Origin of the sequence: Plantactinospora sp. GCM10030261, from assembly GCF_042666615.1 — a bacterium.
In the GTDB taxonomy this organism is placed as follows: Bacteria; Actinomycetota; Actinomycetes; order Mycobacteriales; family Micromonosporaceae; genus KBS50.
The window spans coordinates 114,844-165,938 of sequence record NZ_JBHTDD010000016.1 but is presented as its reverse complement, the minus strand read 5'-3'; the positions used below and the strand labels follow the sequence as shown (position 1 = coordinate 165,938).

The window sequence follows — 51,095 nt, the reverse complement described above, 5'->3', positions numbered from 1 at the left end:
TGGCCACCCGCGGCTACACCCACTAACCAACCACCCACACCCACCACCACCCAGCAAGGGCCGACCCACCACGGGCCGGCCCTTGCCGGCATCTCCGGATCGGCCGGGTACCCCGGCTGCGCCGTACGCTGATCGTCAGGCGTTAGGATGGCGTCCGGCCGTGACTGGCGCTGGGGTGGGGCACCACCGGGGAGCGGCCACCTTGTGAGCCGCGCGCCTGGGCGATCCGCACCGCACCCCGGGAGGGCGCCGTCATGTCCACCACATCGCCCAGCGCCCGTCCGATGTCCGGCACCGACCTCGCCCGCGACATCCTCGACGGGACCGCCGCCCGGGCCGCCGAGATCGCCAGACGGACCGGTGTCCGGCCGTGCCTGGCGACCGTCCTGGTCGGCGAGGATCCGGCCTCCGTGACGTACGTGCGGATGAAGCGCAACCGATGCGCGGCTGCCGGCATCGACTCCCGGCACGTCCCGCTGCCGGCAGAGATCGACACGGCTGCCCTGGTCACGCGGATCGCCGAGCTGTCCGCGGACCCCGAGGTGCACGGTATTTTGCTCCAGCACCCGGTCCCCCGGCACGTCGACGAGCGCGCCGCGTTCGAGGCCATCGCACCGCACAAGGACGTCGACGGGGTCACCACGCACTCGTTCGGTGCGATGGCGTTCGACCGGCCGGGTTTCGTCTCGTGCACGCCGGGCGGCATCCTCCGACTGCTGGACGCCTACGAGGTGCCGCTGCGCGGCCGGCGGGCGGTGGTGCTCGGCCGCAGCCCGATCCTCGGACGGCCGGTCGGCATGCTGTTGCTCGCCCGGGACGCGACCGTGACGTACTGCCACTCGCGCACGGCGGACCTGCCGGCGCTCGTCGCCGATGCGGACATCGTGGTCGCGGCGGTGGGCCGGCCGGAGTTCGTCCGGGGCGACTGGCTCCGGCCCGGGGCGGTGGTGGTCGACGCCGGCTATCACCCGGGCGGGGTGGGCGACGTGCACGCGGCGACCGCCGCGACCGTCGCCGACCTGCTCACCCCCGTGCCCGGCGGGGTGGGGCCGATGACCATCGCCGTGCTGCTGGAGCAGACCGTCCGGGCCGCCGCCGAACAGCTCGGCGTCTGACCGGGTACAAGCGCTCGTGGTCTATTTGAAAATTTAGTTATATCGATCTAGTGAGGATGGTCGTTAGCATCTCCGCAACACGGGCCGGCGCAAACCTCCAGCCCTCACCCCCGGGCGGGCACCGGCTCGAAGAGGTGGAGTCGCGATGTCTCATCGAAGCAGGATCGGTCGGCGCGTCCTCTCCGCGCTCGCCGTCACCGCGGCCACAATCGTCGTCCTCGCCGGCACGACCCCGGCGTCCGCCGCACCCGCCACCGGCGAGATCCGCGCCGCCGGCTCGGCCACCGCGATCACGGGAAGCTACCTGGTCGTCCTCAAGGCGGACACCGGGGCCAGCGAGCTGTCCGGACGGGCGGCCAAGCTGGTGAAGCGGTACGGCGGGACCGTTGGCGACGTGTACGGCGCCGCGCTCACCGGGTTCAGCGCCACGATGAGCGAGACCCAGGCCCGCCGGCTCGCCGCCGACCCGGCGGTGGCGTACGTCGAACAGGACCAGGTCATCACCCTCCAGGCGACCCAGACCAACCCGCCGTGGGGCCTCGACCGGATCGACCAGCGCAACCTGCCACTCAGCGGCACGTACACCTACTCGGTGACGGCGTCGGGCGTCCGCGCCTACGTCATCGACACCGGCATCCGGGTCACCCACTCCGACTTCGGCGGCCGGGCGACCTGGGGCACCAACACCGCCGGTGGCAGCAACACCGACTGCAACGGCCACGGCACCCACGTCGCCGGGACGGTGGGCGGCGCCACCTACGGTGTCGCCAAGCAGGTCCGGTTGGTCGCCGTCAAGGTGCTCAACTGCTGGGGCAGCGGCAGCACCACCGGCGTGGTCAACGGCATCAACTGGGTGACCGCCAACGCCGTCAAGCCGGCCGTGGCCAACATGAGCCTCGGTGGCGGCGCCAGTTCCTCGATCGACAACGCCGTGGTGAACTCGATCAACTCGGGCATCACCTACGCGATCGCGGCCGGCAACTCCGGCGCCAACGCGTGCAACTACTCGCCGGCCCGGGTGGGTTCGGCGCTCACCGTCGGAGCCACAAACAGCAGCGACGCCAGGGCGTCATGGTCGAACTACGGCTCCTGCGTCGACATCTTCGCCCCCGGTGACGGCATCCTGTCGGCGTGGCGCACCAGCGACACCGCCACCAGGACCATCAGCGGCACGTCGATGGCGGCGCCGCACGTCGCCGGCGCGGCGGCACTTGTGCTCTCCAGCAACCCGTCCTACTCGCCCAGCCAGGTCGCCAGCGCGATCGTCGGCAGCGCCACGACCGGCGTGCTGAGCAACATCGGTAGCGGATCGCCGAACCGGCTGCTGTTCGTCTCCTGACGCTCGGCGTCACCCGGGAGCCGGGCTTCCGGCCCGGCTCCCGGCCCGGCGTCAACCTCCCGAGCCGCCGCCGTCGCCGCCCGGGCCGCCACCGTCGCCAGGGCCGCCACCGTCGCCAGGGGCGCCGATACCCACCGGCGGCTGCACCAGATCTACGCCGGCGCCGTCCTCGTCGGCGCCGGTCCGGCTTATCGCCTCCGGCGCGCAGAGCACCGTCACCCGGTAGCTGAGCCCGACGTTCGACCAGATGTCGCCGTGCAGCCAGAGGCACAGGCCCACCCCGGTCTCTCCCTCGGGATGTTCGTAGAACTCCACCACCGGCTCGGCCAGGCTGCCCACCAGACCCTGGGTCCCCTGCGCGGTCCCCGGGATCTGCACCAGGCCGGCGGTCAGTTGCACCTCGACGCCGTCCAGCGCGTCCACGTCGTACCAGTGGGTGTCCGGCAGGAAGAGCCGGCTGTCCACCTGCCGGCGCTGGTAGGTCGAACCCATGAGGCCGGTGTCCGGGTCCGGCTCGTCGCCGATCCAGGCGAAGCCGGCGTAGTCGGTGCGCACCCGGCGGGCATCGGTGGCGAAGTCGGCGACCACCGTGTCGAGTCGGGGCTGGGCGGCGAGATGCACGTCTGCGGCAGGCACGGCCGGCACTTTAACACCGGCGCCCTCCCCACCCGCCACCCACCGCGTGCCGACCTGAGCCCGCCCCCAGCGCGTCGATCTTGCACTTTGGGCTGGCCTTACGCGTCTTTGGTGCCGTCGTGTCGGTACCGAATGTGCAAGATCAACGCGCAAGGGGGATGGCGGCGGGTCAGGGGGTGGGGGCGAGGAACTCCAGGCGGTTGCCGTGCGGGTCCTCAGTGTGGAACCGCCGCATTCCGGGGAGTTCGTCGTTGCCCCAGTGCACCGGGTAGCCGGCCGCGACGAGCCGCTCGGCGAGCGCGTCGAGATCGGGCCAGAGCAGTCCCGGGTGCGCCTTGCGGGCCGGCCGGAAGCCGTCTTCGACGCCCAGGTGCAACTCGATCCCGCCCCAGCCGGCGGGCCCCTCGGGCCGGTCGGGCGATTCGAACCAGCATCCGCCGCGCGACGTCAGGGCGGCCGGCTTGGGCTTCTCGACCAGGCCGAGCACGTCGACGTAGTACGCCCGCGACGCCTCCTCGGAGCCGCGCGGGCAGGCGATCTGAACGTGGTGGATCATGAAGGGACCTCCTCGCCGGACAGCGTGGCACGGGGTTGCGGGAATAGCAAGACGGACGTACGGTTTTGTGGACGTGCCCGGTGAGGTCTGTGGACGTGCCTGGTGAGGGTTACCTCAGGCCGTCACCGAGGTAACAGATACGAGAGACTGCTCAGGGTCCCGGCAAACCACGCCGGGGGTCCCCGGCCGGCGGAACACAGCGTGAAGGAGTGCGACGTGGCGAGCCTCGACACCTTCGGTGCGAAGAGTCAGCTACGCGTCGGAGACGCGAGCTACGAGATTTTCAAGATCAGCAAGGTGGACGGGCACGACACCCTTCCGTACAGCCTGAAGATCCTGCTGGAGAACCTGCTCCGGACCGAGGACGGCGCGAACATCACCGCCGACCACATCCGGCAGCTGGGCGGCTGGGACCCGACCGCCGACCCCAGCGTGGAGATCCAGTTCACCCCGTCCCGGGTGCTGATGCAGGACTTCACCGGCGTGCCCTGCGTCGTCGACCTGGCCACCATGCGGGAGGCGGTACGAGAGCTGGGCGGCGACCCCACGAAGGTGAACCCGCTGGCGCCGGCCGAACTGGTCATCGACCATTCGGTCATCGCCGACCTGTTCGGCCGGGAGGACGCCTTCGCCCGCAACGTCGAGCTGGAATACCAGCGCAACAAGGAGCGCTACCAGTTCCTGCGCTGGGGGCAGAGCGCGTTCAACGAGTTCAAGGTCGTCCCGCCCGGCACCGGCATCGTGCACCAGGTAAACATCGAATACCTGGCCCGTACGATCATGGAGCGCAACGGCCAGGCATATCCGGACACCGTGGTCGGCACCGACTCGCACACCACGATGGTCAACGGCCTGGGCGTGCTCGGCTGGGGCGTCGGCGGCATCGAGGCCGAGGCCGCGATGCTCGGCCAGCCGGTCAGCATGCTCATCCCCCGGGTCGTCGGCTTCAAGCTCTCCGGTGAGATGCCGGCCGGCACCACCGCCACCGACCTCGTGCTGACCATCACCGAGATGCTGCGCAAGCACGGCGTGGTCGGCAAGTTCGTCGAGTTCTACGGGCCCGGCGTGAGCGCCGTGCCGCTGGCCAACCGGGCCACCATCGGCAACATGTCGCCCGAGTACGGCTCCACCGTGGCGATCTTCCCGATCGACGACGAGACCGTCCGCTACCTCCAGCTCACCGGTCGGACCGAGGAGCAGGTCGCGCTCGTCGAGGCGTACGCCAAGGAACAGGGACTCTGGCACGACGCGGACGCCGAACCGAACTATTCGGAACGGCTCGAACTCGACCTGTCCACCATCGAGCCGTCGCTCGCGGGTCCGAAGCGCCCGCAGGACCGGGTGCCGCTGGGCAACGCCAAGACGCTGTTCCGCTCCGCGCTCTCGGACTACGTCGCCGTCGATGCCACCGGCGGCGACCAGGACCGCAAGCCCGGTGTGCCGCAGCACGAGCGCCCGCTCGGCGCCGACGGCCACGCCGACGAGGCCAGCGCCGAGTCGTTCCCGGCCAGCGACCCGCCCGCCAACGGCGTTCACGACCCCGCCGACGCGCCGCGCGACCTGGTCTCCGCGGCGACCGGCTCGGGCGGCCGGGCCACCAACCCGATCGAGGTTACCGGCGAGGACGGAAACACCTTCGAACTCGACCACGGAGCGGTGGTGATCGCCGCGATCACCTCCTGCACCAACACGTCAAACCCACAGGTGATGATCGGCGCGGCGCTGCTCGCCCGCAACGCCGTCGAGCGGGGCCTGGCCCGCAAGCCGTGGGTGAAGACCACCCTGGCCCCCGGCTCAAAGGTGGTCATGGACTACTACGAGCGGGCCGGCCTCACGCCGTACCTGGAGAAGCTCGGCTTCCACCTGGTCGGGTACGGCTGCACCACCTGCATCGGCAACTCCGGCCCGCTGCCCGAGGCGATCTCGGCGGCCGTGAACGAGAACGACCTGTCCGTCGTCTCGGTGCTGTCCGGCAACCGCAACTTCGAGGGGCGGATCAACCCGGACGTCAAGATGAACTACCTGGCGTCCCCGCCGCTGGTGGTGGCGTACGCGCTGGCCGGCACGATGGACATCGACCTGGCCAACGAGCCGATCGGCGAGGACTCGTCGGGTCAGCCGGTGTTCCTGCGTGACATCTGGCCGAACAGCACCGAGATCCAGGAGGTCATCTCCTCGGCGATCGGCGCCACCGGCTTCGGCGAGGCGTACTCCGACGTGTTCGCCGGCGACGAGCGCTGGCAGTCGCTGCCCACCCCGACCGGTGACACCTTCGCCTGGGACGGCGAGTCGACGTACGTGCGGAAGCCACCGTACTTCGAGGGCATGGACCGGGAGCCGCGGCCGGTCACCGACATTTCCGGTGCCCGGGTGCTGGCCAAGCTGGGTGACTCGGTGACCACCGACCACATCTCGCCGGCCGGCTCGATCAAGCCGGACTCCCCCGCCGGGAAGTACCTCGCCGAGCACGGCGTGGCGCGGCACGAGTTCAACTCGTACGGCTCCCGACGCGGCAACCACGAGGTGATGATCCGGGGTACGTTCGCCAACATCCGGCTGCGCAACCAGCTCGTGCCGGGCGTGGAGGGTGGCGTCACCGTCAACCACCTGACCGGCGAGCAGACCTCGATCTACGACGCCTCGGTGGCGTACGCCGAGGCGGGGCTGCCGCTTGTGGTGCTCGCCGGCAAGGAGTACGGCTCGGGGTCGTCTCGGGACTGGGCGGCGAAGGGCACCATGCTGCTCGGCGTCCGGGCGGTCATCGCCGAGTCGTACGAGCGGATCCACCGGTCGAACCTCATCGGCATGGGCGTGTTGCCGTTGCAGTACCCGGCCGACACGACGGCCGAATCGCTCGGGCTCACCGGCACCGAGACGTTCACCGTCAGCGGGGTGACCGCGCTCAACGACGGTGACGTACCGCGCACGGTGAAGGTCAGCACCGACACCGGCGTGGAGTTCGACGCGGTGGTGCGGATCGACACCCCGGGTGAGGCGGACTACTACCGGCACGGTGGCATCCTGCAGTACGTCCTGCGCAAGATGCTCGGCTGACGGCAACGGCAAGGCCCCTGGTGGACGCGAGCGCTTCGCGTCGACCAGGGGCCTTTCTCGCGGATCAGCCGACCGAGCGGGCGTCCCGCACCTTCATGGCGTGCTCCAGCAGGGTGATCATCACTTCCTTGGCCGACGCCCGCTCCCGCGCGTCGCAGATCACCACCGGCACGTCCGAGTCGAGGTTCAGCGCCTGACGCACCTCGTCGAGGCCGTACTGCTGACTCCCCTCGAAGGAGTTCACCGCGACGATGAACGGCGTACCACGGCCCTCGAAGTAGTCGACCGACGGGAAACAGTCCGCCAGCCTGCGGGTGTCAGCGAGCACGACGGCGCCGAGTGCTCCGATCGCCAGTTCGTCCCAGACGAACCAGAACCGGTCCTGGCCCGGCGTACCGAACAGGTACAGGACCAGGTCGTCGCTGATGGTGATCCGGCCGAAGTCCATCGCCACCGTGGTGGTGGCCTTCTCCTCGACCCCGGACAGGTCGTCGATACCGATGCCGGTCTCGGTCAGCACCTCCTCGGTGCGCAGCGGCGGCGTCTCGCTCACCGTGCCGACCATTGTGGTCTTACCGACGCCGAACCCGCCCGCGATCAGCACCTTGATCGCGGTGGGCAGCCCGTTGCCGGGCCGGCGGTCAGAGCGCACGGAGTCCATTGATCACCGCCTCGAAGATGCTGTCGTCAGGAAGCGCGCCGGACGCGCGCGGTTCGCGTACCTGGATCAGGTCCCGCTCGACCAGGTCGCCGAGCAGCACCCGGATGGTGCCGAGGGGCAGGTTGAGGTGGGCGGCGATCTCGGCCACCGACAACGGCCGCTGACACAGGCCGACGATGCCGAGATGCTCCGGTCCCAACCCGACATCCGGCGGCGGGACCGCCTGCCTCGCGACCACCAGCGTGATCATGTCGAAGGAACCCGCCGCCGGTCGCGCCCGGCCACGGGTCACCGCGTACGGCCGGACGACCGGTCCGGCCTGCTCGTCAACCCACTGGTCCATGGGGTCGCCCGGCTCGGCCATGGCTCACCTCTCGCCGGGCAGATCCGACACCCGGCTCGGTGAGGTGAGGAACTTCCCGACCCGGGTCACCAGCATCGCCATCTCGTAGGCGACCAACCCGACGTCGGCGTCCTCCGACGCCAGCACCGCGAGGCACGCGTTCGGTCCGGCGGCGGTGACGAACAGGAACGATTGCTCCATCTCGATGATGGTCTGCTGCACCTGCCCGCCGCCGAAGCGCTTGCCGGCGCCCCGGGCCAGACTCTGGATGCCCGCCGCCATGGCCGACAGGTGCTCGCCGTCGTCTCGCCCGAGGCCGCGGGAGGACGCCAGCAACAGGCCGTCGGTGGAGAGGGCGATGGCATGGTCCGCCTGCTTCACCCGACCGACCAGGTCATCAAGCAACCAGGCCAGATCGACGTTCGAAGCCGTCTGCTGCACCACTCGTTGTCCTCTTTCTAGCGGATGTCGCGGTCGTCGCTGGAGGATTCGTCGGCGGCCGTCGCGGGGCGCGGGCCGGCCACCGGTCCGGCACCGGTCCCGGTGCCGGTCGATTCGGATGGGGTGGCGCCGTCGGCGCCCGGACCGTCGCTTGGGACACCGTCGGCGGTTCCGTCGCCGTTGACGGCCGGACCGTCGGTGTCCACAGCGCCGGTGTCGGCATCGGCCGCACGGACGGCTTCCTCGCCCTCGACTGCGAGCAGTTCGGCGGCCGCCGTCCGCCCGCGCCGGGTCCCCGTCTGGTACGAGCTCATCCGTTGCCGGACCTCCTCGGGCGGACGAGCGGCGAGCTCGGCGGGCGCCGGCTCGGCCGGAGCGGGGTTCCGCAGCGGCGCGGCCAGGTTGGCCTGACGGACCCGGACCGGCAGGCCGGCTGAGGTACGGTCGGCGCCACCGTCCGTTGTGGTGGACGCCCGCAGGTCCGGGGCGTCCGGGCCGTCGCCGTCCGACCCGCCGGCACCGCCGGACAGCTCCGACCCGCCGGCACTGCCGGACAGCTCCGACCCGCCGGCACTGCCGGACAGCGGGGAACGTCGACGGCGGGTTGGCAGGGGTGCCGCCTCCGGTACGTGCGGGGCGCCCGGCTGTCCGTCCGGCTCCGCCGGGTCAACATGGCCGATCGGCTCCGCCACATCGGACCGTACGGGGAGTCGGACGGCGCCCGGCTGAAGCGGCAGTTCCGCGGTCGGCGCGCTGATCGCCCGAGCCGTCGCCTCGGCGCTCCCCGGCCGCGGCTCGGCCGGCGCGGTCGCCGTTTCCGCCGGCGCCTCGGGAGCGACCTGGGTCCGTTCGGCGACGGCCAGCGCGCCATGGTTGGTGCCGGGCTGGCCGGTCCGGGCCGGTGCCACCGCGCCGGCGTCGCTCGTCGACCCGTCGACCTCCGGCTCGTCGGGTGCGGCGACGTCGGTCACCAGGACCTGCGGGATGAGCACGACCGCGGTCGTGCCACCGTACGGGGACTCCTTGAGCTGGACCCGGATGTTGTGCCGCTCGGTCAACCGGCTCACCACGAACAATCCCAGCCGGCTCGCGTTCGCCAGGTTGAAGTCGGATCGGTCGACGATCCGGGCGTTGGCCTCGACCAACTCCTGCTCCCCCATGCCCAGACCGCGGTCCTCGATCTCGATGACATACCCGTTGCCGACGACCTGGCCGCGCACCTCCACCGAGGTGTGCGGAGGCGAGAAGGACAACGCGTTCTCCACCAACTCGGCAAGCAGGTGGATCACGTCGCCGACGGCACGGCCGGCGAGGGCTACCGGTCCCAGCGGCAGCACCGTCACCCGCGTGTAGTCCTCCACCTCGGCCACCGCGCCCCGCACCACGTCGATCATGGGTACGTTGCGCCGCCAGGCCCGGCCCGGGGTCGAGCCGGAGAGCACGATGAGGTTCTCGGCGTTGCGCCGCATCCGGGTGGCCAGGTGGTCGACCCGGAACAGGTCCTCCAACTCCTCCGCGTCGTTCTCCCGCCGCTCCATCGCGTCGAGCAGGGAGAGTTGGCGGTGCACCAGGGCCTGCGTCCGTCGGGCCAGGCTGAGGAAGACGTCCCGGACGCTGCGCCGCAGCTCGGCCTGCTCTACGGCGGTCCGGATGGCGGTTTCCTGGACGGCGTTGAACGCCTGACCGACCTGGCCGATCTCGTCCGAACCGAACTCCAACTTGGGTGCCTCGGTGGCCACGTCCACCTGTTCCCCCCGGCCGAGCCGGGTCACCACCGTCGGCAGTCGTTCCTCGGCCAAATTGCGGGCCGCCTCCCGGAGCCGTTCCAGTTGTCGTACCAGGGCGCGGGCCGTGGTGATCGAGACGATGATGGAGGTGACGACCGCCAGCAGGCCCAGACCGGCGGCGAGCACCAACCGCAGCACGACCCCCACGCCGACCGGAGTGGCCCGCTTCACCAGCGAGTCGCCGCCGGCGAGGATCACCCGTTGCAGGTCGGCCATGGCCCCCTCGGCGGCATTGCGCCAGTCGATGGCGCTGACCGGAACGGCCGACCCGGGCCGCGCACGCTGGATGATCCGGTCCTCGATCTCGCGGAACTGACTGAACGAAGGCCCCGCGACCATCTGCTGGTAGCCGGCCCGGTCCCCGCGGGGAAGGGCCGCCGCCGCGTCCTCGGCCAGGAACCGTTGCGCTCCGACGAGACCCGTGAACCTGGCGTACTCGTCGTCGGTGATCGATCCCGCCGCGATCACGCCGGCGACGAGGGCGTCCTCCTGGGAGGCCAGTTCCCGCACCCGCTGCAACTGGATGAGGGCGACGGCGTTCTCCGCGATGTCCTCGTCGTCCAGGCCGCCCATCTCTTCGTACACCTCGAAGAGCGCGGCGATCACGTCGGTGAACGCCTGCGCGGCGGTGGCCCGGTCGACGGACCGGTTGTCCACCGCCGTCCGGGTCTCCGCCAGCCGGTCGAGCTTGCCGATGGCGTCGTCCACCCGCGAGGTCAACTCGGCGTCAGCCGCCAGATCCGCCCGCCAGCTGCGCGCCGACTCCTTGAACCCGTCGGCGAGCTGGATGGTGCGCTGCCGCTTCGCGTCCAGCGCGGCCTGCTGCTGGTCGTTGGGCCGGCCTAGTTGGACCACCGACAGCCGGCGCTCGATCTGCAACTCCGACAGCAGCGGTTCACTCGGTTCGGCGACCGCGACGTCGAGCGTCTGCACCCACAGCAGGTTGAGGCCCTCGCGCAGGGTGACCCAGGCCGCGAACGCCCACAGCGCCACGAGCGACGCCAGCAGGGCGACAATCTTGGTACGCAGGTGGGAACTGCGGGAACCCATCACACCGTCCTGGGTCGGGTCTTCGGTTGGAAGAGTCATCGGAGGCGGCGCTGAGCGCATCGGCCCCGGCGCACGCTAGCAGTGTCGGCCATCGCCGCTCAAGCGTCCCTGATCATGCCATTGGCGAACCGCCTCCACGGCCGGCTCCGGCCCGGTCCGCCTCCGTCAACCATGCTCGTGCCCGATGCTGTGCGGCCAGTGTGGACGATCGGATAATCGCGTCTGGACGGTACAGATCCTTGTCGTGCCACAAGTGTGGCTCGTCGGCCCCGCCGTCGTGCCGCGCCAGCGAGGCGAGGCCACGCCGCACCACCTCCGCCGGCACCGTCCCCGCCGTCGGCATCGCGGTGAGCAGGATCTGCATGGCGTACCCGGTCTCCTCCACGGTCCGTCCGGTGTGTCCCCAGCCGCCGCCGGGCCGTTCGGTGGCCAGCACCCAGTCGACGGCCCGCCGCACCGCGAGCCGCGCCGCCGCCGTCTCGCCGAAGTCGGCGAGGGCAAGGGCCGCGCAGCTCGTCGCGTAGAACGGTGATGCGTGCCAGCGATCGACCCAGCAACCCTCGGCCAGTTGCTGGTCGGTCAGCCAACCGGTCAGCCGTTCGATCACCGGGCGGTACCGGGACCCCGGTTTCGCACCGTGCCGGTGATGCCAGCCGAACGCCTCGAGGACGTGGGCGTTCGTACTCACCGAGGTGCCGTCCTCGCCGGGCCAGGTGCAGAAGTGCCGGCCCAGGTCGTAAGCCCACAGGCTGTCGGGCGGGACCGGGCGGCCCAGCCGGGCCAGGGCGTACAGCACGACGGCGGTGGTGTCGGCGTCGGTGGGCAGCCCCGGCCCGGTGGCGGCGCCGGACGGGCCGAGGGCCGCCACCAGACCGCGCGGCAGCACGTCTGGTACGGCGACCGGCACGCCGGCCCGGGACAGTCCGGCGAGCACCCAGGCGCGTTCGAAGACGGTGATGGGCACGGTGCACGGGGCGAGGTGGAGGTGCCGGTGGACAACCTGGTCGAGGTAGCGCACCACGGTCTCGTCCGCGGGACGGGGTTGGCCCAGCCAGGCGACGGTGGCGGCCGGCGACGCGCCGACCACGCCCGGACCCTCGGGGCGGATGCCGGTCAGCCGCCGGGCACCCTCCCCCAGCACCTCCAGGGCGTGGCGCAGCTTCCTCGGCAGCGACTGGCCCGCGGCGCGGAGCCGGTGCAGCGCGTCGAGCCGGACCCGGGTGAGACCGGCGGGGAGCCGGACGGGTCCGGTGGACGACCGCCCGCCCGGCGGACCGAGCCGGTGGCGGGACCGGTGGTCAATGGCGGCGGCCAACGCCGGGGCGATCAGGTCGACCGCCGGGGTGTCCGGGACCGCCCACACCGGCGCCTCGGTCAGTGACCGCAGTCCCCGCTCCGCCGCGCGCAGCCGCTCGCCCCTCGGGATGGCACCGTCGGCGTCGCGTCCACCGGCGTCGCGTCCGGTGGCGTCGGCGAGCAGCGCCTCGGTGGCGCTGAGGGTGGGCACCAGGCCGTATCCGTCCGGTGGCCCCCAACCGCCGTCCGGTCGTTGCCGGTCCAACAACCAGGTCACCCGTTCGTCGTGTCCGGACAACCACGGCGCCAGGGCCACCAGCCGGGCCGTCTCGTAGACCGACGGGGACACCTGCCCCCACGGGTCCCGCACCAGGGTGGCGAGCAGGTCGTCGGCCGCGGCGCCGACCCCGTCGGCGACCGTCATCCCTCGCCCCAGAAGTCGCTGAGCCGATAGAAGCCGCCGCTGAAGCCGAGCTGCCGGGACAGGTAGTCGGCCTCGGCCGGCCGGGTGACGCGCAGCTTCGACAGCCGCACGCGACACTCCGTCACGAGTTCGGCGAGCACCCGCTCCACCACCGACCGGTCCTCGACCAACGCGATCGCGTTGAGGTCACCCCAGCGAAGGTCCCGCTCGTACGTGGCCAGGTCGTTGATCAGGCGCAGCGCCCGCTGCACGGCACCACTCGCCTCCACCAGCTCCGGCAGCTGCGGGACCAGCGCCGCGTCGCCGCCCCGGATCCAGTGCGAGACGTTGACGATGGTGCAGGCCAGGTTGTCCGCGTTGGCCAGGTAGTCGGCGAGGCTGACGGGCGGATCCCCGGTCACGGGCCCGCCGGCCGCCGCCCGCCAGTCCCATTCCCGGCCCATGGCGTCCAGCACCTTGCGCAGTTCCGCCCGCCAGCTCGCGCGGGCCGCCGGGAACGTCGGTACGGCGGCGAGTTCGTCCCGCAGGTCGGCCAGCAGTCGGGAGAGGTCGTCGCCGGGTTCCGGCTCGGCACCGTCGGCCACCGCGAGGCTCCGGGCGCGCAACGCGTCGATCTCGTTTCGCGTCGCGGCCACGTAGTCGACCTGCCAGTCGACCGCGAATCCCCACAACACACACCGGTTGGCGAAACGGAGGCGGTCCGGAGGGCAGTCCGGGTCGCCGAAGGCGATGGCCTGCGCCACGGCCCCGAACAGGGCCGGGTCGAACGGCCCGGTGGGGAACAGTCCGGGCAGCGTCGCGGCGTACGCCGCCAGCTCCCGCTGGCCGCGTACGGCGAGCGCGCAGATCCGGCCCCGCTCGAGCGCCTGACGTTCCTCAGGATGCGCGCCGACCACGTCAGCTCCGCGCGGGTTGCCGGTGCGCCTCGACCGTCATCACGATCTTCTCTCTGGGCCGCATCGACGCCGCGAGTTGGCGGTGCGGCATCTCGGCGGCGTGCGGCCGGAACCGGAACCGGCTCAGCAGGGTGGCGATGATCAGCGGCGCTTCGAGCTGGAACAGGTACATGCCGATGCAGCTGTGGGCGCCACCACCGAACGGAAGGTACGCCCACCGGTGCGAGCGTTTCGGCGCGTCGGGCGCGAAGCGGTCGGGGTCGAACTCCTGCGGCCGGTCCCAGAACGCCGACATGTGCTGGGTGACGAACGGGCTCATCAGCATGGTGCTGCCGGCGGTGATCCGTACCCCGTTGAGGACGTCGTCCCGGACGGCAGTGCGCGGCACCATCCAGGCCGACGGGTAGTGCCGGACCAGCTCGTCGACGACCTGCCGGGTATAGGTCAGCTCGCCGAGTTGGGCGTAGCTGATCGGCTGGCCCGCGACCACCACCCGGTCGATCTCCGCGTACAGCCGCTCGGCGATGTCCGGGCGGTGGTGCAGGATCGGCCAGAGCCAGGCGAGCACCACGTACGTCGTCTCGGTGGTGGTGGCGAAGGTGGCCACCACGTCGTCCCGCACCGGCCGCTCGGGCAGCAACCGGCCCTGGTCGTCGGTGGCGGTGGCGAGGTTGTGCAGGACGTCGTCGCGGCCGTCCGGGTTCTCCCGCACCCGCCGGATCACCGGCAGCACCAGGTCGTCAATGGCCTTGACGGCGTTGCGGAACGCCCGGTCGCCGGGCATCGGCACGGCGTCGGGGATGAACGGCGCGAGGATGCGCCACCGGACCGACCGGGCGATCACGTCCTGGTGCTGGACGATGAGCATGGCGTCGTCGATGGGGATCCGGTCGCCGAACAGCACCCGGTTGATGGCCAGGCACACCAGCCGGGACACCTCGCGGGCCATCTCGACCTGCTGCCCGGGCGCCAGGGCGTCGGCACCCTCGTTGAGCGCGGCGCTCATGCCGCCGACCAGGGACTCGACCCGCTTGGCGGTGAACATCGGCTGCAGCCGCGCCCGGCTGGCCGCCCAGGGAGCACCCTCGCTCAGGATGCCCTCGCCGAACAACCGTTCCAGCGCCCGCCACATCAGCGAGTCGCCACCCCGGATGTAGTTCCCCTGGTTGTCCCGCAGGACGTGCTGGACGTGGTCGGGGTGACTGATCAGATAGGGCCGCAACGCCCCGAAGTTGAGTCGGACCACCTCCTCCCCGACGTCGTCGGCCACGCCGACCAGGGCATCCATGAGGTCGCGACCGCGACCGGGGATGAGCCGCCGGATGGGAACCAGGCGAGGCTCCCGAGCGGACGGGGTGGGGTCGGACTCAACCACGCAGGATCACCACGAGTTCCCCTTGGTCGCCACCGGGAGCGGGGTCCACCCCTGAGTGGCGAGTCAGTTATTGAGAGTTACGTGGCGACGAGCATTTCATCTCAACGCAGGTATGACTAGGGGTTGTGATGTGAAAACTCTACTAACGGGCCTCCCCGTGCCGAGTGACGCGTTTGCGAGGCTCTGGATTCGAATGGGTCGGGGAATCGCTCGTCGCGGTCGGCCCTGTGCCAAGCTCGGGAGCATGGACGACAGGACGATACTGAGCCGGATCGGCGATCTGGTCGACGAGGAGCACCGCCTGCGGACCCAGGTCCAGCGGGGAGACGTCTCGACCGACGAGGAGCACGCCCGGTTGCGGACCCTGGAGGAGAGCCTGGACCAGTGCTGGGACCTGCTCCGCCGGCGCCGCGCGGCCCGTGCGGCCGGACAGGATCCGGATGCCGCCAACCCGCGCGACGTCGACGAGGTGGAGAAGTACCTCCAGTAGCGACTGCTAGGCCGCCAGGACGGCGGCGACCGCGGGGATCACCCCGTCGGCGGTACGGGTCGGCGCGAACCTGGTCTCGTGCCAGCGCCGGCCGCGGTGCAACCAGACGCTCGGCAGGCCGGTCGCGGCCGCCCCGCCGATGTCCGCCTCCGGCCCGTCCCCGATGATCCAGGCGCTGCGCAGCGGCATCCGGACCCGCTGGGCGGCCAGCGCGAAGATGCGTGGGTTGGGCTTGCTCACCCCGACGTCCTCGGAAATCACCCAGTCCGCCACGTAGCGGTCCAGGCCGGTCTGCCGGATCCTGGTCTCGTCCTGCTGCACCGTGCCGTTGTTCACCACCACCGGAACCCAGCCGGCATCCGTCGCGATCTGCAACGCGCAGGCCACCAGCGGATCGAGCCGGGTACGCCGGATCACGCCGGCACGCAGGTCGTCGACGAGGTCGATCGACGGGATGCGCAGCCGGTAGCGGTCGCGGAGCGCGTCGGCGACATCCCACCGGTCGGTCAGCCCGTCCGCGTCGATCGACAACAGCCAGTCCAGATCGCTCGCGGGAGCGCCGATCTGCTCTAGGAAGGCCCTTCCCCAGTTGCGGAAGGCGCCGGTCCGGTCGAGCAGGGTGTTGTCCAGGTCGAGGAGCAACAACGGCACCTGCGAACCCTACGTGACCTCGCCCCGCGGGCGACAGCCCGGCCACCCACCCGGAATCGCCCCGCGTTACATGTACCACCCACCCGGGCGAGTCACGGCTATCCGGCCCGGACGGCCCGGCGCCCGCCCTGAGTGGGCAGTCGATCGACAAGCATGGTGTGCGCCGATCGGATCCGGTCCAGCTCGGCGGGGTCCAGGGTGGCCACGACCACCGCCTCGCCCAGGTCCGCCGCCCGGCCCAGGGCCCGGCCCTCGGGGTCGTACACCGCGGCACCGCCGTTGAACCGCCACGGGTCGGCACCGCCCACGACGTTCGCGAACACGACGTACATGGTGTTGTCCAGCGCGCGGGCCGCGTAGTAGAGGTCGCGCCGGTGCTCGGAACCGGCGAGGTAGCCGCTCGGGCACAGGTAGCCGTGCGTGCCGTCGAGGGCTGCCGCGCGGGCGTGTTCGGGAAAGCAGCCGTCGTAACAGACGCCGAGGCCGAACCGCCAGTCGTCCAGGACCAGGGTCGCCCCCTCCGTTCCCGGGCTGAACAACTCGCACTCGTCCGGTCCGCAGAGATGCTGCTTGTCGTAGCCCACGCGGGCCTCCCCCGCGGATACGACCAGGGACGAGCAGGTCCGCCGACCGTCGGGGCGACGTACCGCCGCGCCTGTCACCACCACCGCGCCGGTGTCGGCGGTCGCCGCCCGCAGCGGATCCAGCCGCGGATCCGGCACGACACGGTCCCGCTCCACCACGTCCGTGCCGGCGGGATCGGCCCGGAGAGTAGGCGGGTGGTAGGCCGGCAGGAACAGTTCGGGCAGGACGACCAGCCGAGCACCCGAGCCGGCCGCCGCGCGGACCAGCCGGGCGGCCGTCGTGGCGTTGCCGGCGATGTCACCAGGTACGGGTTCGGCCTGCACCGCCGCGACGGTCAGCGGTGTCGCCGGCACCGTCCCCCCGCTCTCCCCATCCGGCCTCATGCCCGGATCGTAGCCCCGCCCCTCTCCCGTCGATCTAGGGCAGATGGTCGTGATTGGAGATCAACTCATGACCATCTGCCCTAGATCGACGGGGAGGGGCGGGCGCTAGCAAGCCGTACGTACGGCTTGCTTAACCCTGTTCCGCCTGGCACATTGGGTTGGTGCCCAGGGTAAGCCAGCATCAACTCGACGCGCGCCGGCAGGAGATCCTCGCCGCGGCGCGGGCCTGTTTCGCCCGGCACGGCTACGAGGGCGCCACGGTTCGACGGCTCGAGGAGGCCACCGGGCTCTCCCGCGGAGCGATCTTCCATCACTTCCGGGACAAGGACTCGCTCTTCCTCGCCGTCGCCGAGGACGACGCGGTGGCGATGGCCGAGACCGTGGCCCGCAACGGTCTGGTCCAGGTGATGCGCGATCTCCTCGACCGGGCCACCAGCCCGGACACGGCCGGTTGGCTGGGCAGCCAACTCGAAGTCTCCCGCCGGTTGCGCACCGACCCGGACTTCGCCAAGCGGTGGGCGCAACGCTCCGCCGCGATCACCGAGGCCACCCGCGAGCGGCTGAACCGGCAACGGGAGGCCGGCGTGCTCCGCGACGACGTACCGATCAAGGTGCTCACCCAGTTCCTCGAGCTGGCGTACGACGGTCTGGTGCTGCACCTCGCGATGGGCCGGCCGGCCGGTGAACTGACCCGCGTCCTCGATCTCGTCGAGGACGCGGTCCGGCGCCCCTGACCGCGCCGCCGCCGGCCGCCCCGGTCACCGCGTCGCTCGCCACACCGGGCCACCGGTTGTGGCGGGGCTGCTCCACAATGGGCCGCGACAGCGGCGGGAGGAGCGGCACATGGTCGGCACGGTACTCGCGGCGGCCGGGGACACCTGGGGTGTCCCCGGACCGACCTTCCTCGCGATCTATCTGACCTTGGCCGCGGCGGCGACGGTCGGAGCGGTCGTCAGCCGGATCCGGGTGAGTGCTCCGGACCCGAACAGCACCGTCGGCGACCACTCCGGACAGCTCCACCCGCAGCAGACCGCATACCTGAACGGTGGGCCCCGGCTGGCGGTCTACACGACCCTCGGCGCGCTCCGCGGCACCGGCTCGATCGACGTACGCGACAAGCGGCTGGCCGTTACCGGCCCGCTGCCGACCGGGGCGACGCCACTGGACCGAGCGGTGCACAACGCCGCCGCCAACGGCGTGCGAGCCCGGGACCTGCAGGCGGACACATGGGTGGTCGGCGCCCTGACGGACGTGCGGCGGGACCTGGAACGGCGCGGCCTGGTGGTCGACCCCGACCGGCGGAAGGCCGTCAGCCGGTTCCGGATGCTGCTCATCCTGGTGTTCGCGCTCGGCGTGGTCCGGCTCTTCGCCGGTCTCGACAACGACCGGCCGGTCGGTTACCTGGCGCTGAGCCTGCTCGGCGTGCTGCTGGCGGCGCTGCTCACCGGGCGGGTGCCCGACCGGACCAGGACCGGACGGGCGACCCTGCGCCGGCTTCGTGACCAGCACCGGCACCTGTCCCCGAGCCAGTCCCCGGCGTACGGAACCTATGGCGCCACCGGTGCGGCACTGGGCATCGCGCTGTTCGGCGCGGCCGCCCTGTACGCCATGGACCCGGTTTTCGCCGGTGAGGCGGAGGTGCTGCGGTCAGCCGGAAACGGCGGCGGTGACAGCGGAGGAAACTGGGGCAGTTGCAGCGGTGGCTCGTGCGACGGGGGCGGGTCCAGCGGCGGTTCCTCCTGCGGTGGTGGTGGCGGTGGCGGCTGCGGCGGTGGCGGATGCGGCGGATGACCGGTCGTCTCGACGGCGTCGGCATCGGCTGGCGGCCGGAGATCCAGGGATTCGTCGCCGAGCTGCCAGGCTTACGGTTTGTCGAGGTGATCGCCGAGTCGCTGCCGGTCGCCGGCCCGCCGCCACCGGGCCTGGCCGCGCTGCTCGATCGGGGAGTGAGCGTCGTACCGCACGGCGTGCGGCTCTCCCTCGGCGGCGCCGAACCGGTGTCGGCCGACCGGGTGGCGCACCTGGCCGGCGTCGCCCAACTGGTCCGGGCACCGCTGGTGAGCGAGCACATCGCCTTCGTACGGGCCGGTGGCATCGAGGTCGGCCACCTGCTGCCACTGCCGCGGACCTGGGAGGCGGTGGCCGCGGTGACCGACAACGTGCGACGCACCCGAGCGGAGCTGCCGGTGCCACTCGCGCTGGAGCCGATAGCGGCCCTGTTCGACTGGCCCGACGACGAGCTGGACGAGGCGGACTTCCTCACCGAGATCCTGGACCGGACGGACGCGCTGCTGTTGCTGGACGTCGCCAACGTGTACGCCAACGCCCGCAACCGCGGTCACGACCCGGTCGCGTTGCTTGACCGCCTGCCGCTGGAGCGGGTCGCGTACGCGCACGTGGCCGGCGGTGCGGTGCGGGACGGGGTTTACCACGACACGCACACCGACCCGGTGCCCGCGCCGGTGCTGGAGCTGATCGGCGAGTTGGCCGCCCGGCGTCCGCCGCCGCCCCTGCTGCTGGAGCGCGACGGGGGATACCCGCCGGCGGCCGAACTGCGTGCCGAACTCGACGCGATCGCCCGCGCAGCCGGGCATCCGACGGTCACATGACCGGCGGGGACCACGCCGACCTTGGCGGGGACCACGCCGACCTCGGCGGGGACCACGCCAACCTCGGCCGGCGGCAGGCCGAACTGGCCGCCGCGCTGACCGCCGGAACGCCGGTCCCAGCGGGCTTCGATTCCCACCGGGTCGGGATCGCCCGTCGGGCCCTGCTGGGCAAGCGGGCAGGTGAGGTCGCCCGGCACTGGCCGCTGCTCGCCGCCGGTCTCGGTCAGCGCTGGATAGCGGAATTCAGCACCTGGGCCGCGACCCGCCCGTCCCGGGGCGGGTTTCGCGACGGCTGGGACCTCGCCCGGGACCTGGCCGCCCGCCGGGCGCTGCCTCCCCTGGCTGCCGAGGAACTCGCGCTCCGCGAGGCCGCTTGGCGGTACGTGGGCGACCGGCCGCCCCGACGGCGCCGGCTGCCGGCCGTCGGCCGGGCCGGCGGCGCCGTGGCGGTTCAGCTCGCCGGCCGGGTACGACTGCTGCGTACCCGCCCGTCGTAGGGCAGGATCGCGGCATGGATCTCGGACTGACCGACCGGGTGTACGTGCTCACCGGCGCGTCCCGCGGCCTCGGGTTCGCCACCGCGCAGTGCCTGGTCGCCGACGGCGCGCGGGTGGTGGTGTCGGCACGGGACGCCGACGCGGTGGCCGACGCGGTGCGGCGACTCGGTCCGGAGCGGGCCCACGGCGTACCGGCCGATCTCGCCGACCCGGACGCCGCCCGACACCTGGTGGCCAGCGCCCGGGACCGGTTCGGCAGGCTGGACGGTGCCCTGCTCTCGGTTGGCGGCCCACCGAAGGGGACCGCCGCCGAGGTGACCGACGACCAGTGGCGCGCCGCCTTCGAGTCGGTGTTCCTCGGTGCCGTCCGGGTGGCCCGGACCGTCGTCGCCGCGCTGACCGACGGCGGCGCCGTCGGCCTCGTCCTGTCCACCTCGGCCCGCTCACCCCTGCCTGGCCTCGGCATCTCCAACGGCCTGCGGCCCGGGCTCGCCGGGGTGGCCAAGGACATGGCCGACGAGTTCGGGCCGCGCGGCGTGCGGGTGTTCGGACTGCTGCCCGGACGGATCATGACGGACCGCAACCGGGAGTTGTTCGCGGCGACCGGCGACCCGGAGAAGGCGCGGGCCGAGGCGGAGGCCGCCATCCCGTTGCGTCGCATCGGAGAGCCCGCCGAGTTCGGTCGGGTCGCGGCGTTCGCCCTCTCCCCCGCGGCCGGTTACCTGACCGGGCTCACCATCCCGGTCGACGGCGGAGCGCTACGCGCTCTCTGAGCGGCCGGTCGACGAGTCTGCGCTAGGGTGGCCGGTCATGGGAGCCATCCGCCCGGTCCACGCCGCCATCTGCGCGATGTCCTGCCTGCTGCTGGTGACCGCGCTGGTCGCGGTGACGGTCGCCGTCGTCCGGCAGCGCCGTCGTCGGTGACCGGAGCCGGTGTGCGGCAGGTCGCTGGCCGGGTCGCGGCCGGCGGCCGACCATTGAGATATGCCTCGTGCCGCGTCCCGCCCACCGCCGACCACCTCTCCGGCCATCGAGCAGCGCCGCGACGCCGGCCGCGACGCCATGCGTGTCGGTGAGGTTCGGCACGTCCCGCCGAAACCAAGTCGGGCCGAGGTGGCGGCCGCCGCCGGCCGAACGATCCCGGACGTGATCGCACCCGACCTGGCGGTGTTGTTCTGCGGCATCAACCCGGGCCTCTACTCCGGCGCCACCGGCCTGCACTTCGCCCGGCCGGGTAACCGGTTCTGGCCGGCGCTGCACCGGGGCGGATTCACCGACCGGGAGCTGCGGCCGTGGGAGTCGGCGGAGTTACTGGCTCGGGGCATCGGGGTGACGAATCTGGTGGCGCGGGCCACGGCACGGGCCGACGAACTGCGCCCACCGGAGCTGACCGCCGGAGCCGCCGGACTGACCGCGAAGGTACGCCGGTACCGGCCGGTCTGGGTGGCGGTGGTCGGCATCACGGCGTACCGGACGGGTTTCCGCCGTCCCACCGCGGCGATCGGCGAACAGCCCGAGCGGATCGGTGCCGCCCGGCTGTGGGTGCTGCCCAACCCCAGCGGCCTGAACGCCCACTTCACCGCCGCAACGCTTGCCGACGCCTTCCGGGAGCTGCGTCGAGCGATGGCTGCTTGATCAGCGCCTGCCGTTCCGGCGCGGGCCTCGTGGATCGTGGATTCCTGGTGCCCTTCCCGGGGCACCAGGAATCCACGATCCACCGATGGGGGCCGTCACCGGGAGGCCCCTCCCTCGGGCGGGCCGAGCAGTGCGGCCGGATCACCGCTGTAGGCGGCGGCGCGCTCGGCGAGCAGGGCGCCGAACACCCCGTTGGGTCGCTGGCAGTCCAGGCACAGGAAGTTGTGGTCGAGCCGACGACCGCCGCAGTGCTCGCACGGGCCCTGGTCGCGCGGATCGTGGTATCCGTCCAACGCGGCCACCAGCGCGCGGGCGACCGGGGCGCTGAGGCTGAGCCGCGCCGCCTGGCCGGGCACCGCCACCTCGACGGCGCCGAGCGGTTTCGCCGCCGGGTCGTACGCGTCGATGCGGGCCACGAACCGGTCCAGCGCGACAAGCACGTCGTCGAGACTTGTCTGGGTCATGCTGACGACCTTAACCGCCGCTGCGACCAGCCCGACCGGCCCGCTGCCCTTCGGAGCCGGACCGGCTCGCACCGTGCTGTCAGTTGTTGGCGGCGGCGGGCGGCAGGGCCTCGTCGGCCACCACGTACTCGTGCATGGGAATCGTGGTGATCGGCTCGGGGCTCTCGGCGACCAGCGGCGCGGGCGAGTCGGCGACGGCGAACTGGGTGCGGTACAGCTCGGCGTACAGGCCGCCGACCGCGACCAGCTCGTCGTGCTTGCCCCGCTCGACGATCCGCCCGTCGTCCAACACCAGGATCTGGTCGGCTTCCCGGACGGTGGACAGCCGGTGGGCGATAACCAGCGCGGTGCGACCGGTCAACGCGACCGACAGGGCCCGCTGCACCGCGGCCTCGGACTCGGAGTCGAGATGCGCCGTCGCCTCGTCCAGCACCACGATCGACGGCGCCTTGAGCAGTAGCCGAGCGATCGCGATGCGCTGCTTCTCGCCGCCGGAGAACCGGTAGCCGCGCTCGCCGACCACCGTCTGCAAGCCGTCGGGCAGCGATCGGACCAGGTCGGCGATCTGGGCCCCGCGTAGTGCCGCCCACAACTCGTCGTCGGTGGCGTCCGGTTTGGCGTACCGGAGGTTCTCCGCGATGGTCTCGTGGAACAGGTGAGAGTCCTGGGTGACCACGCCGATCTCGTCACGCAGCGACCCGAGGGTGGCGTCCCGGACGTCGACGCCGCCGACCCGCACCTCGCCGTCGGTCACGTCGTACACCCGCGACAGCAGCATTGAGGTGGTCGACTTACCGGCCCCGGACGGGCCGACAAGCGCCACCATCTGACCGGGCTCGACGGTGAACGAGACGCCCTTGAGGACCGGATCGTTTACCTGCCGGTCGAGGGCGGCCACGTCCTCCAGGGAGGCGAGCGACACCTCCGAGGCGCTCGGATAGCGGAACCGGACGTCCCGGAACTCCACCCGCCCGTCGCCGCGCGGGACGGGCACCGCGTCCGGCTTCTCCGCTATCGACGGGCTCAGGTCCAGCACCTCGAACACCCGGTCGAAGGAGACCAGGGCGCTCATCACGTCGACCCGCACGTTTGACAGCGCGGTCAACGGCCCGTACAGCCGGGTGAGCAGCAGGGCGAGGGTGACCACGGTGCCGGCGCTTACCGCGCCGGTGACCGCCAGCCAGCCGCCCAACCCGTAGGTGAGCGCCTGGGCGAGCGAGGCGACCAGCAGCATGGCGACGAAGAAGGTACGCGAGTACATGGCTGACTGGATGCCGATGTCGCGGACCCGGGTGGCCCGCTGGGCGAACCGGTCCGCCTCTGCCTCGGGCCGGCCGAACAGCTTGACCAGCAGGGCGCCGGAGACGCCGAACCGTTCGGTCATGGTGGCGTTCATCTTGGCGTCGAGGTTGTAGGACTCGCGGGTGATCTCGGCGAGTCGACGCCCCACCCGACGGGCCGGGATGATGAAGATCGGCAGCAGCACCAGGGACAACGCGGTTATCTGCCAGGACAGGGTGAACATCACCGCGGCGGTGAGAAGCAACTGGATGACGTTGCTCACCACACCGGACAGCGTGCTGGTGAACGCGCGCTGGGCGCCGAGCACGTCGTTGTTGAGCCGGCTGACCAGGGCACCGGTCTGAGTGCGGGTGAAGAACTGCAGCGGCATCCGCTGCACGTGGTCGTAGACCTTGGTGCGCAGGTCGAGGATGATCCCCTCGCCGATGCGGGCCGAGTACCACCGCTGGGCCAGGGAGAACAGCGCGTCGGCGACCGCCAGCGCGGCGATCACCAGGGCCAGCCGTACGACTGTGGAACCGGCCTCGGCGCCGCCCCTGGTGATCGCGTCGATCACCGAGCCGGCGAGCACCGGGGTGGCCACCCCGATCACCGCCGCAATCACCACGGTGATCAGGAAGACGACGATGTCGCGGCGGTACGGGTGGGCGAACGAGACGATGCGACGGCTCGTGCCGGACCGCACCCGGTGCCCGGACACCTCGTCCTTGCTGCGCATCGACCGGATCATGGACCAACCGCCGCCCATGCCGCCGCCCATCGGATGGCTCACCGGTCACCTCCGTGTCGCCCACGACGTCCATCTCCAGAACGCCATACCCAGGAAGGCCGACGCCGGACCACCGGTCGGACATCGGTCCACGGGTCGAGTCTCCCCGCCCCCTACGACAACCTCACAGGTAACCATTATCTTCCCAGGCGGTCCTTACCCGCCGGGCACCCGTCGGCACCTTCCACGCCCCCGACCGCAAGCCTCCCACGGCCCAGGCGACAAGCGTTCCACGGCCCAGGCAACGATTCCCGGGCCGGGCACGATCCAGGGGCCGAGCGGCCGGGGCTCCGGTCGACAGCCGGCGGAGCGCCGGTTACTCACCCAGGCCGGCGATGTCCCGCAGCCGCCGCACCTGCGCCTCCCGTTCGGCCCGCTGCTGGTCGGCGGGCGAACGCCGGGCGGCACCGGCCAGCAGCGCCTTGATCTCCACCACGGCGTCCCGGTTCGCGGCGAGGATGGCGGCGGTCAGGTCGGCCGTTGCCGACTCCAGGTCGGTCGCCGGCACCACCAGGTTGGCCAGCCCGAGCCGGTCCGCCTCGGCGGCGGCCAACCGGCGACCGGTGACGCAGATCTCCAGTGCCCGGGAGTAGCCGACCAGATCCACAAGCCGTCCGGTCCCGGCCAGGTCGGGCACCAGGCCGAGGGTCACCTCGGCCATTGACAGGCTGGCGTCGTCGGCGACGATTCGCAGGTCGCAGGCGATCGCGAGCTGGAAGCCGGCGCCTATCGCGTGGCCCCGCACCGCCGCGACCGAGATGAGGTCCGGCCGGTGCAGCCAGGTGAAGGCGTCCTGGAACTCCGCGATGCGGTCCGCCGCCTGGTCCGGCGGAAGCGTGGTCAGCTCCGCGAAGGATCCGTCACCGACACCGCGGGCGACCGCGAGATCCAGTCCCGCGGAGAATGCCCGACCCTCGCCGCGCACGACGACCACCCGGACGTCGGCCGGCAGGTCTCGCGCGAAGGCTCGGAGAGCCAGCCACATCGCGGGCGTCTGGGCGTTGAGGACGTCGGGCCGGCACAACGTCACTGTCGCCACCGGCCCGTCGCGTTCCAGCCGCACCCCGACGTCGGCGGTCACCGGGCTCCCCGGAATGCCGCGCGGGTCGCGGACCGAACTGTCGGGCGGGTCACGCCTTCTTGCGCCGACGGGCTCCGCCGCGCTGGCGCAGCTGCACACCGGACTCGGTGAGCACCCGGTGGATGAACCCGTAGGACCGGCCGGTCGAGGCCGCGAGGGCGCGGATGCTCTCGCCGGACGTGTACCGCTTGACCAGGTCCTTGGCGAGCGTCTGACGCTCGGTCCCGACGATCCGGCGACCCTTCTCAGTGCTGGTGGCTGTGCCGGTGGCTGCCATGTTGATTCCTCACGTCCCAGACTGTGCGGTTCGATACGGTCACACCTATTAGACCGCCTCGGACGATCATGCGCCAGATATCAACTCTTCGCCAACCGACACGCACGACACTGTCGCAATCCCGTCAGCATGAGCAGCTAATACGCCGGGGCGTAAGCAATCGATTTCAGTTACCGAGAGTGACCATTACGCCAGCTCCACCAACTCCAGCAGATCATCGCTCCACGCGTCCTCGTCGCCGTCGGGGAGCAGGATCGCCCGGTCCGGCTTGAGCGCCAGCACGGCACCGGGGTCGTGGGTCACCAGGACGATCGCACCCGGGTACCGGGCGATCGCGTCCAGCACCTGCTCCCGGCTGACCGGGTCGAGGTTGTTCGTCGGCTCGTCCAGCAACAGCACGTTGGCGCCCGAACAGACCAGGGTGGCCAGCGCCAGCCGGGTCTTCTCCCCGCCCGAGAGCACTCCGGCGGGCTTGTCGACGTCGTCCCCGGAGAAGAGAAAGGCGCCGAGGATCTTGCGTAGGTCAGTGTCCGACTGCTCGTACGCGGCGCTGCGCATGTGGTCCAGCACCGTGCGCTCCACGTCCAGGGTCTCGTGCTCCTGGGCGTAATAGCCGAGGCGGAGGCCGTGCCCCGGCCGCACCTCGCCGGTGTCCGACTCCACCAGCCCGCCGAGGATCCGCAGCAGGGTGGTCTTACCGGCGCCGTTCAGCCCGAGGATGGCCACCCGGGAACCGCGGTCGACCGCCACGTTGACGTCCGTGAAGATCTCCAGCGAGCCGTACGACTTGGACAGGCCGGACGCCGTCAACGGCGTCTTCCCGCACGGCGCCGGGTTCGGGAACCGGACCTTGGCCACCTTGTCGGAGACCCGCTCCTCCTCCAGGCCGGACAGCAGCCGCTCCGCCCGACGGGCCATGTTCTGGGCGGCGACCGTCTTGGTGGCCTTGGCCCGCATCTTGTCCGCCTGGGCCATCAGCGCCCCGGCCTTCTTCTCCGCGTTCGCCCGCTCCCGGCGGCGCCGCCGCTCGTCGGTCTCCCGCTGTTCCAGGTACGCCTTCCAGCCGAGGTTGTAGACATCCACCACCGATCGGGTGGCGTCCAGGAACCAGACCTTGTTTACCACCGATTCCAGCAGTGCGGCGTCGTGGCTGATCACGATGAGGCCGCCCTTGTGGTTGGCCAGGAAGCCGCGCAGCCAGGCGATCGAGTCGGCGTCGAGGTGGTTGGTCGGTTCGTCCAGCAGCAGGATGCCGCCGCCGTTCTCACCGGCGTCCCGGAACAGGATGCGGGCCAGCTCGATGCGTCGCCGCTGGCCACCGGAGAGGGTGCCGATCGGCTGGGCCAACGCCCGGTCCGGCAGGCCGAGGTTGGCGCAGATCCGGGCCGCCTCGGCCTCGGCCGCGTACCCGCCCAGGGAGGCGAACTGGTCCTCCAGGGCTCCGTACCGGCGGACCAGCTTGTCGCCGGTGTCCTCGGTGAGGCGCTCCTCGAGGGCCTTCATCTCGGCCATCAACACGTCCAGTCCCCGGGCGGACAGCACCCGGTCCCGGCCGGTGACCTCCAGGTCGCCGGTACGCGGGTCCTGCGGCAGGTAGCCGACAGCGGTGCGCCGGTCGATCTGGCCCGCGTACGGCTGCCCCTCGCCGGCCAACACCTTCAGCGTGGTGGTCTTGCCGGCACCGTTGCGGCCGACCAGGCCGATCCGGTCGCCGGGCTGGACCCGCAGGGTGGCCTCGGACAACAGGATCCGCGACCCGGCGCGCAGTTCCAGCCCGGTTGCAGTGATCATTTCGGAAGACTCGCTCTCGGTAGGGCTGACTCAGGGCACACGGCAGCGCCGACGAGGAACGGTCCTCTCGCCGGCGCGGGGCGGATCAGCCTTCGCAGAGCAGCACCAGGCCATTGTACCGGGCACCGGACCGGCGGCCCGCCGGATTACCGACCAAGATCATCGGGTACGGAGTCGCCCAGCCGGGCATTGGCCGGGACATATGTCGGGCGAGCGTGTTTGTCGATCGACGATCGGGGTTTCGATGGAGCTGAACGACAATGCCGACCTGCGGTCCGGGCAGGTCGAGGACCAACGGGGCTCGGGCGGGGGTGGCGGGCGCGGCGGCATCCCCATCCCGATCGGCGGCGGCCGCGGCGGGCTGATCGGAATCATCCTCACCGTGCTGGTCGCGCTGGTCGGGGGTGGGTTCGGGCTGAACGCCATGACCGGCGGCGAGTCGGAGACCGACAACTCCTCGCTGGAACAGAAGTGCGCCAAGAGCAACCCGGACAGGTTCCAGAACGTCGACTGCCGCAACTGGCTCTACGTCCAGTCGATCCAGACCTTCTGGGAGCAGGCGACGCCCGAGTACTTCGACCGGCCGTACGAGCCGACCACGACCCGGTTCTTCTCCGGCGCCGTGAACACCGGCTGTGGTCAGGCCGACTCGGGAGTGGGACCGTTCTACTGTCCGGCCGACTCGCACGTCTACATCGACCTGACGTTCTACGGCGAACTGTCCGACAAGTTCGGGGCCAGCGGCGAGTTCGCCGCGCCGTACGTCCTGGCCCACGAGTACGGCCACCACATGCAGAACCTGCTGGGCACCAACGCCCGTGCCCAGGAGGGCGGCCAGTCCGGACCCGAGTCGGGCTCGGTCCGCCTGGAACTGCAGGCCGACTGCTACGCGGGCGTCTGGGCGCACCACGCCACGGAGACCAAGGAGCCCAACGGCGAGGCCCTGTTCAAGACGATCACCGACCAGGACATCCAGGAGGCGGTCACCACCGCCGAGGCGATCGGCGACGACACCATCCAGGAGCGCTCGGGCCGCGGGGTCGACCCGGACGCCTTCACCCACGGCACCTCCGCCCAGCGGAAGAAGTGGTTCCTGCAGGGCTACAACGGTGGTGACCCGCGGAACTGCGACACGTTTCGTGGCAGTCTCTGATCCGTCGATGACCTAAGGCACGCGATATGCGGCATGTCGCGGTATCCGAAGATCCGGGTGCCGCGACATGCCACGAACAAAGTGGATCATGAGATGTCCGGCCGATCAGCCGGCGGGAAGCGGGTCGCCGCACACCCGCCAGGCGCCCCGGTCCGGGACCACCCGGAACACCTGCGGGGCCGTCGTACCACTCGGGTCGGCGAGGGTCAGGCGAACGGTGAACCCGCCGGCGCCGCCGTCCTCGATCGCCTCGATCTGGTACGACCGGACCGCGGGTCGCCCCGCGACGCTGTCGACGAACTCCTCCCGGTCGAACCGTTCCCGGGTGTCGGCGCACAACCCGTCGTACGCCGCACCGTAGTCACCGGCGATCAACCGGCCGACGAAGGCGTCGGTGGCGATCCGGACCGCGGTGGCGGGCTCCTGCGCCGGCCGGAAGAGGAACCAGCCACCGATGCCGAGCAAACCGCAGACCAGGAGCAGGGCCAGTCCGGCGGCCCATGTCAGCGGGCGGCGCGGCGCGTGCTCGGCCCGGGGTTCGTGAGGCATGCGCCGCAGGGTAGCCGAACGGAAGAGCCCCTTGGGTGACGCCTCCGGTACGGCAGAACTCCGGTCACCGCTCCGGCGGCGGATCGCGGACCAGGATCCGGACCGCCCGCGCCGCGTCGACGGCCGCCTCCAGCACCGCCCGGCGTGGTTCGCCCACGGTCAGGAAACGCTCGGCACGCAGCGCGGCCAGTGGCGTCAGTCGCCGGTCCGCGAGAATCGCGTCGACCGTCCGCCGGTCGCCCCCGGCGACCAAGGCGGCCAGTGCCGGCACCTCGGGCAGCAGCAGCCGGACCGCCAGGTCGGCGGCATCGCTTGCCGCCGCCCTGGCCTGGTTGTCCCGGCGACGCGCGAAGCGCTGCTGGGACCATCCACCCGCCGCCGTACGACCCTGCACGTAGTGGGTATCCACCTTGGAAACGGTGAGCCGATCTCCCGTCGCGACGCCGATCGCCACCGCGCCCTTGCGGGCCAGCAGCAGCCCGGTCCGCAGCGGCAGGGCGACCGCGGCCAGAAACCGAGGTAGGTCCGGCACCGGCGGCACACCAGGTGGGGTGTGCAGTTCGGCGGTGGCGCCGTCCGGCGCGGCGAGCAGCAGGCCGTACCCGTGGCTGGTGACGGTGGGCGGGCCGTGCCGGGCGGTGAAGCCGTCGATCCAGCGGGCGACCCGGCCGGGGTCGACCTCGACCCACCGCCCGCCTCCCGCCGCTGGTCGGCTGCTCATCTCACCGACCGTACCGACCCGACACGTCCCGGGCCGAGGCGGGCACCGCTTTCACCCCGGCCGGTATGCGCCGGCCGGGTGATCGGGGGCCGGCCAGGCTCCCGCGATGGACGTTCTCCGACGGCCGGGGGGAGCACCGTATGATCCGGCGATGACGGGGATCTTGCGAGTGGTCGGTTCCGGCTTGGCGGGCGCCACCACCGCCCATCTGTTGACCGAGGCAGGTTGCCCGGTGGAGGTCATCGACGGCGAACCGACCTGGGGTGGCCAGCTCCGGACGGCGAGCGCGAACGGGCTGTTGTACGAGCCGACCGGGGCGCACATCTTCCACACCGCCGACCTCGACGTGTGGCGGCTGGTCACCGGGCTGGTGGAGATGCTGCCCTACCGGCACGAGGTGCGCACCAAGGTGTTCGGCCGGACGCTGAGCTGGCCACCACAACTGTCCGAGCTGCGCGAGCTGGCCGAGTGGCCGGTGATCGCCCGGGAACTGGAGTTGCGGCCGCCACGCCCCCGGACGGACAACTTCGCCACCTGGTGCGTCGACCTGATGGGCGAGACCCTCTACCGCGAGTTCATCGAGGGCTACACCCGCAAGCAGTGGGGCGAGGATCCGCGGAATCTCACGGCGGCCTGGGCGCCCAAGCGGATCGATCTGCGCGACGACGGCTACCGGGCCCTGTTCCGGGATCCATACCAGGGCTGGCCCGCCGGCGGCTATCCGGGACTGATCGACGCGCTGCTGCGGCGGGTGCCGGTGACACTCGGCCAGCGGGTGACCGTTTCGGACTGGGAACAGTTGTGCCAGGGGGCGAGCGGGGTGGTGCTGACCTGCGCCTTGGACGAGTTCTTCGAGGAGTCGCTGGGTCGGCTGCCGTGGCGCGGGGTTTCGCTGCGGACCCGGTACGTGCCCGATGTCGATCACGTGCTGCCCTGCGGCGTGGTGAACACTCCCGGCCTGGAGTACCCGTACACCCGCATGGTCGAGACGAAGTGGATGAGCGGCCAGTCGGTGCCGGGCACCCTGGTCAGCTACGAGTACCCGGGGGCGCCGGTCCGGCACTACCCGGTGGACGACGTGGCCGGGGTGAACCGGAAGCTGCAGCGCCGGTACGAGCAGGAACTGACGCTGCTGCCGGGTCCACCCCGGTACACGCTCGGTCGGTTGGCGACCTACGCCTACCTGGACATGGACCAGGTGATCCGGCAGGCGATGAACACGGTCCGGCAGATCCTCGCCGACCGCGGCGGTGCCTCAACGTGACGGTGCTGAGGTTGGCTGGTCGATGGGGAATCGACCCAACCAGCGCCGCACGGGCAGCATGAGGATCACCCCCGCCACGGCGAGGTGCACGAGGCAGAACGCGATGGCCACCGGCGGGGTGGGCGGGCCGCCGACGAAGACGCTGATGTGCGACGCCCAGTGCAGACGCTCCGGCCGGCCGTTGGACCACGAGTTCGTGTAGTAGAAGGCGAGGTCGTTCAGGCCGGAGAGGACGACAAGCACGGCGGCCAGTCCCGCCTTGAGCACCCGGTCGGTGCCGGCTCCCCCGAGGCGGTAGGCGAACAGCACAGCCAGCACCGTGAACGCGTTCATGAAGATGGTGAACTGGTACAGCTCCGGGAACGCCGCGTCCTGATCGGACGCCTCGGCGTAGGCGAAGATGTGGTTGACGTTCAGGGTGTCCAGCACGCCCATGTAGCCGACGACGAGCACGCCGAGCAACGTGAGCCCCAGCCCTGGTCGCTGCGGAAAACCGGCGATCGCGAGCACGGCCAGCACCAGCGGGCTGGCCTTGAACAGCACCTCCAGCACGCTGTCGATCGTGCGGTCCGGCGGCAGCACCACCATGATCAGCAGAGCGAGTGCCCCACCGAGCAGGGCCGGCAGCAGCCACCAGTGCCGCAATCCGCCGTGCCACCGCGCCGTACCGGGTACGGCCACGGCCGTACCCTCCACCGCGACCTCACCGCCGGGCGCGGCTTTCCCGCCGGCTGCCGCCGTACCCTCGGCCGCGGCCGCACCGTCCGTCGCCGCCCTGCCATCCGTCACGGCTTCTCCACCCAGAACGGGCCGAGCGCGAGGGCATCCAGGTCGGTACGGAGGAAACAGTTGACCGCCTCGGCCGGAGTGCACACGATCGGTTCCTCGTTGTCGTTGAACGAGGTGTTCACCACCATCGGCACGCCGGTCAGCTCGTCGAAGCGGGATATGAGCTGGTGGTATAGCGGATTGTCGGCCGCGGAAACGGTCTGCACGCGGGCGGTCCCGTCCGCGTGGGTGATCGCCGGCACCCGGTCCCGCTGATGTTCCAGCACGTCGAATACGAGCAGCATCACCGGGGAAGGGTAGTCGCTGGCGAAGTACTCGCCGGACCGTTCGGCGAGGCAGGACGGCGCGAACGGGCGGAAGGGTTCCCGGTGCTTGACCTTCTCGTTCAGCCGGTCCTTGGTGTCCGGCCCTCGCGGGTCGGCCAGGATGGACCGGTTACCGAGAGCGCGCGGTCCGCACTCCATCCGCCCCTGGAACCAGCCGACGATCCGACCGGCGGCGAGCGCCTCGGCGGTGGTGTCGGTGATCCGTTCCGGGCGCCGGTACTCGAGCCCGGCATCCGCGAGCGCCTTCTCCATCTCGGCCTCGGTGAACTGGGGGCCGAGGAAGACGTACTCGCCACGCGGCCGGGGGGCACCGGTGTGCTTCACGCTCACCAGCAGGGCAGCGCCCAGGGCCGAGCCGTCGTCGGCCGCGGCCGGCTGAGCGAAGAACTCCTCGAACGGTGTCTCCAGGAGCAGTCGCCCGTTCATCACGCTGTTCAGGGCGACCCCACCCGCGGTCACCAACCGGGTCTCGCCGGTCTCCGCCTGCAACCAGCGGGCGACGTGCAGGCCGGTTTCCTCCAGGGTGTTCTGCAGGGCGTACGCGATGTCGGCGTAATGCTGCTCGACCGGCTCACGGGTCCGGGCGCGGGGCGGACCGAACTGGTCCAGGAAGGCGGCCGACATCTGATGCTTGCCCGTGGCATGGTGGCGGAACCAGCTCAGGTCCAACTCGTAGCGGCCCTCGGGCAGCAGCCGGACCAGCCGGCGCATCTCCTCGACATAGGTTGGCTGTCCGTAGGCAGCCAGGCCCATCACCTTGCCCTCGTCTCGGGAGGGATTGAAGCCGAGGTAACCGGTCACGCAGGCATAGAGCGCGCCGAGCGAGTGCGGGAACTTGATCCGGCGGACGTCGCGGATCGTGTCGCCCACGCCGACGCCCAGGTAGGTCGAGGTGCCGTCACTGCCGATGCCGTCCCAGGTGATGATTGCGGCCCGGTCGAAGGGAGAGAGCAGGTACGCGCTGGCCGCGTGCGAGTGGTGATGGTCGACCAGATGGGTGCGGAACCGGGTCGGGCCGTCGTACCCCAGGGCACCCCGCAGCAGCCGTCCGATGCCGAACGACCGGCGCAGGTGCAGCAGGAGCGCACCGGCCACATGGTAGTCGTCGGGGTGCCGCTGCGCGCCGCCGCTGCGTAGCGTCTCGGTCAGTCCGCTCGCCTTGTCGGTGAAGGTCCCCCCATCGTTGCGGAACACGGCGAGCGTTGCCGGCAGATGCCGGACGAAATGCCGCGCCGCGTGCCGCACCTCGCGGTGGGCCTGCCAGAAGTAGGCGACGTGGTCCACGTCGCCCAGGGTGATGCCGGCCATCTCCAAACAGGCCCGGGCGGCCTGGGCGGGAAACGATCCGTCGTGCTTGGTCCGCGTGAGCCGCTCCTCGTTGACGAACGCGACGATCTCGCCATCCTTCAGCAGTGCCGCCGCAGAATCATGATGCTGACTCAGTCCCAGCACGTACACGTTGCCCCCGTTCCTTCGACCCGACCTGAAGATCACCGAGTCAATATGTCTTATATGGACGCACAATCCCGTCCACTGTGGCCTAGCCGTTGATCGATGATCTCGCTAGTCTAGGTCGCCATTAAGGAAGATCAAAGACCGACGTATCGAGCTTGATCAGAAATGCCACACGGGGGTGTGTCGCTTGCGTCATGAGGTCGCCAAACCCGACATATCTATTAAAAGGCCATCCGCGATCACGGTCGTTGTGCCCTGCCTGAACGAGGCGGAGAACGTCCGCCCGGCGTATCAGGAGATCGTCGCGGAACTGGGTCCGTACGAGTTGCAGGTGCTTTTCGTCGATGACGGAAGCACGGACGCGACGCTGGAACTGATCCGCGCCCTGGCCCATGAGGACCCCCGGGTTTCGTACCTCTCGCTGAGCCGCAACTTCGGTCTGGAGGCGGCCTTCTCGGCGGGCTACCGGTACGCCAGCCACCCGTGGGTCCTGCACCTCGACGCCGACCTCCAGTTCCCACCGGCTGAGGCACACCGCCTGGTGGACCGGGCCGGGCAGGGATTCGACGCGGTCTTCGGACGGCGGGTGGACCGCCGCGACCGGTGGATCCGCCGGGCCGCCTCGTCGCTGCACGACGTCCTGGCACGGCGGCTGCTGGCCATCGAGATTCCGCCCGATGCCACCACGTTCCGGCTGGTACGCACCGATCTCGCCCGCCGGATCGTCGACCTGCGACTCGGCACGCCGTACTTCCTCGCCACCGTGCCCCGGCTTACCAGCGCCTGGACGACGGTTGAGGTCGCGCACCGCCCGCGTACCCGAGGCACCGCCAAGGTGAGCGTGCGCGGGCTGGCGCGACACGCGGTCGAGCTGTATATCTCGTTCACCGAACGGCCGATCCGGTTCGCGAGCATGCTCTGCCTACTCGCCGGGACGGTCACCGCGGTCGCCACGGTCGGCGGTAGAGGTGGCGGGCCGGTGGTCCAGGGTCTCGCGCTTGCCAGCGGTCTGTTCGCCCTCGCGGTGATCGCGCGCTATCTGGTCCATATCGGACGTGGACAACCGGATGTGCCCCAGTTCCTGATCCGGGAGGCCAACCTACCGGTCCGCGCCGAGGATCTGCTCAGTCCGGGCCGGTCAGCGGCCGACCTGGCGATCCCGGAGTCGACCCGATGAGCCGGTCCGGAGCCGACGAGATACGTGAGGGCCGCCCGACACGGAGCCTGGTGGTGCTGGGCGGAGCCGACGGCGCGATCACCACGCTGGAGACGGCACGCCGGATCGGGCTGCATACGATCTGTGTGGACCAGCGCACCGACGTGCCGGCCATCGGACACGCCGACGAGTTCCTGAACGTCAGCACCCGGGATGCGGACCGGCTGACCCGGTTGCTGGCCGATCGCGCGGACGTGGCCGGCGTACTGTCCCCGGCCAGCGACGTCAACCTGCCGACCCAGCGGACCTTGGCCGAGCGACTCGGCCTGCCGTGCGGGGTGTCGAAGGCGGCGTTGCGCGCCTCGGTGGACAAGGGATTCTTCCGGGCCATGTGCGACCGGCTCGGCCTGCCGGGCCCCCGGCACGTCCAGGGTTCCCCCGGCCAGGTCCGCGCGGCCGCCGCCGGGCTACCGTTTCCGGTAATCGTGAAGCCGACGGATTCCAGCGGCGGGCGCGGCATCACGCTGTGCCACGCCGTGGGCGAACTGGCCGAAGCGGTGCGTCGGGCAGCGGCAGCCTCGCCGTCCGGAGTGGTCATCGCCGAGAGCTACCTGGCCGGTACCCACCACAGCGCCGAGGCGGTGGTGCAGGACGGTCGGATCGTGCTGTTCGACCTGGGCAGCCGCGTGATGACCCCACCCCCGCACTTCGTGACGCTCACGCACACCATGCCCGGTGGCTCCCCTGCGGTCGCCGACCAGGTGCGGGCCATGCTGAATCGGGTCTGCCAGGACATGGCGTACCGGTGGGGGTCGCTCAACGTCGACGTGCTGGTCACCCCCGACGACCAGGTGGTGCTCGTCGAGTTGGGCGCCCGGATCGGCGGCAACGGGTCGGCGGAACTGCTCGGGTTGGCTCACGGCGTGGATGTGACCGAGGTGGCCGTGCGGATGGCGGTCGGTGAGCGGCCGCCGCTGGCTCCACGGCACCGCGCGCACGCGGCGTTCTCCGCGCTGTGCGCCGAGCGGGCCGGAAAGCTGGTGGCCATCCACGGGCTTGCCGCGGCGCGCGCGTTGCCCCATGTCATCGACGTGGTGCTGGCCGCCTCCGCCGGCGACCACGTCGAGCCGTACGACCGGGCCGGCGCGAAGGTGGGCTACGTGTTGGTGGCGGCTCCGGACCAGACCCGGCTGCGGGCCACCCTCGATCGGGTCGACGCGCTGGTGCGGCTCGACATCATCGACCCGGCCGAAGCCACCGCCCGGCCGGCCGAAGCCACCGCCCGGCCGGCCCAACCCACCACCGACCCGGCGCGACCCCGCCCGGGACCGGGACCGGAGTCCGCGCGGTGAGTAGTGGACTCGCCGTAGCGGTACGCGAGCTACGCCATGCACTCGCTGCCTGGCGGGCCGACGCGGCCGACGCCGAGCTGATCCGGACGCGGGCGTTGAACGGGATCAACGAGATGCTCTCGTACTGCCGGGCGCGGGTGCCGTACTACCGGGACGGCGACTATCCGGACGAGCCGCTGACGTCCCTGGCGGAGCTGGCTCGGCTGCCGTCGCTTACCAAACCCGAGGTGTTGCGAGCCGGGGTCGACCGGTTCCGCACCCCCGGCCTGGCCCCTGGCCGTTACCACCGGGACGTGACAAGTGGCAGTACCGGCGTCCGGTTGGAGGTCTGGCACGACGTCGACGCGTACGGCTACCACGGCGCCACCGTGCTGCGCCGCTTCCTGCGCTCCGGCTACCGTCCCTGGTGGCGGATCGCCCACATCAAGCCGTATCCCCGTCCGGTGCGGTGGTTCCAACGACTCGGCCTCTTCCCCCGGGTGGTGATACCCGCGGGCCAGCCGGAAGCAGCGCTCGCCCGGCAGGTCCTGGCGACCAGACCCGGACTGATCATGGGATACCCGGTGATGCTCCGGGCGCTGCTGCACACCTTCACGGATGCCGAGCTGACCCGGCTGCGCCGGACGCTGCGGATGGTGATGACCGACTCGGAGTTGCTCACCGACGAGGTCGCCGCGCTGCTGGCCGAGGGATTCGGCGTGCCGGTCTTCGACGAGTACTCGGCGCACGAGGTGCTCACCGTGTCCACCCAGTGCCGGCACGGCGCGTTGCACGTCGACGAGGACCGGGTCTGGCTGGAAATCGTCGACGACCAGGGCCGGCCGGTCCCGCCCGGGACGACCGGCTCCGTCGTGGTCACCCACTACCGGGAACGGGCGATGCCGCTGGTCCGCTACGCGCTCGGCGACCGGGCTCGGCTGTTGCCCGACGGCGACTGTCCCTGCGGTAGCGCGTTCCGACGGATGCGACTCGTCGACGGGCGGGTCAACGACTTCGTGACGCTGCCCGGCGGGCGGCGGGTGTACAGCGCCGTCTTCCTCGGCCTCGCCAAGCAGACACCGGGGCTCGCCGAGTGCATGGTGCGCCAGGACGCGTCCGGGCAGATCACCGTGCATCTCATCCCGGAACCTGGTGGCGACCTCTCCTTCGACCAGGTGGTCACGGCGTTCCAGAACCGATTCGACGAGGAGGTGGCCGCCGGGGTACGGCTTCGGTTCGAGCGGGCCGAGCGGGTCGCGTTGACCGCCGGCGGGAAGGGCCGGTTCGTGGAGTCCGCCTACCGGCCGGACACCGGCCACCATCCAGACACCGGCCACCGACCCGACGCCGGTTAGCCGCGTGACCGGCCACCCCGAAAGCTCACCGGCCCCTGGGCCTGCCGCCCTGCGGGACCAACACCGCCCATTGACGGTGCGTCTCGTGCCCCAGTTGCACCTTCTCCGGGATGCTCGCCTGGCCGCTGAGCAGTCCCTGCCGGCCGGTCTCGATGCACCAGCGCAGATACACCGCCATGTGGTGGAACCACTGGTGCTTGCGTCCCCCCTCGGCCAGGCCGAGCGCGCCCCACGCGCCGAGGATCGGCCGCTCGGCATGGTCCCAGGCCGTGCCGTACGCCAGCAGCCGTCCCGTCCCGTCGCGGTAGGTGAGCCGATGCACGGTGGGTTGGGCCAGCACCGCCCGGGTGACCGCCGGATGGCTCACGCGGCGGCGCAGATACCACCGCCGGTGATGCCGGTCCACGGTACGCGCCTGCAGGTCGAGCAGGTCGGCGACGTCGAGCGGCTCGACCGGATCGCCCCGCCCGGTGAACGAGACCGCCAGGTCCGGATCGGCGTCGAGGCGCCGGATAACCCGACGCAGCGACGCCCGGCGATCCCGGCTCAACCCGGCCAGGTAATCGTCGAAACTGGTGAACCGGTTCCGGAAGACCGCGATCGGCCCGCCCTCGCGGACGATCGCCGGCCAGCGCAGCACCGCCGGCAGGGCCTCGGCCGAGACCTGGCGGAGCAGCACGGCCCGCACCCGGCGTCCGTAGGTCCGGCGAAGCGTGTCGCGCAGGGCTGCCACCGTCTCTCCGAACAGCTCCGGACCGGCAGCGCCGTCCAGCACGATGCCCGGCAGCGAGCCAGAGACGAGACAGTCCACGTCTACCATCCCCGTGGCGGGAATCGCGGTCGACCGGACCCGCGCCCCGACGAACCGGGCGGTGACCAGTCCGCGTACCGTCTGTCCGTCTCGGACGGTCGCGGCGAGCACCGGCGACCGGCGGGCGTTCGTCACGGCCTGGATCACGGACCAGTCCCAGATGGCCGGCAGCCGTTGGCCGGCAACGAATTCCGCCCACTCCGGTGGCTCGGCTGCCCAGGTGTCGTGCAAGGACACGTCCAACGCGGACGTCACGCGTTTCCCCCGTTACGGCGCATGCCGCCCACCGTACCGGTTCCGGGCCGAGCGCCGAGACCGCGATGAACGGTTCCGGCGGACCGCCCCGACCACGCACCGTCGCCGTACTGATGGCCGGCAGGGGTGCCTACCGCGTTGCGCTCTACGGCGCCGGGCTCGGACTGCTCGCGCTGTGGGGGGAGGGCGAGTTCGCCCGCTACGCCTCCGCCATCGGCTCGGTGACCTGGCTGACCCTCCTGGTCGCCAGCGGACCGGAGAAGGCCGCGCTGGCCCTCATTCCCCGCCCCGGCGGACCCCCGCTGGAACGGCTCTTCACGGTCCTGGCCGCGCTGCCGTTCAGCCTCTGCGCCGTGGTCTGGCTGGTGCTCGCCGCCGCCGGCGGTCCGCCCGCCGCCCGGTACGCCGCCGCGGCGGCCGTCACCAGCGGCGTAGGCTGCTGCACCGTCCTGGTCGCGTTGTACCGCCTGCGCGGTCGGCCACTCGCCGACCCCGCCGCCTTTCTCGGCATCGCCGCGGGGTACGCGGCGGCAGTCGGGCTGGCGGTCCGCCCGGGGCTGACCGCCAGCGGAGTGCTCGCGTTGCTGGTCGGGGTGCTGCTCGTCGTCAACATGGCGCTGCTCGGCGGCCTGGCCCGCCAGCGGCCAGCGTCCCGCCGGGTCCGGCCCGCCCGGCCGGCGGGTCTCGCCGCGCTGTGGGCGGCAGCCGTCCTCGGCGTCGGCGAACTGCTCAGCGCCGCCTCGGTGTCGGTGCTGTACGCCGTGTTCGCGGCCACTGGCGACGCCGCGCAGACCAGCCAGTTCTACCTCCTCATCGTGGCCTCCGCCGTGCTCTCCGCGGGCTGGGGGTACCTGCTGCGGATTCGACAGCCTCAGGTGGTCGGCTGGCTCCGCCGTTCGGATGCGGGGGCGGGCTGGCGACTGGCCGGCCGGCTCCTCGGTGCCGTACTGGCTCTTGGCGTGCCGTTAACGGCGGTCCTGGCGATCGCCATCGCATGGGACGTTCCCCGCGGTGTGCTCGGTCCGGCGGCGGTCGTCCTGGAACTCGCCATCTTCGCTACCACCGTGTCGGCCCTGCTCCTCGTGGAGAACATCGACGCCGGCGGTCGCCGGTGGTCCGCGACCGTCGCGCTTATCCAGTTCCTGACCGTCGCGGTGGCTGGCTGGCTGCTCGTACCGACCGCCGGAGCCGTCGGCGGGTTCGTCGCGCTGATCGGTGGCGAGTTGATCAAGGCTGCGGTGCTCCGGGCCATCGTCGTCCGCCGCGCCCGCGCGGCGGCTGTCGAGTCGCACGTCGCTGGGCCGGACACCGCCGGACGAGACGCCACCGTGCCGCCCCTGTGAACCCCCCGAGGAGAGTAGTGATGCGCGTCCTGCCCACCCACATTCCCCTGCTCGCCGTGCTCGGGAACCTGCCGCGGGCCCGGGCGGCCGACCGGCTGCCCGCCGCGCGGGTGGCGCGGATCCAGTCCCGCCTGCTGAGCCAGCTCGTCCGGCACGCGCACGCCCGGGTGCCGTACTACCGGGACACCTGGGATCCCGCCGTCGTGGCGGGGGTCTCCAGCGCGGCCGACCTGACCGGCCTACCAGTGCTCGACCGGGCGACGGTCAACACTCTCGGCACGGCCGGGCTGCTCGCCGACGGTTACACCGCCGCCACCACCCGCGCAGCCCGGACCAGCGGATCCTCCGGCATGCCGGTCACCCTGCACTACTCCGAACGCGAGCTGGGCTACCTACGCGCCACGTATCTGTCGGACCTGCTGGCCTGCGGGCTGCGTCCGCACGACCGGATCGGCTACTTCCGCGTCACCGGGTTCCGCCGGCACCGCCTCGAACGCCTCGGCCTGGCTCGCAATGTCCACGTCGACACCAGCCGCGGTCTCGACGAGCAGGTGACGATGTTCCTCGCCGGCCGTCCCACGTTCCTGCGCGGCTTTCCCAACGCCATCGCGACGCTTGTCGCCGAACTGAAGCGACGCGGCATCACCTACCGTGGGGTGCACTCCGTGGTGTTCGGCGGCGAGTCGTTGGCGGATGCCGCGCGCGCCGAGGTGCTCGACTACTTCGGCGCCACCGGTCACGAGGTGTACGCCTCGGTCGAGGCGTACACGATCGCCCGGAGCTGCCCGCGCGGCTCGCTGCACCTGCGGTCGACCGACGTGGTGGTGGAGGTCGAGCACGACGACGGCACGGTCTCCGTGGCCGACGGCGCGGGCGAGATCCTGGTCACCCGGCTGCGGGCGGACGCGATGCCGCTGGTGCGCTACCGGTTGGGTGACCGCGTGGTGATCGTTCCGAACGACTGCCCGTGCGGGGTACGCCACACCCCGGTGGTACGCGAGATCCAGGGCCGGGTGGAAGACCAGATCCGCACCCGGGATGGCCGGCTCCGCTCCGGGGACTTCTTCGCCAGCCTGCTGCGGCACGTCACCGGGATCCGCCAGTTCCAGTTCGTGCAACGATCGCCCGGCACGGTCGAGGTTCTGCTGGTGCCGACCGCGGCCGAGGACGGGACCGGCCGAGGCGGCCTGGCCGACCGGGCCCGGGCCGCCCTCGGGCCGAGCCTCGGCGAGTTCGAGGTCGCGGTACGCGTCGTCGACCGGATCCCTCCTGAGGCCAACGGCAAGATCAGGCTGGTCAAGAACGTCCGGCCCTGAGCGTCGCCCGGCTGGACCGGCTGCCTCGGCCGCGGCCGGGACCCGGAACCGCGAACGCACCCCTTCAACAACGGTCGATGAAGCCCTACCATCCGGTAACCGAATACTTCTCGGATCCGCCGCGCCCCCGGGGGTTGCCATGCGCACGCCACGCAGAACCGTTCCCGCCCTCATCGCGGTGATCACCGCGACGGCCACCGCGCTCAGCCTCGCCCCACCGGCGCCCGCCGCCCCACCGGCGCCCGTCCAGGAACCGGGCACCACGCAACAACCGACCCGGCAGGCGCCGGCGGCGGTCCACCAACAAGCGACCGCGACGCTCGCCGCCACCACCGGCTTCGCCGCCCACGACTACTGCCTCGGGCAGTGCGCGGACATCCTGCCGCCGGGGCAGAACGGTGACGCCGACCTCGTCGAGATCCTCGCCCACCAGGCCCTCGGCACCCGGCCACGGCACTCCGGCGATCAGCTCGGCAAATACGCGGACCTCGTCTACGGCTACGCCGGGCTGCGCGAGGACCAGATCGACAGGTTCTTCAACGATGCGAGCTTCGGGGTGCCGGCCGGGCAGGCGGAACGGACGTACTCGCCGCGCTCCGACGTCACAATCGTCCGCGACAAGGCCACCGGGATCCCACACGTCACCGGGACCACCCGGAGCGGGACGATGTTCGGGGCCGGCTTCGCCGGGGCCGAGGACCGGCTGTTCACCATGGACCTGCTGCGCCGGGTCGGCAAGGGTCGGCTCACCCCGTTCGCCGGCGGCGCCCCGGGCAACCGGGCCCTCGAACAGAGCGTCTGGCGCACCTCGCCGTACACCGAGGCGGACCTCGCCGCGCAGGTGGAGGCGCTGCGCCGGCAGGGTCCGCGCGGCGAACAGCTCTACGCCGACGTGCAGTCGTACGTCGCCGGGGTAAACGCCTACATCTCCGACTGCATGAACCGGCGTGACTGCCCCGGCGAGTACGTGCTGACCGGCCACCTGGACGCCATCACCAACGCCGGCGGACCCGAGCCGTTCACGATGACCGACCTGATCGCCACCGCCGGGGTGGTCGGCGGCCTGTTCGGCGGCGGCGGTGGCGCCGAGATGCAGTCCGCGCTGGTCCGCATCGCCGCCCGGGCCCGGTACGGACCGGTCGAGGGCGACCGGGTCTGGGCGGCGTTCCGCAACCAGGAGAACCCGGAGGCCGTCCTCACCCTGCACGACGGGCAGAGCTTCCCGTACGGTGCCGGATCGCCGGACGCGCCGAGCGTGGTGCTACCCGACCCAGGCTCGGCCCGGGTGGAACCGGTCTACACCAGCCCCACCGGCTCGGCCGGCAACCCGAACAGCGGCTCGTCCGGCCTGGCCGCCGCGCTGTCCGGGCTGACCATCACCCCCGCGCACCGCGGCATGTCGAACGCGGCGGTCATCTCGGCCGAGCACTCCGCCACCGGGCACCCGATCGCCGTCTTCGGCCCGCAGACGGGCTACTTCGCCCCGCAACTGTTGATGGTCCAGGAACTGCAGGGTCCGGGGATCAGCGCCCGGGGCGCGGCGTTCGCCGGGCTGAACCTCTACGTGCTGCTCGGCCGGGGGCAGGACTACGCGTGGAGCGCCACGTCCGCGAGCCAGGACATCACCGACACGTACGCGGTGCCGCTCTGCACCACCGACGGCAGCGCGCCGACGCTTACCACCAACCGGTACCGGTACCGCGGGCAGTGCCTGGCCATGGAGGAGCTGTCGCACGTCAACGCGTGGAAGCCGACACTGGCCGACAGCACCCCGGCCGGGTCGTACAAGCTCGTCGCCTGGCGCACGGCGCTGGGCCTGGTCGGCTGGCGCGGCCTGGTGGACGGGGCGCCGCACGCCTTCGTGCGGTTGCGCTCCACCTACCGGCACGAGGCGGACTCGGCGATCGGCTTCCAGATGTTCAACGACCCCGCCGCGATGGGTGACGCGGCGGCGTTCACCGCCGCGGCCGGGGCGGTCGGCTTCGCCTTCAACTGGTTCTATGTCAACTCGGCCCAGGCGGCGTACGTCAACTCCGGGCTCAACCCGGTGCGCCGGCCGGGCGCCAACCCCAATCTGCCGATGAAGGCCGAGCCGGCGTACGAGTGGCAGGGGTACGACCCGACCACGAACACCGCCGACTACCTGCCGCTGGCCAGCCATCCCCAGTCGGTCGACCAGGACTACTACGTGAGTTGGAACAACAAGCAGGCCAAGGACTTCGGCGCCGCCGACGGCAACTTCAGCTTCGGTACAGTGCACCGGGGTGACCTGCTGGACGCCCCGATCCGGGCGGAGCTGGCGGCGGGCCGTACCTTCGACCGGGCCTCGCTGACCGCGCTTGTCGAGCGGGCCGGGCTGACCGACCTGCGGGGCGTCTCGGTTCTCGACGACCTGCTGCGGGTGCTCACCAGCCAGGCCGTCACCGATCCGACCCTGGCCGACGCGGTGGCGAAGCTGACCGCGTGGCGGCAGGCCGGCGCGCTGCGGGTGGAGACCGTCAAGGGATCCCGGACCTACCAGCACGCTGAGGCCATCCGGATTTTCGACGCCTGGTGGCCGCTGGCCGTCCAGGGCGCCTTCCGCGACCAGTTGGGCCCGGACCTGTACCAGGCGCTTGTCGACGCCATGCAGATCAACGAGTCCCCCTCCGGTCACCAGCAGGGCGACCCGTCCACGGTGCCCGGGTCGGCGAGCGAGGCGCAGGCACACAAGGGCTCGTCCTTCCAGTACGGCTGGTGGGGCTACCTCGACGCGGACCTGCGCTCGGTGCTCGGCGAGTCGGTCCCCGGCGGGCTCGGCCGCGGCTACTGCGGCGGCGGATCGCTCGCCTCCTGCCGGACCGTCCTGCTCGACACGCTGCGGGCGGCGGTGGCGGAACCGGCGACGCGGACCTACCCGGGGGACGACGTCTGCGCGGCCGGGGACCAGTGGTGCGCGGACTCGATCGTCCAGTCCCCGCTCGGCGGCATCACCCACGACCCGATCGCCTGGCAGAACCGGCCGACCTACCAGCAGGTGGTCTCCTTCCCGGCGGGTCGCGGCGACGATCTGACAAACGTGGCGGCCGGTCGGCCGGTGAGCGCGTCGAGCAGCCAACTGTTCCTGCCGGCCCGCAACGCGGTGGACGGTGATCCGGGCACCCGGTGGTCCAGCGGCTGGTCGGACAACCAGTCGATCACCGTGGACCTCGGCTCCGTCCGGCCGGTCTCCCGAGCCGTGTTGAGCTGGGAGGCGGCGTACGCGCGGGCGTACCGGATCGAGGTCTCCTCCGACGGCTCGAGCTGGCGGACCGTCTGGTCCACCGCCGCTGGCGATGGCGGCACCGACAACAACCGGTTCGTCCCGACCACGGCCAGGTACGTCCGGATGGTCGGAGTCACCCGGGCGACCGGCTACGGATTCTCGTTGTGGGAGTTCCAGGTGTACGCCCACTGACCCGGAGCGGGGCCGGATGCGATGATCTCCACCATGCGGGAACCGACCCCTGACCTGGCCACTACCGTGCTGACCCGGCTGGGTACGGCGTACGGCGCCGCCCGGGACCCGGGGCGGGCGGTGGCCATGTCGGCGTACATGCGCGACCGGTTCCCGTTTCTCGGCATCGCGGCGCCGGCCCAGCGGCAGTTGAGCCGGGAGGTGCTGGCCGGACTGTCCCGCCCCGACGAGTCGGCGCTTCGGTCGGTCGCGCTCGGTTGCTGGGCGTTGCCCGAACGGGAGTACCAGTACTTCGCCTGCGGATACCTGCGCCGGCACGCCGTGGTCTGCGGTCCCGGTTTCCTCGCCACCGCCCGCACGCTGGTGACCGTCAAGCCGTGGTGGGACACCGTCGACGTGCTGGCGGCCCATCTGGTCGGTCCGTTGGTGCGGCGGCATCCCGAGCTGGTCGCCGAACTCGACTCGTGGATCGTCGACGCCGACCTGTGGTTGGTGCGGACCGCGCTGCTGCACCAACTTGCGGCCAAGGAGGACACCGACGAACGCCGGCTGTTCGGGTACTGCGTCCGCCAGGCCGGCCATCCGGACTTCTTCGTCCGCAAGGCAATCGGCTGGGCGCTACGCGAGTACGCGAAGACCGAACCGGTCCGGGTCCGGCATTTCGTCACCGCGAACCGATCCCGGCTCGCCCCGATGTCGGTCCGGGAGGCTCTCAAGAACGTCGGCTGACGGTCAACGGCGAGCCCACGCCTACCGAATCATCCCGCGATCTTGCACTTCGGGCTGCCGTTGTGCGGCTTTCGCCGGCTATGTGGGAGCCAAAAGTGCAAGATCGCGGAAGAGGGTATGGGGGCCGCGCGAACGGCGGATCAGACGTTGAAGCCCAGCGAGCGGAGCTGCTCCCGCCCCTCATCGGTGATCTTGTCAGGGCCCCACGGCGGCAGCCAGACCCAGTTGATCCGGAAGTCTTCCACCAGCCCGCCACCCGGTCCCGTGGTCAGTGCCTGCCGCGTCTGGTCCTCGATCACGTCGGTCAGCGGGCAGGCCGCCGAGGTGAGGGTCATGTCCAGGGTCGCGACGTTCTCCTCGTCCACGTGCACCCCGTACACCAGACCGAGGTCGACCACGTTGATCCCCAGCTCGGGATCGACCACGTCCTTCATCGCCTCTTCGATCTCGGCGACCTTCGTATCGTTGCTCATGCCGTCACCTCCGGGCTCACGCCCACACCGGCGCGCGCCGCGGCGTCCTTGAACGCCATCCACGGCAACAGCGCACACTTCACCCGGGCCGGGTAGCGCGCCACACCGGCGAACGCCACACCGTCCCCCAACACGTCCTCGTCCGGCGTCACCTGTCCCCGCCCGGACATCAGGGCCACGAACGCGTCGTGCACGACGAACGCCCGATCGGCCGGCTGGCCGGTCAGCAGCTCGTGCAACACGCTCGCCGACGCCTGGCTGATCGAGCATCCCATCCCGTCGTACGAGATGTCGGCCAGCCGGTCCGCGCCCGCCGCCACCCGGACCGTCACCTCGTCACCGCAGGTCGGGTTGACGTGGTGCGCCTCGGCCACCCGGAGCGCGGCGTCCGCCGGCTCCCGCAACCCACGACCGTGCGGATGCTTGTAATGGTCCAGGATGATTTCCTGGTAGAGCTCGTCGAGCCGCATCAGCCGAACACCTTCCGGGCCTGCTCCAGCCCTCGCACCAGGGCGTCGATCTCACCGGTGGTGGTGTACAGGTAGAACGACGCCCGGGTCATCGCCGGTACGCCGTACCGCCCGCAGACCGGCCGGGCGCAGTGGTGTCCCACCCGCACCTGCACACCGAGAGAGTCGAGCACCTGGCCCACGTCGTGCGGATGCACGTCGCCGAGCGCGAACGAGATCGTCCCACCCCGGCCGACCGGCACCCGGGGGCCGAAGATCCGCAGGTCCGGCACCGACGCCAGCGCCTCCAGCGCGTACGCGGTGAGCCGCTTCTCGTGCCACTGGACCGCCCGCATCCCGATGCCGGACAGGTAGTCCACGGCCGCGCCCAACGCCACCGCCTCGGCGATGGGCGGGGTGCCAGCCTCGAACCGGGCCGGCGGAGCCGCGAACGTGCTGCCGTCCATCGCCACCGTCTCGATCATCGAGCCGCCGCCGAACACCGGCGGCATGGCGGCCAGTAGCTCGGAACGCCCCCAGAGCACGCCGATGCCGGTCGGACCGCACATCTTGTGCCCGGTGAACACGATGAAGTCCGCGTCGTAGTCCACCACGTCCATCGGCAGGTGCGGCACCGACTGCGAGCAGTCCAGCAGCAGCAGCGCGCCGACCTGGCGGACCCGCTCGGTGATCCGGGCGGTGGCGTTGACCGTGCCGAGGATGTTTGACATGTGCACCAGCGAGACGATCTTCGTCCGCTCGGTGACCAACTCGTCCAGGCCCGACTCGTCGAGCCTGCCCTGCTCGGTGAGCGGGAACCAGCGCAGCGTGGCGCCGGTCCGCTCGCAGAGCAACTGCCAGGGGACGATGTTGGAGTGGTGCTCCATCTCGGAGATCACCACCTCGTCACCGGGACCCAGCCGGAACCGGAGGTCGCCGCCCGCGCCCATGGAGGCGTTCGAGAAGGCGTACGCGACCAGGTTGATCGCCTCGGTGGAGTTCTTGGTGAACACCACCTCGTCCGGGCTCGGCGCGTTGATGAACGCCGCCACCTTCGCCCGCGCGCCCTCGTACGCCTCGGTGGCCTCGGTGCCCAGCGTGTGCACCGACCGGGACACGTTCGCGTTGTGCCGCTCGTAGTGCTCCCGCAGCGCCTCGATCACCTGGCGCGGCTTGTGCGAGGTGTTCGCGCTGTCCAGGTAGACCAGCGGGTGCCCGTTGACCTCCCGGTCCAGGATCGGGAAGTCCTTGCGCACCCCCTCGACGTCGAAGTCCGGCAGGTCGCCGTACTGCGGCATGCCGGGCGGGATGGCCACGGTGCTCATCGGGAACCTCAGGCCCGCGCCGAGCCGGCGCCCGTGACGTACCGCTCGTAACCATCGGCCTCGAGCTTGTCGGCCAGTTCCGAACCGCCCTCCTCGACGATCCGCCCGGCCACGAAGACGTGCACGAAGTCCGGCTTGATGTAGCGCAGGATCCGGGTGTAGTGGGTGATCAGCAGCAGTCCGGTCTCCCCGGTCTCGCGGACCCGGTTGACTCCCTCGCTGACCACCCGCAACGCGTCGATGTCCAGCCCCGAGTCGGTCTCGTCGAGGATCGCCACCTTCGGCTTGAGCAGCTCCAGCTGGACGATCTCGTGCCGCTTCTTCTCCCCACCGGAGAAGCCCTCGTTGACGTTGCGCTGGGCGAACGCCGGGTCCATCTGCAGGCGTTCCATCGCCCCGCGCAGCTCGCCGGTCCAGGTCCGCAGCTTCGGCGCGGTGCCGTCGATCGCCGTCTTGGCGGTACGCAGGAAGTTGGCCACCGAGACGCCGGGCACCTCGACCGGGTACTGCATGGCCAGGAACAGGCCGGCGCGGGCCCGCTCGTCGACGGACATGGCCAGCACGTCCTCGCCGTCCAGGGTGACGCTGCCGCCGGTGATCTCGTACTTCGGGTGACCGGCGATCGAGTAGGCCAGGGTGGACTTGCCGGACCCGTTCGGGCCCATGATGGCGTGCGTCTCCCCCGCCCGGACGGTCAGGTCGACCCCCGCCAGGATCGGCTTGAGCTGCCCGTCCGGCAGCTTCACCGACACCTGCAGGTCGCGGATCTCCAGGGTGCTCATGATCGGGTCACTCCATTGCTCGGCGTCAGACTGACGTAGACATCTCCGTCGCGGACGTCGACGGGATAGACGGGAACGGGTTCGGTGGCGGGCAGGCCGGTCGGCTCCCCGGTGCGCAGGTCGAACCGGGAGCCGTGCAGCCAGCACTCCAGGGTGCAGCCGTCGACCTCGCCCTCGGACAACGCGACGGCGGCGTGCGAGCACTCGTCGTAGACGGCGTAGAACCGGTCGTCCTCGCCGTGCACCACCGCGATCTGGGTGCCGTCGACGTCCGCGCTTATCGCGGTGCCCTTGGGCACGTCCTCGACGGAACAGATCCGGATCGGTTCGCCCATCAGGCGCCCGCCTTGAGGAGCCGGGCCTCGATGGCGTCTCCCAGCCGCTCCCGCAGCGGCGCCACCGGGATCTTGTCGAGCAGCTCGGCGAAGAAGCCACGGACCACCAGCCGGCGCGCCTCGGCCTCCGGGATGCCCCGAGCCATCAGGTAGAACAGCTGCTCGTCGTCGAACTTGCCGGTCGCACTGGCGTGACCGGCGCCGGCCACCTCGCCGGTCTCGATCTCCAGATTGGGTACGGAGTCGGCCCGCGCGCCGTCGGTGAGCAGCAGGTTCCGGTTGATCTCGTAGGTGTCGGTGCCGGTGGCGCTGGCCTGGATCAGCACGTCGCCGACCCAGACCGTGTGCGCGTCGGCGCCCTGCAGTGCGCCCCGGTAGCTCACGTTGCTGCGGCAGTCCGGCTCGGTGTGGTCGACCAACTGCCGGTGCTCCAGGTGCTGACCACCGTCGGCGAAGTAGAGACCGAACAGATCGGCCTCGCCGCCCCGACCGGCGTACTGGATGGTGGTGAACTGGCGGACCAGGTCGCCACCGAGCGACACCTGGATGTGGATGATCCGGGCGTCCCGGCCCAGCCGCACCTTGAGGTGCTGCGCCTGCACCGCGTCCGGCGCCCAGTCGGCCACGGTGACCAGCACCAGCTTCGCGCCGTCGGCGACATCCACCTCGACGTTGTCGGCAAGCGTCACCGAACCGGTCTGCTCCAGCACCAGGGTCGCCTCGGCGAACCGGCCCACCTCGACGAACGAGTGGCCGTACGCCACGCCGTCGGCCCCGCCGCCGACCACCCGCACCACCGCCGGCTCGGCGACCTGCGTGTCCGGGCTCACCGAAACCAGCAGGGACCGTCCGGCCCGGCCGTGCGCCAACGCGCTGATCCGGTCGAACGGGGTGAGCACGCTGCCGATCCGCGGGTCGTCGTGCGGCACGGTGGAGACCGTCACCCCGGGCGGAAGCTGACCGTACTCGTGCTTGATCAGGCCGGTCCCGTCCGGCGTGCCGGTGGCCAGACCGCGCAGCCGCTTCAGCGGGGTGAACCGCCAGTCCTCCTCCAGCCCGGTCAGGGCCGGGAAGTCCGCCACGTCGTACGAGCGGAGCGCCTGCGACTTGGTCTTCGGGGGCGCGATTGCCTGCGTGCTCATCTCATCCTGTCTCTACGGACCGACAATTCCTTGGGGACACCGTCGGGCTTGGGGACAACCGTGGGGCGCCGGCGTCAGCCGACCGCGCCCTCCATCTGCAGCTCGATCAGCCGGTTGAGCTCCAACGCGTACTCCATCGGGAGCTCCTTGGCGATCGGCTCGATGAAGCCGCGGACGATCATCGCCATCGCCTCGTCCTCACCCAGACCCCGGCTCATCAGGTAGAAGAGCTGGTCATCGCTGATCTTGGAGACGGTCGCCTCGTGCCCCATCGCGACGTCGTCCTCGCGGATGTCCACGTACGGGTAGGTGTCCGACCGGGAGACGGTGTCGACAAGCAGCGCGTCGCACTTGACCGTGCTGGCGCTGTGGTGCGAGCCCTCCAGGACCTGGACCAGCCCGCGGTACGAGGTGCGGCCGCCGCCCCGGGCGATCGACTTCGAGACGATGGTGCTGGAGGTGTGCGGCGCCGCGTGCACCATCTTGGCACCGGCGTCCTGGTGCTGGCCCTCGCCGGCCATGGCCACCGAGAGCACCTCGCCCTTGGCGTGCTCGCCGGTCATGTACACCGCCGGGTACTTCATTGTCACCTTGGAGCCGATGTTGCCGTCGACCCACTCCATGGTCCCGCCCTCGTGGCACACGGCCCGCTTGGTCACCAGGTTGTAGACGTTGTTCGACCAGTTCTGGATGGTCGTGTAGCGGCACCGGGCGTTCTTCTTGACGACGATCTCCACCACCGCGCTGTGCAGCGAGTCGGAGGAGTAGATCGGCGCCGTGCAGCCCTCGACGTAGTGCACGTAGGCGCCCTCGTCGACGATGATCAGGGTCCGCTCGAACTGGCCCATGTTCTCGGTGTTGATCCGGAAGTACGCCTGCAGCGGGATGTCCACGTGCACGCCCTTCGGCACGTAGATGAACGAGCCGCCGGACCAGACCGACGTGTTCAGCGCGGCGAACTTGTTGTCGCCGACCGGGATCACCGTGCCGAAGTACTCCTTGAACAGGTCCTCGTGCTCCCGGAGGGCGGTGTCGGTGTCCAGGAACAGGACGCCCTGCTCCTCCAGGTCCTCGCGGATCTTGTGGTAGACCA

45 protein-coding genes, 2 pseudogenes and 1 riboswitch (1 of these 48 running past the window's edge) are annotated in these 51,095 nt (G+C 71.2%); of the genes and pseudogenes, 19 read left to right on the top strand and 28 right to left on the bottom strand.

Annotated features, from left to right (window positions below):
* Positions 1 to 150: 150 nt before the first annotated feature.
* A riboswitch (ZMP/ZTP riboswitch) is annotated at positions 151 to 230 on the top strand.
* A gap of 24 nt (positions 231 to 254) precedes the next feature.
* Complete coding sequence (locus ACFQUZ_RS20080; protein WP_377444339.1) at positions 255 to 1,115, top strand: bifunctional 5,10-methylenetetrahydrofolate dehydrogenase/5,10-methenyltetrahydrofolate cyclohydrolase; 861 nt, start codon at positions 255 to 257, stop codon at positions 1,113 to 1,115.
* 145 nt (positions 1,116 to 1,260) lie between these two features.
* Positions 1,261 to 2,454, top strand: a complete 1,194-nt coding sequence (locus ACFQUZ_RS20075) for a S8 family peptidase (protein ID WP_377444336.1) — start codon at positions 1,261 to 1,263, stop codon at positions 2,452 to 2,454.
* A gap of 51 nt (positions 2,455 to 2,505) precedes the next feature.
* Here the strand turns inward: ACFQUZ_RS20075 and ACFQUZ_RS20070 are convergent, their stop codons facing one another.
* Both ACFQUZ_RS20070 and ACFQUZ_RS20065 read right to left on the bottom strand, forming a co-directional pair.
* A complete protein-coding gene (locus ACFQUZ_RS20070) occupies positions 2,506 to 3,090 on the bottom strand; it encodes a hypothetical protein (RefSeq protein ID WP_377444333.1) in 585 nt (194 codons plus the stop codon).
* 169 nt (positions 3,091 to 3,259) lie between these two features.
* Complete coding sequence (locus ACFQUZ_RS20065) at positions 3,260 to 3,646, bottom strand: VOC family protein (protein WP_377444330.1); 387 nt, start codon at positions 3,644 to 3,646, stop codon at positions 3,260 to 3,262.
* A gap of 201 nt (positions 3,647 to 3,847) precedes the next feature.
* Between ACFQUZ_RS20065 and ACFQUZ_RS20060 the strand changes: the two genes are divergently transcribed.
* Positions 3,848 to 6,700, top strand: a complete 2,853-nt coding sequence (locus ACFQUZ_RS20060; protein WP_377444327.1) for an aconitate hydratase — start codon at positions 3,848 to 3,850, stop codon at positions 6,698 to 6,700.
* A gap of 64 nt (positions 6,701 to 6,764) precedes the next feature.
* Here the strand turns inward: ACFQUZ_RS20060 and ACFQUZ_RS20055 are convergent, their stop codons facing one another.
* The 7 genes and pseudogenes from ACFQUZ_RS20055 to ACFQUZ_RS20025 all read right to left on the bottom strand — a co-directional run bounded on the left by ACFQUZ_RS20055 (position 6,765) and on the right by ACFQUZ_RS20025 (position 14,973).
* Positions 6,765 to 7,361 carry an ATP/GTP-binding protein gene (locus ACFQUZ_RS20055; protein WP_377444324.1) on the bottom strand — a complete coding sequence of 199 codons (597 nt, stop codon included), beginning with the start codon at positions 7,359 to 7,361 and terminating at the stop codon, positions 6,765 to 6,767.
* Positions 7,342 to 7,725, bottom strand: coding sequence for a DUF742 domain-containing protein (locus ACFQUZ_RS20050; protein WP_377444321.1), 384 nt, complete (start codon positions 7,723 to 7,725; stop codon positions 7,342 to 7,344). The genes ACFQUZ_RS20055 and ACFQUZ_RS20050 overlap by 20 nt, the downstream gene beginning before the upstream one ends.
* 3 nt (positions 7,726 to 7,728) lie before the next feature.
* The gene (locus ACFQUZ_RS20045) at positions 7,729 to 8,148 is read right to left on the bottom strand and encodes a roadblock/LC7 domain-containing protein (protein ID WP_377444319.1); all 420 of its coding nucleotides are present in this window, start codon (positions 8,146 to 8,148) and stop codon (positions 7,729 to 7,731) included.
* Positions 8,149 to 8,906: 758 nt separating this feature from the next.
* Positions 8,907 to 10,982 (bottom strand): annotated as a pseudogene (locus ACFQUZ_RS20040) (nitrate- and nitrite sensing domain-containing protein); the annotation flags it as partial.
* Between the two features lie 112 nt (positions 10,983 to 11,094).
* A complete protein-coding gene (locus ACFQUZ_RS20035) occupies positions 11,095 to 12,702 on the bottom strand; it encodes a prenyltransferase/squalene oxidase repeat-containing protein (protein WP_377444316.1) in 1,608 nt (535 codons plus the stop codon).
* Positions 12,699 to 13,598, bottom strand: a complete 900-nt coding sequence (locus tag ACFQUZ_RS20030) for a terpene synthase family protein (protein ID WP_377444313.1) — start codon at positions 13,596 to 13,598, stop codon at positions 12,699 to 12,701. The genes ACFQUZ_RS20035 and ACFQUZ_RS20030 overlap by 4 nt, the downstream gene beginning before the upstream one ends.
* 1 nt (position 13,599) lies before the next feature.
* On the bottom strand, positions 13,600 to 14,973 hold the full coding sequence (locus ACFQUZ_RS20025; protein ID WP_377444311.1) for a cytochrome P450: 1,374 nt from the start codon (positions 14,971 to 14,973) through the stop codon (positions 13,600 to 13,602).
* 244 nt (positions 14,974 to 15,217) lie between these two features.
* On the opposite strand from ACFQUZ_RS20025, the gene ACFQUZ_RS20020 reads away from it, so the two are divergent.
* A complete protein-coding gene (locus tag ACFQUZ_RS20020) occupies positions 15,218 to 15,463 on the top strand; it encodes a DUF2630 family protein (protein WP_377444309.1) in 246 nt (81 codons plus the stop codon).
* A 6-nt stretch (positions 15,464 to 15,469) separates the two neighbouring features.
* Here ACFQUZ_RS20020 and ACFQUZ_RS20015 read toward each other — a convergent pair whose 3' ends face one another.
* Together ACFQUZ_RS20015 and ACFQUZ_RS20010 are read right to left on the bottom strand one after the other, a co-directional pair.
* Complete coding sequence (locus ACFQUZ_RS20015; RefSeq protein WP_377444306.1) at positions 15,470 to 16,114, bottom strand: HAD family hydrolase; 645 nt, start codon at positions 16,112 to 16,114, stop codon at positions 15,470 to 15,472.
* Positions 16,115 to 16,212: 98 nt separating this feature from the next.
* Positions 16,213 to 17,082 carry a carbon-nitrogen hydrolase family protein gene (locus ACFQUZ_RS20010; RefSeq protein WP_377444303.1) on the bottom strand — a complete coding sequence of 290 codons (870 nt, stop codon included), beginning with the start codon at positions 17,080 to 17,082 and terminating at the stop codon, positions 16,213 to 16,215.
* Between the two features lie 161 nt (positions 17,083 to 17,243).
* Here ACFQUZ_RS20010 and ACFQUZ_RS20005 point away from each other — a divergent pair, with 161 nt between their 5' ends.
* From ACFQUZ_RS20005 to mug, 6 genes and pseudogenes are all read left to right on the top strand, one after another.
* Positions 17,244 to 17,816: a TetR/AcrR family transcriptional regulator gene (locus tag ACFQUZ_RS20005; RefSeq protein WP_377444300.1), complete on the top strand. Its 573-nt coding sequence runs from the start codon at positions 17,244 to 17,246 to the stop codon at positions 17,814 to 17,816.
* Between the two features lie 109 nt (positions 17,817 to 17,925).
* Positions 17,926 to 18,873, top strand: a complete 948-nt coding sequence (locus ACFQUZ_RS20000) for a TIGR04222 domain-containing membrane protein (RefSeq protein WP_377444297.1) — start codon at positions 17,926 to 17,928, stop codon at positions 18,871 to 18,873.
* Positions 18,870 to 19,691 (top strand): DUF692 domain-containing protein, encoded by an 822-nt coding sequence (locus tag ACFQUZ_RS19995; RefSeq protein WP_377444295.1) that lies wholly within the window; start codon positions 18,870 to 18,872, stop codon positions 19,689 to 19,691. The genes ACFQUZ_RS20000 and ACFQUZ_RS19995 overlap by 4 nt, the downstream gene beginning before the upstream one ends.
* A pseudogene (locus ACFQUZ_RS19990) lies at positions 19,688 to 20,189 on the top strand (hypothetical protein); the annotation flags it as partial. The gene ACFQUZ_RS19995 and the pseudogene ACFQUZ_RS19990, both read left to right, overlap by 4 nt.
* 13 nt (positions 20,190 to 20,202) lie before the next feature.
* On the top strand, positions 20,203 to 20,961 hold the full coding sequence (locus tag ACFQUZ_RS19985; RefSeq protein WP_377444292.1) for an SDR family oxidoreductase: 759 nt from the start codon (positions 20,203 to 20,205) through the stop codon (positions 20,959 to 20,961).
* Between the two features lie 289 nt (positions 20,962 to 21,250).
* Positions 21,251 to 21,823, top strand: coding sequence for a G/U mismatch-specific DNA glycosylase (gene mug / locus ACFQUZ_RS19980; RefSeq protein WP_377444369.1), 573 nt, complete (start codon positions 21,251 to 21,253; stop codon positions 21,821 to 21,823).
* 95 nt (positions 21,824 to 21,918) lie between these two features.
* Here the strand turns inward: mug and ACFQUZ_RS19975 are convergent, their stop codons facing one another.
* The 5 genes from ACFQUZ_RS19975 to ACFQUZ_RS19955 form a co-directional block, all read right to left on the bottom strand.
* On the bottom strand, positions 21,919 to 22,287 hold the full coding sequence (locus tag ACFQUZ_RS19975; protein WP_377444289.1) for a hypothetical protein: 369 nt from the start codon (positions 22,285 to 22,287) through the stop codon (positions 21,919 to 21,921).
* 79 nt (positions 22,288 to 22,366) lie between these two features.
* Positions 22,367 to 24,349 carry an ABC transporter ATP-binding protein gene (locus ACFQUZ_RS19970; RefSeq protein WP_377444367.1) on the bottom strand — a complete coding sequence of 661 codons (1,983 nt, stop codon included), beginning with the start codon at positions 24,347 to 24,349 and terminating at the stop codon, positions 22,367 to 22,369.
* Positions 24,350 to 24,674: 325 nt separating this feature from the next.
* Entirely contained in the window at positions 24,675 to 25,439 is a 765-nt protein-coding gene (locus tag ACFQUZ_RS19965) for an enoyl-CoA hydratase/isomerase family protein (protein WP_377444287.1), read from the bottom strand.
* Positions 25,440 to 25,488: 49 nt separating this feature from the next.
* Positions 25,489 to 25,716, bottom strand: coding sequence for a helix-turn-helix domain-containing protein (locus tag ACFQUZ_RS19960; RefSeq protein WP_095566055.1), 228 nt, complete (start codon positions 25,714 to 25,716; stop codon positions 25,489 to 25,491).
* Between the two features lie 186 nt (positions 25,717 to 25,902).
* Entirely contained in the window at positions 25,903 to 27,507 is a 1,605-nt protein-coding gene (locus tag ACFQUZ_RS19955) for an ABC-F family ATP-binding cassette domain-containing protein (RefSeq protein ID WP_377444285.1), read from the bottom strand.
* Between the two features lie 244 nt (positions 27,508 to 27,751).
* Here ACFQUZ_RS19955 and ACFQUZ_RS19950 point away from each other — a divergent pair, with 244 nt between their 5' ends.
* Complete coding sequence (locus ACFQUZ_RS19950) at positions 27,752 to 28,660, top strand: neutral zinc metallopeptidase (protein ID WP_377444282.1); 909 nt, start codon at positions 27,752 to 27,754, stop codon at positions 28,658 to 28,660.
* Between the two features lie 105 nt (positions 28,661 to 28,765).
* Here the strand turns inward: ACFQUZ_RS19950 and ACFQUZ_RS19945 are convergent, their stop codons facing one another.
* Both ACFQUZ_RS19945 and ACFQUZ_RS19940 read right to left on the bottom strand, forming a co-directional pair.
* A complete protein-coding gene (locus ACFQUZ_RS19945) occupies positions 28,766 to 29,209 on the bottom strand; it encodes a hypothetical protein (RefSeq protein WP_377444280.1) in 444 nt (147 codons plus the stop codon).
* Positions 29,210 to 29,273: 64 nt separating this feature from the next.
* Positions 29,274 to 29,930, bottom strand: a complete 657-nt coding sequence (locus ACFQUZ_RS19940; RefSeq protein ID WP_377444277.1) for an acVLRF1 family peptidyl-tRNA hydrolase — start codon at positions 29,928 to 29,930, stop codon at positions 29,274 to 29,276.
* Between the two features lie 151 nt (positions 29,931 to 30,081).
* Here ACFQUZ_RS19940 and ACFQUZ_RS19935 point away from each other — a divergent pair, with 151 nt between their 5' ends.
* Entirely contained in the window at positions 30,082 to 31,194 is a 1,113-nt protein-coding gene (locus tag ACFQUZ_RS19935) for a UDP-galactopyranose mutase (RefSeq protein WP_377444274.1), read from the top strand.
* On the opposite strand, the gene ACFQUZ_RS19930 is transcribed toward ACFQUZ_RS19935, so the two are convergent.
* Both ACFQUZ_RS19930 and ACFQUZ_RS19925 read right to left on the bottom strand, forming a co-directional pair.
* Positions 31,186 to 31,983 (bottom strand): hypothetical protein, encoded by a 798-nt coding sequence (locus tag ACFQUZ_RS19930; RefSeq protein ID WP_377444271.1) that lies wholly within the window; start codon positions 31,981 to 31,983, stop codon positions 31,186 to 31,188. The genes ACFQUZ_RS19935 and ACFQUZ_RS19930 overlap by 9 nt on opposite strands.
* Positions 31,980 to 33,803 carry a carbamoyltransferase gene (locus ACFQUZ_RS19925; protein ID WP_377444269.1) on the bottom strand — a complete coding sequence of 608 codons (1,824 nt, stop codon included), beginning with the start codon at positions 33,801 to 33,803 and terminating at the stop codon, positions 31,980 to 31,982. Before ACFQUZ_RS19925 ends, ACFQUZ_RS19930 begins: the two co-directional genes overlap by 4 nt.
* Before the next feature lie 148 nt (positions 33,804 to 33,951).
* Here ACFQUZ_RS19925 and ACFQUZ_RS19920 point away from each other — a divergent pair, with 148 nt between their 5' ends.
* The 3 genes from ACFQUZ_RS19920 to ACFQUZ_RS19910 are packed head-to-tail and all read left to right on the top strand — an operon-like array spanning position 33,952 to position 37,606.
* Positions 33,952 to 34,941 (top strand): glycosyltransferase family 2 protein, encoded by a 990-nt coding sequence (locus ACFQUZ_RS19920; protein WP_377444266.1) that lies wholly within the window; start codon positions 33,952 to 33,954, stop codon positions 34,939 to 34,941.
* The gene (locus ACFQUZ_RS19915) at positions 34,938 to 36,272 is read left to right on the top strand and encodes an ATP-grasp domain-containing protein (protein WP_377444263.1); all 1,335 of its coding nucleotides are present in this window, start codon (positions 34,938 to 34,940) and stop codon (positions 36,270 to 36,272) included. Before ACFQUZ_RS19920 ends, ACFQUZ_RS19915 begins: the two co-directional genes overlap by 4 nt.
* A complete protein-coding gene (locus ACFQUZ_RS19910; protein WP_377444260.1) occupies positions 36,269 to 37,606 on the top strand; it encodes a phenylacetate--CoA ligase family protein in 1,338 nt (445 codons plus the stop codon). Before ACFQUZ_RS19915 ends, ACFQUZ_RS19910 begins: the two co-directional genes overlap by 4 nt.
* A gap of 25 nt (positions 37,607 to 37,631) precedes the next feature.
* Here the strand turns inward: ACFQUZ_RS19910 and ACFQUZ_RS19905 are convergent, their stop codons facing one another.
* Positions 37,632 to 38,672, bottom strand: coding sequence for a hypothetical protein (locus ACFQUZ_RS19905; RefSeq protein ID WP_377444258.1), 1,041 nt, complete (start codon positions 38,670 to 38,672; stop codon positions 37,632 to 37,634).
* Positions 38,673 to 38,785: 113 nt separating this feature from the next.
* Here ACFQUZ_RS19905 and ACFQUZ_RS19900 point away from each other — a divergent pair, with 113 nt between their 5' ends.
* The 4 genes from ACFQUZ_RS19900 (at position 38,786) to ACFQUZ_RS19885 (ending at position 45,496) form a co-directional block, all read left to right on the top strand.
* Positions 38,786 to 40,015 (top strand): hypothetical protein, encoded by a 1,230-nt coding sequence (locus tag ACFQUZ_RS19900; protein WP_377444255.1) that lies wholly within the window; start codon positions 38,786 to 38,788, stop codon positions 40,013 to 40,015.
* A 20-nt stretch (positions 40,016 to 40,035) separates the two neighbouring features.
* On the top strand, positions 40,036 to 41,331 hold the full coding sequence (locus tag ACFQUZ_RS19895; RefSeq protein WP_377444252.1) for a phenylacetate--CoA ligase family protein: 1,296 nt from the start codon (positions 40,036 to 40,038) through the stop codon (positions 41,329 to 41,331).
* 139 nt (positions 41,332 to 41,470) lie between these two features.
* Entirely contained in the window at positions 41,471 to 44,767 is a 3,297-nt protein-coding gene (locus ACFQUZ_RS19890) for a penicillin acylase family protein (RefSeq protein WP_377444250.1), read from the top strand.
* A gap of 33 nt (positions 44,768 to 44,800) precedes the next feature.
* Complete coding sequence (locus ACFQUZ_RS19885) at positions 44,801 to 45,496, top strand: DNA alkylation repair protein (RefSeq protein WP_377444247.1); 696 nt, start codon at positions 44,801 to 44,803, stop codon at positions 45,494 to 45,496.
* A 140-nt stretch (positions 45,497 to 45,636) separates the two neighbouring features.
* On the opposite strand, the gene ACFQUZ_RS19880 is transcribed toward ACFQUZ_RS19885, so the two are convergent.
* The 7 genes from ACFQUZ_RS19880 to sufB all read right to left on the bottom strand — a co-directional run.
* Complete coding sequence (locus ACFQUZ_RS19880; protein WP_377444246.1) at positions 45,637 to 46,047, bottom strand: metal-sulfur cluster assembly factor; 411 nt, start codon at positions 46,045 to 46,047, stop codon at positions 45,637 to 45,639.
* Positions 45,966 to 46,439, bottom strand: coding sequence for a Fe-S cluster assembly sulfur transfer protein SufU (gene sufU / locus ACFQUZ_RS19875; RefSeq protein ID WP_377444244.1), 474 nt, complete (start codon positions 46,437 to 46,439; stop codon positions 45,966 to 45,968). Before sufU ends, ACFQUZ_RS19880 begins: the two co-directional genes overlap by 82 nt.
* Positions 46,439 to 47,743 (bottom strand): cysteine desulfurase, encoded by a 1,305-nt coding sequence (locus ACFQUZ_RS19870; protein WP_377444242.1) that lies wholly within the window; start codon positions 47,741 to 47,743, stop codon positions 46,439 to 46,441. The genes sufU and ACFQUZ_RS19870 overlap by 1 nt, the downstream gene beginning before the upstream one ends.
* 8 nt (positions 47,744 to 47,751) lie before the next feature.
* A complete protein-coding gene (gene sufC / locus ACFQUZ_RS19865; RefSeq protein ID WP_377444241.1) occupies positions 47,752 to 48,525 on the bottom strand; it encodes a Fe-S cluster assembly ATPase SufC in 774 nt (257 codons plus the stop codon).
* The gene (locus ACFQUZ_RS19860; RefSeq protein ID WP_377444238.1) at positions 48,522 to 48,860 is read right to left on the bottom strand and encodes a non-heme iron oxygenase ferredoxin subunit; all 339 of its coding nucleotides are present in this window, start codon (positions 48,858 to 48,860) and stop codon (positions 48,522 to 48,524) included. The genes sufC and ACFQUZ_RS19860 overlap by 4 nt, the downstream gene beginning before the upstream one ends.
* Positions 48,860 to 50,002, bottom strand: coding sequence for a Fe-S cluster assembly protein SufD (gene sufD / locus ACFQUZ_RS19855; protein ID WP_377444235.1), 1,143 nt, complete (start codon positions 50,000 to 50,002; stop codon positions 48,860 to 48,862). Before sufD ends, ACFQUZ_RS19860 begins: the two co-directional genes overlap by 1 nt.
* A gap of 74 nt (positions 50,003 to 50,076) precedes the next feature.
* Positions 50,077 to 51,095: the 3' portion of a Fe-S cluster assembly protein SufB gene (gene sufB / locus ACFQUZ_RS19850; RefSeq protein ID WP_377444233.1), read on the bottom strand. 412 nt of this gene lie beyond the right edge of the window; only the last 1,019 of its 1,431 coding nucleotides appear in the window; its start codon lies off the right edge, out of view; its stop codon occupies positions 50,077 to 50,079.

Bases quoted from the DNA above. Each gene is read 5' to 3' on its own strand.
- ACFQUZ_RS20080 (WP_377444339.1), top strand. From the start codon at position 255: ATGTCCACCACATCGCCCAGCGCCCGTCCGATGTCCGGCACCGACCTC.
- ACFQUZ_RS20075 (WP_377444336.1), top strand. From the start codon at position 1,261: ATGTCTCATCGAAGCAGGATCGGTCGGCGCGTCCTCTCCGCGCTCGCC.
- ACFQUZ_RS20065 (WP_377444330.1), bottom strand. From the start codon at position 3,646: ATGATCCACCACGTTCAGATCGCCTGCCCGCGCGGCTCCGAGGAGGCG.
- ACFQUZ_RS20055 (WP_377444324.1), bottom strand. From the start codon at position 7,361: ATGGACTCCGTGCGCTCTGACCGCCGGCCCGGCAACGGGCTGCCCACC.
- ACFQUZ_RS20050 (WP_377444321.1), bottom strand. From the start codon at position 7,725: ATGGCCGAGCCGGGCGACCCCATGGACCAGTGGGTTGACGAGCAGGCC.
- ACFQUZ_RS20035 (WP_377444316.1), bottom strand. From the start codon at position 12,702: ATGACGGTCGCCGACGGGGTCGGCGCCGCGGCCGACGACCTGCTCGCC.
- ACFQUZ_RS20020 (WP_377444309.1), top strand. From the start codon at position 15,218: ATGGACGACAGGACGATACTGAGCCGGATCGGCGATCTGGTCGACGAG.
- ACFQUZ_RS20010 (WP_377444303.1), bottom strand. From the start codon at position 17,082: ATGAGGCCGGATGGGGAGAGCGGGGGGACGGTGCCGGCGACACCGCTG.
- ACFQUZ_RS20000 (WP_377444297.1), top strand. From the start codon at position 17,926: ATGGTCGGCACGGTACTCGCGGCGGCCGGGGACACCTGGGGTGTCCCC.
- ACFQUZ_RS19995 (WP_377444295.1), top strand. From the start codon at position 18,870: ATGACCGGTCGTCTCGACGGCGTCGGCATCGGCTGGCGGCCGGAGATC.
- ACFQUZ_RS19985 (WP_377444292.1), top strand. From the start codon at position 20,203: ATGGATCTCGGACTGACCGACCGGGTGTACGTGCTCACCGGCGCGTCC.
- mug (WP_377444369.1), top strand. From the start codon at position 21,251: ATGCGTGTCGGTGAGGTTCGGCACGTCCCGCCGAAACCAAGTCGGGCC.
- ACFQUZ_RS19975 (WP_377444289.1), bottom strand. From the start codon at position 22,287: ATGACCCAGACAAGTCTCGACGACGTGCTTGTCGCGCTGGACCGGTTC.
- ACFQUZ_RS19970 (WP_377444367.1), bottom strand. From the start codon at position 24,349: ATGGGCGGCGGCATGGGCGGCGGTTGGTCCATGATCCGGTCGATGCGC.
- ACFQUZ_RS19960 (WP_095566055.1), bottom strand. From the start codon at position 25,716: ATGGCAGCCACCGGCACAGCCACCAGCACTGAGAAGGGTCGCCGGATC.
- ACFQUZ_RS19955 (WP_377444285.1), bottom strand. From the start codon at position 27,507: ATGATCACTGCAACCGGGCTGGAACTGCGCGCCGGGTCGCGGATCCTG.
- ACFQUZ_RS19950 (WP_377444282.1), top strand. From the start codon at position 27,752: ATGGAGCTGAACGACAATGCCGACCTGCGGTCCGGGCAGGTCGAGGAC.
- ACFQUZ_RS19945 (WP_377444280.1), bottom strand. From the start codon at position 29,209: ATGCCTCACGAACCCCGGGCCGAGCACGCGCCGCGCCGCCCGCTGACA.
- ACFQUZ_RS19940 (WP_377444277.1), bottom strand. From the start codon at position 29,930: ATGAGCAGCCGACCAGCGGCGGGAGGCGGGCGGTGGGTCGAGGTCGAC.
- ACFQUZ_RS19935 (WP_377444274.1), top strand. From the start codon at position 30,082: ATGACGGGGATCTTGCGAGTGGTCGGTTCCGGCTTGGCGGGCGCCACC.
- ACFQUZ_RS19915 (WP_377444263.1), top strand. From the start codon at position 34,938: ATGAGCCGGTCCGGAGCCGACGAGATACGTGAGGGCCGCCCGACACGG.
- ACFQUZ_RS19900 (WP_377444255.1), top strand. From the start codon at position 38,786: ATGGCCGGCAGGGGTGCCTACCGCGTTGCGCTCTACGGCGCCGGGCTC.
- ACFQUZ_RS19895 (WP_377444252.1), top strand. From the start codon at position 40,036: ATGCGCGTCCTGCCCACCCACATTCCCCTGCTCGCCGTGCTCGGGAAC.
- ACFQUZ_RS19890 (WP_377444250.1), top strand. From the start codon at position 41,471: ATGCGCACGCCACGCAGAACCGTTCCCGCCCTCATCGCGGTGATCACC.
- ACFQUZ_RS19885 (WP_377444247.1), top strand. From the start codon at position 44,801: ATGCGGGAACCGACCCCTGACCTGGCCACTACCGTGCTGACCCGGCTG.
- sufU (WP_377444244.1), bottom strand. From the start codon at position 46,439: ATGCGGCTCGACGAGCTCTACCAGGAAATCATCCTGGACCATTACAAG.
- ACFQUZ_RS19870 (WP_377444242.1), bottom strand. From the start codon at position 47,743: ATGAGCACCGTGGCCATCCCGCCCGGCATGCCGCAGTACGGCGACCTG.
- sufC (WP_377444241.1), bottom strand. From the start codon at position 48,525: ATGAGCACCCTGGAGATCCGCGACCTGCAGGTGTCGGTGAAGCTGCCG.
- ACFQUZ_RS19860 (WP_377444238.1), bottom strand. From the start codon at position 48,860: ATGGGCGAACCGATCCGGATCTGTTCCGTCGAGGACGTGCCCAAGGGC.
- sufD (WP_377444235.1), bottom strand. From the start codon at position 50,002: ATGAGCACGCAGGCAATCGCGCCCCCGAAGACCAAGTCGCAGGCGCTC.